The organism is Mesorhizobium tamadayense, assembly GCF_003863365.1.
Lineage (GTDB): Bacteria > Pseudomonadota > Alphaproteobacteria > Rhizobiales > Rhizobiaceae > Mesorhizobium > Mesorhizobium tamadayense.
In genome coordinates this window covers 1-49,065 of record NZ_RQXT01000054.1, presented here as the reverse complement: position 1 = coordinate 49,065, position 49,065 = coordinate 1, and the positions used below count along the sequence as shown (strand labels likewise).

Genomic DNA, 49,065 nt, shown 5'->3' with positions numbered 1-49,065 from the left:
CAAGTAGCCGGTCGGTGCAGCCTTGTGTAAAACGGTCTCCTTGGCGGGGCCGTTTTCGCGCACCTTGAATTGCTCTAAGCAACGAGACTGTCGCTGGTCGCTTGTTCAGCAGCGTTGCCGAAATTCGCTTTGAGCCAGGCAATTGCGCCGGCGACGTCTGCGATTGCGAAATGCGCCGCGGTCTCGCCCTGCGGCTTCACGCGGATAGATATCCCGCCCGCGGCATTGACGGTGTCGAAGCCGTTCTCATCCGAGGTGTCGTCGCCGAGGAATACCGCGCGGCGGCCGGTGAAGGGATCGAACTGCATGAAGCGCCGGATCGCCGCGCCCTTGGCAGCCTCCAGCGGCATCAGCTCGACGCCGGCGTTGCCGGCGATCACGCGGTATCCTTCGGGCAGGCGGGCGAGTGCCGCCTCGACCAGTTCCGTCGCGCGGGCCAGCAAATGCGGCGCCGCCCGCGTGTGGATGGCGAGCACCGGGCCCTTGCGCTCGACATAGACAGCCTTGCTTGCGAGCTCCAGCTCGATCTCGTCGGCAAGCGCAGCCATATCGGCCGGCGCGTCAGCGGCCTCGATTTGCCCGTCCGGCGTGAGCCTGTGCTCCAGCCCGTAGAGGCCGGCAATGCGCAATTTCAGTGGCTCGAAAAGCCGGTCGACGTCGGCGATCGATCGGCCGGTGATGAAGGCCAGCGCTCCATCCAGACGGCGTTCGATCGTCTGCAGCAGAAACAGCAGTTCCTCGCTGACCGACACGCTGTCCGGGTGCGCTGCGTGCTCCAGCAGCGTGCCGTCAATGTCGAGGAACAGCGCCCATCGGCCTTCGGGAAGGCGTGGCGTCAGGTCTGTCTGGGTATTCATCGGTAACCGGCTGCCTGTCTGCGTTCGAACATGGGGACGACATTGTCGCCATTGAGGCTCACCTGCCGGTCGGATAGGGCCGTGACCCGGTCGAGCTCGCCGCGCTTCCTCAACCGCGCCGCGTCGAGCAGCATGCTGCCGGCCCAGCGATAGACATTGTTGTCGCGCACAATCTCGCGCATGCGCCGCATGCGCTCGCGCTGTTCGTCCGGCCCCATGGTGAGCGCCTGCAGCATGGTTTCGCTCATCATAGCCGCGTCGTAAGGATTGACGATCAGCGCCTCCAGCAGCTCGCGCGCGGCGCCGGCGAATGTGCTGAGCAGGAGCACGCCCTGCTCGTCGTCGCGCGAGGCGACGAACTCCTTGGCGACCAGGTTCATGCCGTCATGCAGGCTGGTGACCAGGCAGATGTCGGCCGCGCGATAGATCTCGTAGACGTTCTTCTGGGAGTGATGCTCGGCCACCAGGACGACGGGGCGGTAAGTCTCGCTGCCGTAGCGCTCATTGAGCTCCTCGGCGAAGCGTAGGCATTCCTCATGCAGGTGCTTATAGGCAGGCAGCGTGCCTCGGCTGGGCGCGGCGATCTGCAGGAACACCACCTGCCCGATCGTTTCAGGGTGGCGGATGAACAGCTCCTCCAGCGCGTGGAAACGATCGAGGATGCCTTTGGTGTAGTCGAGGCGTTCGACGCCGACGCAGAGCTTGGCGTCCGCCAGAATGCCGAACCGCTCGCGGACGCGTGCCTGGGATTCCGCGACCGATGGCAAGGTCTTCAGGAGCTCGACGGGCCATTCGATCGAGATCGGATAGGCATGCACCAGCGTCGTCTGGCCGCCATAGGACACGGCGGCATCCGCGCGCTCGATCCGGCTCTCCATGAAGCGATCGACGCTCTCGGTGAAGTTGTTGGCGTGGAACTGGGTGTGGAAGCCGATGATCGAGCTGCCGAGCAGTCCGTCGAGGATGCGTTCGCGCCACGGGCAGATGCTGAACACCTCCGAGTTCGGCCACGGAATGTGCCAGAAGGTGATGATGATCGCCTCCGGCAGGCGCTCGCGGATCATGCGCGGCAGAAGCGCGAAGTGATAATCCTGGACCAGCACGATCGGCCGCTCGTTGCGCGCCTCGGCGACCACAGTATCGGCAAACTTGCGGTTGACGGCCTCGTAAGCCTCCCAGTCGGAATCGCGGAAGGTCGGACGGGTGAAGGCGATATGGCAAAGCGGCCATAAGCCTTCATTGGCGAAACCCAGATAGTAGCCCTGATATTGCTCATCGGTCAGCCAGACCCGGCGCAGCGTATAGGACGGATTGCCGGGCGGCACCTGCACCCGGTCGTCGCCGTCGACCACCACGCGGTCGGCGCTGCCGCCGCCATAGGCAATCCATGTGCCGGCGCAGACGCGCGTGATCGGCTCGAGCGCCGAGACCAGTCCGCTCGCCGGCACGACCAGTTCGACCTCGCCGTTCTTTTCATTGTGGATGTAAGGCTCGCGGTTGGAGACGACGATCACCTGCGCATCCGGCAGGTCCTCTGCGAGGATCTTGCGCAGCGTCTCCGGCGACCACGTGACCAGGGCGGCGTCGACGGACTGCCCGTTCTTCTCGAATTCGCGCAACACCTTGCGCGCGGCTTCCGAAGCGACGTCATCGCTTGAGTTGGGCATGCTCGCCGCCCTCGAATGGTAACGACGATGGCGGGATACTGAGATGAAGATCGCTAAAGCGGAAAGTCCGAGGCTCGCGAGGATGAGGACCCATAAAAATTCGGCGCCATACTGTGTCATTGAAGTGTCAGGTTGCCTCCGGCTGTCCGCTATTTTGTTTTTTGGGTATTCCGGCTGCGGACCGGCAGGCCGGTATGGGTTGGCAACGCACAAAGCGGTCGTCGGTTCCGACATTTTTTGATTGTTGAACGCGTACTTGCAGAAATCTCTTCTAGGTCCGCACGATCAGCGGGACCAGGCCTTCGTACCGGTCGGCGAGAAAGGCGACGACACGGTCGCCGACGCGCTGGAAGGTGAGATCCACGGACTTGTCGCCGACCGTCAGATGCCGGATCGTGAGCATATCGATGCCGATCGGCAGCCTTGGGCGCGTGACGCGCAATTCGCCTTCCCAGCCGTCGACTTCCAGGCCGAGGCAGGCCTGCATCAGCATGAAGGCGGAGCCGGCCGACCATGCTTGCGGCAGGCAGGCGACCGGATAAGCGATCGGCGCTTCGCCGGGCGCGCGGATGAAGCCGCAGAACAATTCCGGCAACCGCATGTTGAAATGCACGGCGGACTCGAAAGTGCCGCTCATCAGCCGCACCACGCCGTCGCGTTCGCCATAGCGCGCCAGGCCAACGCCGCAGATCGCGGTGTCATGCGGCCAGATCGAGCCGTTGTGGTAGGACATCGGGTTGAAGAACACTTCGTCGTCGGCGAGCGTCCTCAGCCCCCAGCCGGAATGGAAAGAGGCCGAAAGCAGCTGGTCAGCGACCATCTTCACCCGCTCCGGCTGCGGCAGCCCGACATAGAGGAGATGCCCGACATTGGAGGTTCGCACCTTGCAGGGCTCGCCGTCGCCGTCGATGGCAAGGGCGTAGAAGTTGAGATCGTCCATCCAGAAGTCACGCTCGACGGCGACCCGCATTTCCTCGGCGCGGTTTTCCCAGTGCTCTGCGTCGGCGAACTCGCCGCGACGACGGGCGAGAGCGGCAAGACCCCGGTAGGCGGCAAAGACATAGCCCTGCACCTCGACCAGGGCGATCGGCCCTTTGGGCATGCGCCCGTCGGCGTGGAAGACCGAATCGAAACTGTCCTTCCAGCCCTGGTTGGCCAGACCGGACTCGGCCGCGCGCTGGTAGGTGACGAAGCCTGTCTCCCGGCTGGCCTCTTCCGTCCATTCGGCAGCCGCCTTGAGCGATGGCCAGAGCTTGTCGATGAAAGCCATGTCGCCGGTGCGGTCCGCATAGGCGCAGGCGAGATGGATGTAGAGAGGCGTGGTGTCGACGCCGCCATAGTAGCGGCCGAAAGGAAGCTCGCGCAGCGCCGTCATCTCACCCTTACGCGTCTCGTGCATGATCTTGCCCGGCTGAGAATCGCTGAAAGGCAATGTTTCCGTCGCCTGATGCTCGGCGAGGAATGCCAGCACGCCGCGCGCAAGCCCGGGATTGAGCCAAAGCATCTGCAGTCCGGAGATCACGCCGTCGCGGCCGAAGGCGGTCGAGAACCACGGGATGCCGGCATAGGGATAAGGCCCGGTAGGAAGTTCGGTGGTGAGCAGAGCCACGTCGGCGCGAGCGCGCTCGACCCAGTCGTTGAAGACGCGGCCGGAACTCCACACCGTGGCGCCGTGACGACGCTTGGCGCGCATGCCGAAACGCGCGCGGGCCGCTGCTGCACGGAAGCGGTCGCGGCTAGGCGTCTCCTCTGCTCCGGGGCCGACCTCGACGTAAAGCACCCTGCTGCTGCGCTTGGTCACTGCGATCAGGAAGTCGGCGCGATTGTCGCTCAACCGGTCGGGCGCCAGTGAGAACGAGATCGCCGATAGGCGCGGCAGACCGTCCAGCCCGTCATAGCCAAGCAGCACCGAGGCCTTGTCGGTCTTGGCGACATGCACCGTTCCACGCTTCGGACGCGTCGAGCCGCGCACCTCGAACATGTCGCGGAAGTCGGCGGCGAAATGCAGCGAGATTGTGATGGTCGAATGCTCGCGGCTGTAATTGGAAAGCGTGATGCGCTCGAACAGCCTGTCCTGCCAGATCAGCCTGACGCGTTCTATGTGTATGGCGCCTTGCGGAATATCGCGGCCGGCGGCGCTCTGGATCGGCAGATTGGTCAGGTTGCTGGTGAACAGCACATTGTCCTGGCTGAGCGATGCGCCGAGCAGCGACATCTGCCGGCCGCCGACGGTCAGGCGGAATTCGGACAGAACGCGCGTATCGTCACGGAAGAAACCGTCGCCCGCGCCCCTGATGTCGCCGTAGGCGTCAGTGACGGCAAAACAGTCGCCCTGTTTGAGAGCGAACAGGCGGTGCGGTTCCCGCGGCGCCATTTCGTCGAGCAAGGCAAGAGCCGCGGCGGGATCGAGCTTGCGCTCGTCGAGCTCCGTCATTCGTCACCTCTTCGTTTGTCGCCTCGAAAGCGATGCCCCCAAAGGCAATGAAGATCAGGAGGCCTTCGCCTCCGGGGCGCTGATCAGGCGCATATAGGCGGCGAGATAGTCGCGCGCCATCCTGGTGGCTGAAAACCGCTTTTCGAAGACCGCCCTCACCTGCCGCCGGTCGAGCTGGAGAAGGGCGGGCACCGCAGCGACGGCTTCTTCTACTGAGTCTATCACGAAACCTGTCAAGTCCGGGTCGATGATCTCAGGCAAGGCGCCGCAATTCCAGGCGATCACCGGTGTGCCGCAGGCCATGGCCTCGATCGGGGCAAGGCCGAACGGCTCCGGCCAGTCTATGGGGAACAACAGCCCAGCGGCGTTGCCGAGGAACTCCGCCTTCTCGTCTTCCGCGATCTCGCCGACATAGTCGACGCGGTCGCCGTCGATCAGGGCTTCGATGTTGTCGTGAAAATAGGCGCGGTCGTCATCGCCGATCTTGGCCGCCAGCTTCAGCTTCAATCCGGACCGACGCGCGATCTCGATCGCGCGGTCGGGCCGCTTGTCGCGCGAAAGGCGCCCGAGGAAGGCCAGATAAGGTTCTGCGGCGGGCTTCTCATAGGCCGGCGGATAGGCGTCGACCGGAATCCCGTGGTGGATCGTCGCCAGCCAGTTGGCATCGGGCAATCCCCGCTTCTGGCTGTGCGAGATGGAGATCATCGGAAAGCGCGGGAAGCGCGTGTAGGCCGGCGCCAGGTCGACATAGTCGAGCCTGCCATGCGGCGTCGTCACCGTTCGTCCTGCAATGTGCTCGAAGAACGGAAAATGCACGAAATGGCTGAGATGGAAGTGGATGACGTCGAACTCGCCGGCCCGTTCGCGCACATCGCAGAGCATCGCCAGATGCGCCGCGATCTCGGACTTCTTCGGCCGCGGATCGAGACGGATCGCCTGGTCGCGGCCGGGCACCAGCCGTGCGGAGGTCTCGCTGTCACCGCTCGCGAACAGCGTTACATCGTGCCCCAGATCCACCAGCGCTTCGGTGAGATAGAAAACGATCCGCTCGGTGCCGCCATAAAATCTCGGGGGGACGGATTCGTAGAGCGGCGCGACATGGGCAATGCGCATGGATTCCCTCAAACTGCTGATGGGAAGCAAAATGCGCCAGCCGCGAGATCGTTCCTCTCAATCGACCCTTGCCGGTAGCGGAATGCGCGCCGGCAAGGTCCCGATTTGCCAACGCGCGTCGCAAATACTTGGCTTCTTTGCCTTGAGCTTCGCCTCCATTTTCCACGAATGTTAGCCGCTTCACAGTCAGCGCCCGGATCACAGGACAAATTGCCGAAGACTGTTTGATTTCAATTTAAAATACTTTGCCCACACCGGCTGGCCGGCATCGAGGCCGCTTCGACTGCTGGGTCGCGAGGGCAATGGTGCGTTGCCGATGAGGATCTACGAGGCAATCGTCAAAGGACTGGAAGGGATCGGCGTCGGCGCCGCATTCGGCGGCGCGGGCGAGAATGCCGCCGGACTGATGCTGGCGCTGAAGCATTCCAAGGCGATACGGCCGGTGATCACCCGGCATGAGCAGGCGGCATCCTTCATGGCCTGCAGCTACGCCATGTTCTCGGGCCGCCTCGGCGTCTGCTTCGCCACCGCCGGCCCCGGCGCCTTCAACCTGTTCTCCGGCCTCGCGGTCGCGATGTCGGATTCCTATCCGGTGCTTGCCATCTCCGGCTTCGCCTCGCGCCGGTGGACCGGCAAGGGCGCGCTGAACGAGACGTCGGGCGTGAGCCGCACGCCGGACTCGCAGGCGATGTTTGCCGCGACGACGAAGAAATCCTTCCTGCTCATCGATGCCTCGAAAACCTGCGATGTGCTGGAAGAAGCCGTCAACACAGCCTTCGAAGGCAGGCCGGGTCCCGTCCACATCCACGTGCCGGAAGACCTTACCGATCATGATGTCTCGGTCGACAATTTCCGTCCGATCGATCTTCGGGTGAAGCCTGTCCTGCCGGACCCGGCGCGAGTGCGGGACGTCGCCGAAACACTTGTGGAGGCGCTGGAGAAGGGCAAGAAGGTGCTGGCGCTGATCGGCTTCGGCGCGGTGAAGAGCGGCGCCGGCCACGAGCTGAAGCAGCTCGTCGAGCGCTATCAGATACCCTTCGCAACCACGCTCGACGGCAAAGGCATCATTACCGAGCGCCATCCGCGGTGCGTCGGCGTCTTCTGCGACAGCGGCCATAGCGCCGCCTGGCGAGCCTTCCTCGATGCCGACCTCGTCCTCGCCGTCGGCAATTCCTTTGCCCAGCATGCGACCTTCGGCTTCCGCGACGACCTGTTCGCCGACCGCAAGCTCCTTCACATCAACATCGACATCGGCGAGATCGACAAGGTCTATAAGGCCGACGGCGCCATCGTCGCCGATGCGAAACTGGCGGTTGGCGCCCTGCTCAACAAGATGTCGGACATGCTTGAGCCGGGCGAGCCGGTTGCGCGAGAGGCGGTCGACTACAGCGACGAGCACATCCTTCACCTCACCGGCAAGATCCATCCCGGCCAGATGGCGCAGGCGCTGTCGAAACGGCTGCCCGACAATGCCGTCGTGCTTGCCGACGCCGGGGCGCATCTCGCCTGGCTCGGCTACTATCTGCAGATCGCGCCGGGCCAGAATTTCCGCAAGCCCGGCGGCTTCGGCCCGATGGCGGGCAACGTCAACGGCGCGCTCGGCGTCAAGCTCGCCCATCCCGAGCGGACTGTTATCGTCGGCTGCGGCGACGGCTGCTATTTGCTCTCGGGCTTCGAGCTGCTCACCGCCGTCCAGTACGACATTCCTGTGATCTGGATCGTCTTCAACAACGCCGAGTTCCAGCTGATCAAGCTCTACCAGCTGCAATCCTATCACGAGTACGGGCTGGTCGATTTCAACAATCCCGACTACGTCGCCTACGCCGAGGCCTGCGGCGCGAAAGGCTATCGCGTCGAGACGCTGGAAGAATTCGAAGCCGCGCTCGAAGAAGCGCTGGCGCTCGGCAAGCCCGCGATCATCGACGCCCACATCACGCGGCTGGCGCTGCCGCATTACAGCGCCTCGCCCGAGGGTGTGGTCGCGGGCGTCGCCGAAATGATCGCGGAGCGTATCCGCCCGGACTGACGAGGAGGCACATCGTGTTGATGCAAGCAGGCAGGCAGGCAACAGCGATTTGGCGCGAGGTACCGCAGGGCTCCGCGGAGGATGAGCGCCGGCTGTTCGAGAAGCTGGCGCAGGACATGATGCATGTCCAGCTCAGGACCAGGCAGCGCTGCAAGGCGGCAGGCATCCAGCGCGCCTTCCATGCCAAGCCGATCTTCGCCTCGATCGACGCGACGCTGCGCTTCAATGACGACCTCCCGGCCGACTTTCGCGCCGGCTTCGCCCAGCCGGGAAAATCCTATCCGGCGATCGTGCGCTTTTCCAACGCGAGCGGCTCGGGCCAGGCCGACTACAAGCCCGACCTGCGCGGCGCTGCGCTGCGCATCAAGGTTTCGGACAAGGAGCAGCACGATCTGCTCGCCACCAACTTCCCCGTTTCGCATGCCCGCGATGCCAGGCAGTTCATCGCCTTCGCCAAGGCGACCGCCGGCGGCACGATCGGCAAGATAATCGGCCTTGTCGGCCTCGCCTTCCGCTTCGGTCCGGTTGAAGTGATCCGCATGCTGAGGAACGTCTCCGCGGGGCGCAATCGCAAGGTGCGCAGCGTCGCGCTGGAAACCTTCTGGAGCCGCGGCGCCATACGCTGGGGCGAGACAACAGCGGTGCGCTATCTGCTGCGGCCGGTGCCGAGTGCAGCCCCCGCGCCCGACCCGTCGGACACGGATGCGAGCTATCTGTCGAACGAGTTCGCCGCACGGCTCGCGGCGGGCGACGTCCGTTTCGAGCTTTGCGTCCAGCCCTTCATCGACGAGCGCTCGACGCCGATCGAGGATACCGCGGTCGAGTGGAGCGAAACCGTCTCGCCGCCGGTGAAGGTGGCGGAGCTCACCATCACCCAGCCTTCGGCCGGCACCGCCGAAGCCTTCACCAACTCGAGGATCATCGACGAGCTCGCCTTCAACCCGTGGAACACGACGGACGAATTCCGTCCGCTCGGCAATCTCAACCGGGCGCGCAAGGTCGTCTATGACGCGAGCGCCGCGCATCGCCTCGCCTATCGCTGGCGCACGGAAGCGCCGCTGCGCAACCGGGTACTTGGCGCCATCGCGCGCCAGTCCTTCGTCGCCATCAATCGCTTCGTCGAATGGCACAAGCTGCCGCTTCGCCTCAGCCTGCTCAATCTCGACGCCTTCCGCTACGTGCTGAGGCAGAAGAACCTGATTGGTACGGAAGCGGTCGAGGCGCCGCCCGAGGCGCGGCCGGAGCCGCAACCGCCGATCGCCGAGCAGGTTCGGCAGACGCGCACCTATGACGGCACCTACAATGACCTGTCGGCGCCGAAGATGGGCGCGGTCGGCGCCACCTTCGGCCGCAACCTGAAACCGGCCTACGCGCCCGACCTGTTCGACACGCCTAACCCGGTCGTCGTCGCCGAGAAGCTGCTGCATCGCGAGACCTTCATCCCGGCACGCTCGCTCAACATCCTTGCCGCGGCCTGGATCCAGTTCCAGGTGCACGACTGGGTGAACCATGCCCGCAATCCCCTCGGCACCAACGACATCGTGGTGCCGCTTCCTCCCGGCATGAAGTGGACGAATTCGGTCGGCGGCAAGCCGGAGCAGGTCATGCGCATTGCCGGCAACCAGGAACTGGACCGCGGCCCCGGCTGGCCGCCGGTCTATTTCAGTAACGCCGCCTCGCATTGGTGGGACGGTTCGGAGGTCTATGGTCCGAGCAGCGCCAAGGCGATGATGCTGCGCGAAGGCGCCAAGATCAGGCTGGTCGACAACCACCTGCCGCTCGACATCAAAGGCTTCGAGGTCACCGGCTTCAACGAGAGCTGGTGGCTCGGCCTCAGCGCCATGCACACGCTGTTCGCGCGCGAGCACAACCTGCTCTGCGACGAATTGCGGTCGCGCTACAAGAATTGGGACGACGAGCGCATCTATCAGACGGCGCGGCTGATCGTGTCGGCGCTCATTGCCAAGATCCATACCGTGGAGTGGACGCCGGCGGTCCTCGCCACCAGGGCGATCGAGGTCGGCTTGTCCAGCAACTGGAACGGCCCGCCGGCCAGTGACTGGGTGACCAAATTCGGTCTGTGGCTGCTCGACGAGCATGCATCGACCGGCATCCCGAAGACGATGCCGGACCACCACACCGCGCCCTATTCGCTGACCGAGGATTTCACCACCGTCTACCGCATGCATCCGCTCTTGCCGGACGACTATTGCTTCTACCACCACCGTTCAGGCGAAAAGATCGCCGAGAAGGGCTTCCTCGACATACAGGGCGCCAACGCCGACGACATCATGCGCTCCTTCGGCCTGCGCAACACGCTCTACTCCTTCGGCGTCGCCCATCCCGGCGCGATCGCGCTGCACAACTTCCCGAAATCGCTGCTCAAGCTCGAACGCGACAATGAGATCATCGACCTCTCGGTCGTCGACATCGTGCGCACGAGGCGGCGTGGCGTGCCGCGCTACAATGATTTTCGCGCCGGCCTGCACCGGCCACGCATCAGGAGCTTCGAGGAGGTCACGGCAAGCCCCGAGGACGCGCGGCTGCTCAAGCAGATCTATGGCGACGTCGACAAGATCGATACCGTGGTCGGCCTGCTCTCCGAGCCGGCGCCGGCAGGCTTCGGCTTCAGCGACACCGCCTTCCGCATCTTCATCCTGATGGCGTCGCGGCGGCTCCAGAGCGACCGCTTCCTCACCGTCGACTACCGGCCGGAGATCTATTCGCCCTTCGGCATCGACTGGATCGCCAACAACGGCATGACCAGCCTGATCCTGCGCCACTGCCCCGACCTCGCCTCGGTGCTGCCGAGGACGCAGAGCGCCTTCGCGCCGTGGCGGCCGATCGTGCCGGCCAGCACCGATCCGGCGATGGGCGGAGCAAAGCCATGACGGCGCCGCTCAAGCCGACCCCTGCCGCGAATGGCAGCTTCACCTCGGGGCTCGACATGCTTTTGAAGCGGCCGCTGGTCGAGACGATCTTCCGCCGCCGCACGCACCGCGTCAGCCAGGGCAGCTCGGTGCTCGCCGGCAGCATGAGTTATGTGTCCGACCAGCCGCGCGAGCCGCTGTCGGAACTCGAGGAAGCGGTGCTGATCGCCGTGACCGGCTGCACCGGCCTCACCATGCCCGACCGGCCCTTCGAGGATCCGGCGACGAAGAAGCCGGTCATGGCCAAGCCCAATCTCATCATGGCCGGTCGCACCGCGGGCAGCCCCGACAACGCGCAAGGCACGCACTTCTTCCTGATCAACGACAGCGGCACCTATTTCCTGCGCAAGCTGCCGCCGCCGGCCGACGGCAACACGGCCTTCACGCCCGAGCGGCTGATCGAAAGGGCGCGCGAGGCAAAGCTGCGCATTCTCGACAGGCGGCTCGATGTCGCCGAAGGCCAGCGCGACTTTCCCGCCTATCTCGATTCCAACCGCTTCCTGTCGAACCTGCCGGGCACGACCATCCTGCTGCCGGTGGTCGATCTCTCGCGCCAATACATCAACGGCATGATGTACCTGCTCACCCAGCCTGACGGGGCGCGGCCTGACATCGTCGACGACCGCAACTTCTATCGCTCGGCCGGCGTCAAGCGCTGGGTGAAGAACGGCTTCCTCAACAAGGACCTGAAGATCCCGCTCGGCGCCATCGGCTCGCTGCGCACGCAGATCGAGGCGGACCTGCTCTTGCAGAACATCTTCCTTGTCGCCGACGCCATGGGGCTTGGCGCCTGGATCCACGGTTCGATCAGCCCGCCTGTCCTGCTCGGCGATCCGAAATTCTCAAAGACCTACGGCGCGATGCTCGGCTTCGACGTGGCGGTGCCGCGGTGGCGCCTCATGGACCTCTTGCGCTGGCACGTGCCGTTGCCGAAGTACTCCAACCTGCGCAGCAACCCGATCGGCCTGCGCTTCAAGGGCGAGCACCTGATCAAGGGCATGTCGCCGCCCTATTACGATTCGATGGCCGACGCCGTCGCCGAAGTGGTCGAGGAGAAGTTCGGCAAGGGCGGCCTCTACTCAGACGAGAAGCTGTTCTCGGAAATCTATAAGGGCGACTACGGACACCGCTATCTCAGCGAGGCCGCCGTCTACACGCAGGACGTCGTCGATTGCGTGCGCGACATCTGCACCTACATCTTCGAGACGCACGGCCGCTTCCCGGCGCACTGCGACGCTATCCACGTGCCCGGCATCTGGCTGCAGGTGCATCACGTCGATGTCGGCTACTATCAGCACTTCTTCCGCAACGGCCTGACCGACGCGCATCTCAACCACGCGCGCGACTGGCACTGATCCGGGTGACAGCGCCGTAGCGCTCGCCAGCGGTCTCTCGGGCGACCGCGCTGCGAGCGTCAATCAGCTCATCCAGTTGCCGCCGTCGACATTGAGCGTCTGCGCCACGACATAGTCGGCATCGCTCGACGCCAGGAAAACGGCGGCGCCCCGGTAGTCGTCGGGTTCGCCCATGCGTCCCGCCGGCACCGCCAGCCCGACCTGCCGCTTCTTCTCGCCGACCGGCAGGTTCTCGTAGCGTGCGAACAGCGCGTCGACCTGGTCCCACATCGGCGTGTCGACCACGCCCGGCGCGATGCCGTTGACGTTGATGCCGTGCTTGATGAGCGCAAGGCCCGCCGATTGCGTGATGCTGATCACGGCGGCCTTGGTCGCGCAGTAGACGGCGACCAGCGCCTCGCCGCGCCGGCCCGCCTGCGAGGCCATGTTGATGATCTTGCCGTGGCGTCCTTGCGCGACCATGCGCTTGGCCACCGCTTGCAGCGTGAACAGCAGCCCTTTCACATTGACCGAGAATTGAAGGTCGAAGCTCTTTTCCGAAATCTCCAGAAGCGGCCCCATGTCGAAGACGGCGGCGTTGTTGATCAGGATGTCGATGCCGCCATGGGTCCTTGTCACCGAATCGACCATCGCCTCGATCGAGGCGAGATCGCGCACGTCGAGCCCCAGGGCGGAAACCCCGCTTCCCACCTCGTGTGCCAGCGCTTCCGCCTTGTCTACGCCCAAGTCGGCGATGACGACTTGGGCGCCTTCAGCGGCGAAGCCGCGCACGATAGCCGCCCCGATCCCTTGCGCGCCGCCGGTCACGACGGCGACCTTGTCCTTCAGTTTCATGCCGGTTCTCCTGTCTCAGCGCCCCAGTCTCAGCGCGTGGTATAGCCGCCATCGATGACCAGCACCTCGCCGGTGACGTAGCTCGAGGCGGGAGAGCACAGGAAAAGTGCAGCCGCCGCAACCTCCTCGGGCTGGCCGACGCCATCGGCGTCACGCCGCGCCAGATCGGGAACCATTCGGGATTTTCGATGCCGCCGCGCGAAAGGCCCCGTTTCGATATCGCCGGGCGCGACGGCGTTGACGCGGATGTTCTCCCCCGAGACCTCGCTGGCGAGGCTCTTGGTCATCATGGCTGCGGTTCCGTTTCAGCGAAAGCCGGTCGGCCAGGCGCTCAGATGTCCACGCTCTGCGGCAGGATGACGAGGTCGCGGATGGTGACGTTGCGCGGCCGCGTCAGCATGAAGAGCACGGCGTCGGCCACTTCCTTCGGTTCCATCAGGCTGCCGGCGGCCAGCGCTTCTTCCATCTTGGCCCTAGGCCAGTCGCTCAGCAGCGCCGTCACCACCGGACCGGGAGCGACGGCGCCGACGCGGATGCCGTGCTTCAGCACCTGGCGGCGAAGCGTATGGACGAAGGCCTGCACGGCGAATTTCGAAGCCGTGTAGATCGGCTCCCAGACCACGGGAACGAAGCCGGCGACGGAACTGGTGACGATGATGTCGCCGCTCTTCTTCTCGATCATGTGCGGCAGCACCGCATGGACCGTGCGGAAGACGGCGTTGACGTTGAGGTTGAGCATCCGGTCCCACTGGTCGGGGTCGCCCGACGCCACCTCGCCGCCGACATAGGTGCCGGCATTGGCATGGAAGATGTCCAGCGTGCCGGCCTTCTCCAGTATCTCGGGCATCATGCGGTTGACGCTCGCCGGGTCGAGCAGGTCGGTGACCACGACGCAAGCATTGTCGCCGAGCTCGGCGACGAGCGCCTTCAGCCGATCCTCGGCCCGGTCGACCAGGACGACCTTGGCGCCGGCGGCGAGCATGGCTCGGGCGCATTCCAGCCCGATGCCGGAGGCAGCACCAGTGATTGCGGCAACCTTGCCGGAGAGACTTTCAGACATTGCGATCCTCTTCGATGAGCCGTCAGGCGCGGCCATGTGAGACGCGCGAGCGGCGGGCGAGAGAATCGACGATGACCGCGATCGCCAGCACGCAGCCGGTGATCATGTACCGGAGCGAGGATGACAGATCGAGCAGCGTCAGGCCGCTTGCGATGGATTGGATGACGATGATGCCGAGCAGCGCCGAATAGGCGCTGCCGCGGCCGCCGAACAGGCTGGTGCCGCCGATGACGGCCGCCGCGATGGCGTTGAGGTTGACGTCGCCGGTGCCGGCCTGTTGGCTGGCGGTTGCCAGGCGTGCTGCCGACAGCAGGCCGCCTGTCGCCGCCAGCGTGGCGCAGAGCGCGAAGGCGCTGGTGTAGATCAGGCGCACGTTGATGCCGGCGCGGCGCGCCGCCTCGCGGTTGCCGCCGACGGCGGTCATTGAGCGGCCCCATTGGGTCCGCTTCAGCGCATAGTTCATGGCCACGACCAGGCCGACGAACAACGCGAACATCCAGGGCACGCCGCGCGACTGGTTGAGGTAATAAGTCACCAGCTCGAGCACGAGCGTCATCGCTACGGCCTGGAGCAGAAGCCCGCCGAGAGAACGCGAGGACAGCCCGGCGGCCCGGCGGCGCTGTGCCTTGCGATAGCCGAGGAACAATCCGAGCACGCCCGGCACCACAGCCAGCGTGTGCGACACCCAATACGGCATGACCAGCAACTGGCCGAAATCCACCATCGGGGAATCGTAAGGCAGGTTGATGGAACCGGTCGGGCCGAGGATGTAGAGCTGCAGTCCCAGGAAGGCGAGCAACCCGGAAAGCGTCGAGACGAAGCTCGGCATGCCGAGCCTGTTGAGCAGCAGCGCGTAGACGCAGCCGGTCACGAACCCGACCGCCATGGCAGCTACGATGGCAAGCGCGACCGGCCAGCCCCACTGGACCCACAGCACGCCGAGCAGCGCCGAAGCCAGTCCGCTGACGGAGCCGACGGACAGGTCGATCTCGCCGACCATCAGAACGCAGACGATGCCGAGCGAGATGATGCCGACAGTCGAGCAGTCGAACAAAAGGTTCACCAGGTTGTTCGGCGACAGGAACACCGGGTTGAGCGTCTGGAAGATGGTGCAGATCAAAACCAGCCCGACAACCACCGGCAGCGAGCCGAGATCGCCGGACCGGACGCGGTCGAGAAAGCCCTGGATGGCGCCCTTCGCGCCGCTGCGATCCTTCAGCCGCTCGTCGCCGCGATCGAGCAGCGCGCCGGGATTGCGGTCGGAGACGGTCATGGCTGTTCTCCCCCGGCCCTCGCCTCGGCCGTACGCCTGCCGCGTCGCGAGACCGCATTGTCGTCGGCGCCGGTTATCGCGGTCACCAGTTCCTGATTGGAGGCGCCGGGCAGGAAGATGCCGTTGTTGCGGCCGAGCCTCAGCACCACGATGCGGTCGGCCACGGCGCGCACGTCCTCCATGTTGTGGCTGATCATGACGACGCCGAGCCCGCGATCCCGCACGCGTTCGATAAGGTTCAGCACCTCGGCTGTCTGGGCGACACCGAGCGCGGCGGTCGGCTCGTCGAGAAGGATGACCCTAGGCTCCATGAGCAGCGAGCGGGCGATCGCGACCGTCTGGCGCTGTCCGCCAGACAGCGATGCCACCGGCTCGCGCACACTGGGAATCCGCGCCGACAATTCGTTGAGCAGCTTCCAGGCGCGAACCTCCATCGAGACCTCGTCGAGGCGAAGGGGATGGAGCTCGCGGCCGAGGAAGATGTTGGCCACGACATCGAGGTTCTCGCAGAGCGCCAGGTCCTGGAAAACGGTGGCGATGCCGAGCTTCAGCGCCGCGGCAGGGTTCGCCAGCGTCACCGGCTGGCCGTCGAAGGTGATCGAGCCGGAGCTGGGCATGTGCGCGCCGGCGAGTATCTTCACCAGCGTCGACTTGCCGGCGCCGTTGTCGCCGACGAGCGCCACGATCTCGCCGGCATTGATGTCGAGATCGACATCGGTCAGGGCCGACACCGCGCCGAAATTCTTCGAGATGCCGCGCAGGCTGAGCACCGGCTGGCGGCTTGTCGTGGATGGGGCGTCGGGTATTGCCATGGCCTGTCTCTCTTCCGCGTTTGGTCGGTATGTCCGGCCGCCAGGAGGTAGCGGCCGGACAGGCCCGGCTGTCAGCCCCGATGGGCCTGCCGAGCATATCGCAGGCGACGCGGTTTGTGGCGCGCCGCTCTTGGAAGACGATGCCGCCTGGGCGACATCGCTTCTAGAAGACGATACGGCTGCGCCGCATCGCTTCTTATTCGATGCCGAGCTTCTTGCAGCCTTCGGCGTAGCGGTCGGTGCAGAGCTGCGCGGCGGTCTGGATCTTCTTGTCGATGATCTCGGCCTTGAGATTCTCCTGCGTCACCACCGCCGGCACGAACAACTGCGAGGGCGTGTCGTAAAGCGTCGTCTCGGCTTTCGGAGTCTCGCCCTTGAGAAGCTGCACCGCGACGTTTGCCGCAGCCGCTGCAACGATTTCACTGGGCTTGGAGATAGTGTTGTACTGGTCGCCGGCAATGACAAGCTGCAGAGCCGCGATGGTGGCGTCGTTGCCGGTCACCGGCGGCACCGGATCGACGCCGGCGGCCTTGAACGCGGCAATGGCGCCGCCGCCCGTGCCGTCATTGGCGGCGACCACGCCGACGATCTTGTTGCCGAAGCGCGAGATCTGCCCCGCCGCCCATTGCTGGGCATTCGACGGCGCCCAGTTCGGCGTGTCGAACTCGGCGAGCGTCTTGTAGCTGCCGGTCTTGAGGCCTTCATGGATGCCGTCCTTGATCAGGCCCGCCGCGGCGTCGGTTGGCGAGCCGTTGATCTGCAGCACGCCGACATCGCCGTCGCTCGACACGCCCTTGGCCTTGAGATGCTCCACCAGCGAGGCGGCGATCGCCTTGCCGATGGCCTTGTTGTCGAACGACACGTAGAAATCGGCCTTGGTGTCGGGGATCGGACGGTCATAGGCGATGACCTTGACGCCCTGGGCCTGCGCGTTGTGCACCAGCGACGCCGCCGCCGCGGAATCCACCGGATCGAGCACGACCACCTTGGCGCCCTGGGTGATGACCGAATTGAACTGCTGCTGCTGCTTGGTGACGTCGGCGTCGGCGTTAAGGTAGAGCACCTTGCAGCTGTCGCAGAGTTTCTTCATTTCGGCGACGAAACCCGGATGGTCGTGCTCCTCGTAACGCGTCGAGCCCTGGTCGGGCATCAGGAACGCGACCGTGGAGCCGGCGATATCCTGCGCGTTGGCAAACGTCGCGCCGAAGGCGAGGCCCGAGACGGTCAAAGCGGCCGCGGTCAGTCTGGACATGTATCTGGACATAAGGTCTTCTCCATTCCCGTTGTTTGTTGTAACGGACCCCGATGCCGGCCGCGGATGTCTGCCCGCGCTGCCCGATCGGAAGTCCAGCGAGCTCGTGCAGCAGCCTAACGGCTTCCTCCCGATGGCATGACACGAGGCAATACTCATCCGTCGCTGGTTCGCTTGCGCGACCCATCGCTTCGTCTTGGTTCTTGTTTAAGGCTTGTTTCTCCTCCCAAACTCCTTTCTATGCGGCGCGTGCGGCCGCGAAATTGTCCGCAACCAGTCGTCTGAACTGCGAAGGCGGCATGCCCTTCTCGGCCAGGAACTGGCGATTGAAGTTCGACAAATTGTTGAAGCCGACCTCGAAGCAGACGTCCGAAATCTGCGCCTGCTCGTCGCTCATCAGGATCTGACAGGCGAGGTTGATGCGCAGGCGCTTGATGTATTGCAGCAGCGACATGCCGGTGTGCTTGCGAAACGACCGCGAGAACGCGCTCGGCGTCTGGCCCGCGATTGCCGCAAGGTCGCCTTCATTGAACGGATGGGTCAGGTTCTCGCGGATATAGGCCAGCGCCTGGTTCATGCCGGCCGACATGTATCCCGACGGGTCCGGCAGATAGTTTTCGCTGGCCAGCACGCGCGGCGCGCTCTCGCGGCTCAGCGCTTCCATGATCGACATGAACAGGCTGATCCGGTGCACGCCATAGGCATGCGTGATCTCCGCCATCAACGGCATGACCTGTTGGCTCACCCCCTTGCCGAACAGGACGCCGCGCCGCGACAGGTCGAGCAGCGGGGAGATGGCGCCAAGCTCGGGAAAGGTCGAGATCGCGCCGCCGATGAATTCCTCGCTGAACTGGATCAGCCTGCAGCGCAGGGGGACGGACTCGGGAACCTCGCTGATCCAGTTGTGCGGCAGGTTCGGGCCGGTGAGCACGAGATTGCCGATCTCGAACTCGCCGATGAAATCGCCGACGAAATAGCGGCCGGTGGTCGCGACGATCTGGTGCAACTCGTATTCGGGATGAAAATGCCAGCGCACCGTATGGTACGGATAACCGTGCCACCTCACCGCGAATGACTCGCCAGGCCTTATCTGTATGACTTCCAGATCGGGTCCCATGCTTCCTCCCGGAGGCTGTCGGGTATTTTCAGCCTTCGAACCGCGGCCATTTGTTTGGCTCATCTAGGGTCACGATAACGGCGGCCAAGGGCCTCCGCCACCTCGCCACGCCGCGCCAACTGATACGTTTTTGACCATTTTGGGCCAGCGAAGGAGCTATCTTCGAAAATCCGCCAGACCCAGCCTGAGGATATCGAAGATCGACCAGTCGCGCCAAAGTTCGCTTTCGGTCACACTACCGCATTGCACAATTCCGGCCCGACTGCACAATAGGCGCATGTCCGCCGGTTCGTTGACCATCCTTGTTATCGACGAGAACCGCATCCGCGCCTCGATCATCGAGGCCGGATTGCGGGACGCCGGCCATATTCACGTCACGGTGGTCCATGACGTGGCCGGTATCGCCAGGCGCATCACCGAGATCGAGCCTGATGTCATCGTCATCGATCTCCAAAATCCCAACCGTGACATGCTGGAGAACATGTTCCAGCTTTCGCGCGCGGTAAAACGGCCGATCGCCATGTTCGTCGACCGCTCCGACCAGGCCTCGATCGAGGCGGCAGTCGATGCCGGTGTGTCCGCTTATGTGGTCGACGGGCTGAAGAAGGAGCGCATCAAGCCGATCCTCGACATGGCGATCAGCCGCTTCAACGCCTTTTCGCGCATGGCGCGCGAGTTGGAGGAGGCGCGCAGCGAGCTCGAGAACCGCAAGGTCATCGATCGCGCCAAGGGCATATTGATGAAGTCGCGCGGCTTGAGCGAAGAGGCAGCCTACGCGCTTCTGCGCAAGACCGCCATGAACCAGAACCGCAAGATCGCCGAGATCGCCCAAAGCCTGGTGACGGCGGCGGGATTGCTGGGTCCACTGGAGGGCGAATGAGCATGACTGCCGCGCATCAGATCACCGCCGGCTTCATGCCGCTCTTCGACAGCGCCGTCCTGGTCGTGGCCGGCGAGATGGGCTTTGCCGCCCGCGAGGGCATCGAGCTCAAGCTGCATCGCGAGACCTCCTGGGCCAACATCCGCGACCGCATCGCCATCGGCCATTTCGATGTTGCCCATATGCTTGGCCCGATGCCGCTCGCCTGCAGCCTCGGCCTCACGCCGCTTGCCTCCGAGACCATCGTGCCCTTCTCGCTCGGGCTCGGCGGCAACTGCGTCACCGTCTCCAATGCGGTGTGGGAAGGCATGGCGGCGCACGGGGCCGCGCCCGACCTCGAGCCCGCGCGGGCCGGCACCGCCCTTGGCGTATTTATCCGTGAGCGGGCGGCGGCCGGCCGTGAGCCGCTGCGCTTCGCCGTCGTGCACCCGCATTCCGGGCACAATTACGAGCTGCGCTATTGGCTCGCCGCCTGCGGCATCGATCCCGACCGCGACATCGAGATCGTCATCGTGCCACCGCCCTTCATGGCCGATGCGCTCTCCGCCGGCCGCATCGACGGCTATTGCGTCGGCGAGCCCTGGAACAGCGCCGCGGCCGCCGCCGGCACCGGCCGCATCGTCACCGTCAAGGCGCTGCTCTGGCGCAACAGCCCGGAAAAGGTGATTGGCGTCCGCAGAAGCTGGGCCGAGGAAAACCCGGAGGCGCTGGCCGCGCTTTTGAGAGCGCTGCATCATTCGGCCCGCTGGTGCCAGGATCCGGCAAACCGCGGCGCGCTGGCGGCGCTGATGGCCAGGCCCGCCTTCCTCGGCCAGCCGGAGGCGATCCAGATGCCGGTCCTCACCGGACGCCTGCTGCTCGGCGGCGGCGCCGAACGCAGCGTCGAGGATTTCTTCCTGCCCTTCGACAAGGCGGCGAACTTTCCCTGGAAGAGCCATGCGCTGTGGTTCTACACTCAGATGGTGCGCTGGGGACAGCTGGCGCACACGCCGCAAAACCTGGCCATCGCCCGCGACTGCTATCGGCCCGACCTCTACCGCTCGGCGCTGAAGCCGCTCGGCGTGGCCTTGCCTGGCGCCAATGCGAAGGTCGAGGGCGCGCTTAAGGTCGCGACGCCGGTCGGTTCGGCAGGCGCAAGCCTGGTCCTTGGCCCTGATGGCTTCTTCGACGGCGAGATCTTCGATCCCGACCGGATCGACGCCTACATCGCCGGCCAGAAACGCGCCTGATCATTTGCGCGCCATTCTTGTGCATTGCACAAAAAATATGCGTGCGCTTGCGCTAATGAACAATCTTTGTCCTGCTCGCCTTGCGGGCCGGCGCGCAGGCCATTGCAGCATATAATTGAATTGATTTATTTTTTTCATCCAGCCCGAAACTGGCACAGTTCCTGCTTTGCAATAGGCAGGCTCCCCAGGAGTCACGGAATAGGCGTCCAATGGCGGGCGCCACAGGCAAAGCTGCCGCTCAGGTCGATACGCGATCCCGGATGGACGGACGCGCACGGCCTGGCCGGTAGCTTTTTTGTTTTGACCGACCACGCAATCGACTCGCCGGTCCCAAGCGGCGCCCAATGGAGATGACGATGACGAAACGGATCGGAACTGGAACGATGCTGAAGGACCTGACGCGGCGCGATTTCCTCGCCAGCAGCGCTGTGACGGCAGGGCTGCTCGTGGCGGCACGCAAGCTGTTTCCCTCCGGCGCCTATGCGGCGACCACCGCGCCCGAGGTGACCGGCGCCAAGCTGGGCTTCATCGCCCTGACCGATGCAGCACCCCTGATGATCGCCAAGGAGAAGGGGCTGTTCGCCAAATACGGCATGCCCGATGTCGAGGTGCTGAAGCAGGCCTCCTGGGGCGCGACGCGCGACAATCTGGTGCTCGGCGGCGAGGCCAACGGCATCGATGGCGCCCACATCCTGACGCCGATGCCTTACCTCATGCACACCGGCAAGGTGACGCAGAACAAACAGCCGCTGCCGATGGCGATCGTGGCGCGGCTAAACTACGACTGCCAGGGCATTTCCGTCGCCCAGGAATATGCCGCCACGGGCGTCGGCCTCGACGCCTCGAAGCTGAAGGAGGCCTTCGCCGCCAAGAAGGCGGCCGGCAAGGAAGTCAAGGCCGCGATGACCTTCCCGGGCGGCACGCATGACCTCTGGCTGCGCTACTGGCTGGCCGCCGGCGGCATCGACCCCGACAAGGACGTCTCGACGATCGTCGTGCCGCCGCCGCAGATGGTGGCCAACATGAAGGTCGGCAACATGGATGTATTCTGCGTCGGCGAGCCGTGGAACGAGCAACTCGTCCACCAGGGCATCGGCTTCACCGCCGCGACCACGGGCGAGCTCTGGAAGGGCCATCCGGAAAAGGCGCTCGGCCTGCGCGCCGCCTTCATCGAGAAATACCCCAACGCCACCAAGGCGATCCTGATGGCCGTGATGGAGGCCCAGCAATGGTGCGAGGCCATGGAGAACAAAGAGGAGATGGCCTCGATCATCGGCAAACGACAATGGATGAACGTGCCCGTCGCCGACATCATCGGTCGCCTCAAGGGCGATATCAACTACGGCAACGACCGCGTCGCCAAGGGCACCGACCTTTACATGAAGTTCTGGAAGGGTGGGGTTTCCTATCCCTTCAAGAGCCACGATGCCTGGTTCCTCGCCGAGAACATCCGCTGGGGCAAGTTCGCGCCGACCACCGACATCAAGGCGCTGGTCGACCAGGTGAACCGCGAGGATCTGTGGCGCGAGGCGGCGAAGGATCTGGGCGTCGCCGCAAGCGAGATCCCGGCATCGCCCTCGCGCGGCGTCGAGACCTTCTTCGACGGCAAGACCTTCGATCCGGCCAACCCGTCCGCCTATCTCAACAGCCTGAAGATCAAGGCTTCGGCCTAAGCGCAAACGGCGCTGGCGCCGTTTGTCGCCATCAGCGCAAGCGCAGCAAAGCGCGACGGCGCCCTTCGCGCCGTCGTCGCCAACACCGCCCAAGGAGTTTGCCAGGACATGTCCATCCAATCCGTCGAGGACACCAAGGTGAAGGCGTTTCCGGTAAAGCCCGCCGAGGTCATCGCCTTCACCGCCAAGGCGAGGCGCCGCATCAGCCCGCTCGCCATTGCCCGCCGGTTGGCGACGGCGCTGGTGCCGCCGGCCGTCGTCATCCTCATCCTGCTCGTCGTCTGGCAGCTGGCTTGCTCGTCGCCGACGGCCAGCCTGCCGCCGCCAAGCCAGGTGTGGAACGAGGCCTATGACCTGATCGCCCATCCGTTCTTCGACAACGGACCGCAGGATATCGGTCTTGCCTGGCGCGTGTTGATCTCGCTGCAGCGCGTCGCCATCGGCTTCGGCATGGCGGCGGCGGTCGGCGTGGCGCTGGGCGCGCTCGTCGGCCAGTCGGTCTGGGCGATGCGCGGCCTCGACCCGGTGTTCCAGATCCTGCGCACCGTGCCGCCGCTCGCCTGGCTGCCTCTGTCGCTCGCCGCCTTCCGCGACTCCAACCCGTCGGCGCTGTTCGTGATCTTCATCACCTCGATCTGGCCGGTGATCATCAACACCGCCGTCGGTGTCCGCAACATCCCCGAGGACTACCGCAACGTCGCCCGCATCCTGCGGCTCAACCAGCTCGAATTCTTCATCAAGATCATGGTGCCGGCCGCCGCGCCTTACATCTTCACGGGTCTCAGGATCGGCATCGGGCTGTCCTGGCTCGCCATCGTGGCCGCCGAGATGCTCACAGGCGGCGTCGGCGTGGGCTTCTTCATCTGGGACGCTTGGAACTCGTCGCGGCTGCCCGACATCATCGTCGCCCTCGTCTATATCGGCGTCACCGGCTTCTGCCTCGACCGGCTGGTCGCAGCGGCCGGCGCCTTCGTCACCCGCGGCACAACGGCAAAGTGAGGAGGGCGCCATGACCGCCTATCTGAAGCTCGACCATATCGACAAATCCTTCGTCCGTGGCGGCCAGGTCAGCGAGGTGCTGAGGGACATCAGGCTCACCATCGACGCCGGCGAGTTCGTCTCCATCATCGGTCATTCCGGCTGCGGGAAGTCGACCTTGCTCAACCTGATCGCCGGGCTGACCAAGGTTTCCAAAGGTGCCGTGCTGCTCGAGGACAAGGAGGTCGACAGCCCCGGCCCGGAGCGCGCCGTGGTGTTCCAGAACCACTCGCTGCTGCCCTGGCTCACCGTCTACGAGAACATCAACCTTGCCGTGTCCAAGGTCTTTGGCCGGACAAAAAGCCGGGCAGAGCGGCACGGCTGGATCATGCGCAACCTCGACCTCGTGCAAATGGCGCATGCCAAGGACAAGCGTCCGGCCGAGATTTCCGGCGGCATGAAGCAGCGCGTCGGCATCGCCCGCGCTCTCGCCATGGAACCGAAGATCCTTCTGCTCGACGAGCCGTTCGGCGCGCTCGACGCGCTGACCCGCGCTCACCTCCAGGATGCGGTGATGGACATCCATGCCAGACTGGGCTCGACCATGATCATGATCACCCACGACGTCGATGAGGCGGTGCTTCTGTCCGATCGCATCGTGATGATGACCAACGGTCCGGCGGCCACCATCGGCGAGGTGCTTTCAGTGCCGCTCGCCCGCCCGCGCCGGCGCATCGAGCTTGCATCTGACCGCACCTTTCTGCGCTGCCGCGAGGCCGTGCTGAAGTTCCTCTATGAACGCCATCGCTTCGTCGAAGCTGCGCAGTAGCGCCACGACCAAAACTCGTCATCATCGGCAATGGGACAATCTGCAACGACAATGGGCAATCTGCCGCACTGCACAAATAATATGCTGCTATGCGAGCATTCTGACTAATCTTTGATCCGCCGCCGGGCTCGATCAACAATCGCGCGGCCACGGTTTCGCATTGATTTTATTTGATTATTTCGATGTCTGCCAAATTGGCACGCTTCTTGATTGTCAGAAATGTAGGCCCGCAAGGGCCAAGAGACACGGCGTCCAATGGCGGGCGCCACAGGCAAAGCTGCCGCTCAGGTCATCACGCGATCCCGGATGCACGGACGCAGGAAGGCCTGGACGGCAGCTTTTTTGTTTTGAACCCGAACACGAAAATCGATGGCGCCGATCCCAGACGGCGCCAACCGGAGACGACGATGACGAAACGGATCGGAACTGGCGCTGCGCCGAAGGATTTCACCCGCCGCGATGTCCTGGCGAGCAGCGCCCTGACGGCGGCGCTGTTCACCGCCGCGCTCCTGCTCTTCCCCACCAGCCACGAAGCAGAGGGCAAAGGTCCGCAAGCGACCGCGCAAGTCCCGGTCTCGCCGCGCTGACCGATGCCGCGCCTCTGATCACCCCAACAAGCGGTGCCTCCCACACCGCAAACCGGAGCCAACCATGACCGCAAACCTCCCAGCCGCGCCCAGCCAGGACAGTGCTTCCCGGCAGGCGCTCGTCGTGTCCACCATCGCCTTCACCGTCTGCTTCGCGGTGTGGACCATCTTTTCCATCATCGGCGTGCGCATCAAGCAGGAGCTCGGCCTGAACGAGACCGAGTTCGGCCTGCTGGTCGGCACGCCGATCCTCACGGGCTCGCTCGTGCGCATCGTGCTCGGCGTCTGGACCGACCGCTACGGCGGCCGCCTGGTCTACACCGTGACCATGCTAGCGGCGGCGGGCGCAACCTTCCTGCTCGCTTTCGCGCACAGCTATGGGCAGATGCTGGTCGCGGCCCTTGGCGTCGGCCTCGCCGGCGGCTCCTTCGCCGTCGGTGTCGCCTATGTCTCGCGCTTCTTCCCCGCCGGAAAACAGGGCACCGCGCTCGGCATTTTCGGCGTCGGCAATGTCGGCGCCGCGGTCACCAAGTTCCTGGCGCCGTTCGTGCTCCTGTCCTGGGGCTGGCAGTCGGTCGCGCTGATCTGGGCCGCGGCATTGGTGGTCATGGCCGCCGTGTTCTGGTTCATGACCGACGATGATCCGGTCATCCGCGAGCGCCGCGCCGGCAAGGCAACGCCCGCGAGAAGCTTCTGGCAGGAATTCGCGCCGCTGAAGAACCTGCAGGTCTGGCGCTTCGCCTTCTACTACTTCTTCTCCTTCGGCGCGTTCGTGGCGCTATCGCTCTGGCTGCCGCGCTACCTGATCGGCGTCTACGGCTTCGGCATCGCCACCGCCGGCATGATCGGCGCCGCCTATTCGATCCCTGCGAGCATCTTCCGCGCCTATGGCGGCGTGCTTTCCGACCGCATCGGCGCGCGTACCGTGCTCTACTGGACTTTCACCGTCTGTGCCGTCGCGACCCTGGTTCTGTCTCTCCCCTCGGCAGACTACGTCGTGCGCGGCATCAGCGGGCCGATCCCCTTCCATTTCGAGATCGGCCCGCTCGCCTTCATCGCCGTCGCCTGCGTGCTCGGCTTCTTCATGAGCCTCGGCAAGGCCGCCGTCTACAAGCACATCCCCGTCTATTATCCGCAGAGTGTCGGCGCGGTCGGCGGCGTGGTCGGCATGATCGGCGGCCTCGGCGGCTTCATCCTGCCGATCGCCTTCGGCGCGCTGAACGACTTCACCGGCGTCTGGTCGAGCTGCTTCATGCTGCTGTTCCTGATCGTCGTCTCCTGCCTGGTCTGGATGCATCTCACCGTCCGCCGGATGGAGCGCGCGGCCGAGGTCGACACCCCGTCCCTTTCCTATGCCGCCGAATAGACCGGAGACCGACATGACCGAGAAACTCGTCATCATCGGCAACGGCATGGCGCCCGGCAGGATGCTCGAGCACCTGCTGGAAGCCGCGCCCGATCGCTACAGCGTCACCATCTTCAACGCCGAGCCGCGCGTGAACTATGATCGCATCATGCTCTCGCCGGTGCTTTCGGGCGAGAAGGCGTTCGAGGAAATCGTCATCCATGGCGACGGCTGGTACATCAAGCACGGCATCACCCTCTACAAGGGCCACAGGATCGTCGCCGTCGACCGGGAAGCCAAGACCGTCACCTCGGACCACGGCGTGACCGAAAGCTACGACAGGCTCGTCATCGCCACCGGCTCGGTCCCCTTCATCATTCCGGTGCCCGGCAAGGATCTGCCCGGCGTGCTCACCTATCGCGACCTCGACGACGTCGAGGCCATGCTGCTTGCCGCGCAGTCGCGCGCCAAGGCGGTCGTCATCGGCGGCGGCCTGCTCGGCCTCGAAGCCGCGGCCGGGCTCAAGGAGCGCGGCATGGACGTCACCGTGCTGCACGTCATGCCGACGCTTATGGAGCGCCAGCTCGACCCGGCTGCCGGCTATCTGTTGCAGAAAGCCGTCGAGGCGCGCGGCATCAAGGTCATGACCAAGGCCAACACCAAGGCCATTTTCGGCAACGGCAAGGTCGAGGGCATCGAGCTCATGGACGGCACGATCATCCCCGCGACGCTCGTGGTGATGGCGGTCGGCATTCGCCCCAGCATCGTCTTGGCGAAGGAAGCCGGGCTGGAGGTCAATCGCGGCATCGTCGTCAACGACCGCATGGAAACCTCGGATCCGGCGATCATGGCGCTCGGCGAGTGCGCGGAGGTTGGCGGCCATGTCTACGGACTTGTCGCGCCCCTCTACGAGATGGCGCGGGTGGCGGCAGCCAGGCTGACGGACGGCGAGGACAAGCGCTTCGCCCACTCCGACACGCCGACCAAGCTCAAGGTCACCGGCATCGACCTCTACTCGCTGGGCGACTTCGCCGACGGCGACGATCGCGAGGAGATCATCCTGCGCGATGCATCAGCAGGCATCTACAAGCGCGTCGTGCTGCAGGACAATCGCATCATCGGCACTGTGCTGTTCGGCGAGACAGCCGACGGCGCCTGGTTCAACGACCTCAAGAAGAAGGCGACCGACATCTCGGAGATGCGCGACACGCTGATCTTCGGTCAGGCGTTCCAGGGGGGCGCTTCCTCGGACCCTTTGGCGGCCGTTGCGGCACTGGCGGATGATGCGGAAATCTGCGGCTGCAACGGCGTCTGCAAGAGTAAGATCACCGGCGCGATCACGAGCAAGGGGCTGACCGGGCTCGACGACGTGCGCGCCCACACCAAGGCCTCCGCCTCGTGTGGCTCGTGCACGGGCCTCGTCGAGCAGCTCCTGAAGCTCACGCTGGGCGAGGCCTACAATCCGGCCGCGGTGCAGCCCATGTGCTCCTGCACGAGCCTCGGCCACGACGACGTGCGCCGTCTGATCAAGGCGAAGGGATTGAAGTCGATTCCTGCTGTCATGCAGGAGCTCGAATGGAAGACCTCCTGCGGCTGCGCCAAGTGCCGGCCGGCGCTCAACTACTATCTCGTCTGCGACTGGCCCGACCAATATGCCGACGACTATCAGTCGCGCTTCATCAACGAGCGCGTGCACGCCAACATCCAGAAGGACGGCACCTATTCGGTCGTGCCGCGCATGTGGGGCGGGGTCACCAATTCCAACGAGTTGCGCGCCATCGCCGACGTGGTCGACAAGTTCCGCATCCCGGCCGTGAAGGTGACCGGCGGCCAGCGCATCGACATGCTGGGCATCCGCAAGGAGGACCTGCCTGCGGTGTGGGCCGATCTCGGCAAGGCCGGCTTCGTCTCCGGCCATGCCTATGCCAAGGGCTTACGCACGGTGAAGACCTGCGTCGGCTCCGACTGGTGCCGTTTCGGCACGCAGGATTCGACGGGCCTCGGCATCCGCATCGAGAAATTCATGTGGGGCTCCTGGACGCCGGCCAAGGTGAAGATGGCGGTGTCGGGATGCCCGCGCAACTGCGCGGAAGCGACCTGCAAGGATGTCGGTGTGGTGTGCGTCGACAGCGGCTTCGAGATCCACTTCGCGGGCGCCGCCGGCCTCGACATCAAGGGCACCGAAGTGCTCGGCCTGGTGAAGACCGAGGACGAGGCGCTGGAGGTGGTCGTGGCGCTCGTCCAGATGTATCGCGAGCAGGCCCGCTATCTGGAGCGCATCTACAAATGGGCCAAGCGCATCGGCACCGCTGAGATCAAACGCCAGATCCTGGACGATGTCGAAAAGCGCAAGGCCTATTTTGATCGCTTCGTCTTCAGCCAGAAATTCGCGCAGGTCGATCCCTGGTCCGAACGCGTCTCCGGCAAGGATAAGCATGAGTTCCGGCCGATGGCGTCGGTGGGGTTCGCGGAGGCGGCGGAATGATGGAGATGGTTGCGCGATCCACCTGGGCGCGTTCAGATCAAGCAAAGGCAGCAAAATGAACTGGATCGCCATCGGCTCCCTTTCCGACATCCCCCGCCGCGGCGCACGCTGCGTGGCCACCCCGCAAGGCAAGATCGCGGTCTTCCGCACGGCGGACGATCAGGTCTTCGCCATCGATGACCATTGCCCGCACAAGGGCGGGCCGCTCAGCCAGGGCATCGTCCATGGCGCGGCGGTGACCTGCCCGCTGCACAACTGGGTGATCTCGCTGGAGACGGGCAAGGCGCTGGGCGCCGACGAAGGCTCGGTGAGGACGATCCCGGTCAAGGTCGAGGGCGAGCAGCTCTTCATCGCGCTTGAAGCGCTGGCCTCGAAAGCGGCCTGAGGCATGGAAGAAGCACGCGAGGTGAGGACCACCTGCCCCTATTGCGGGGTGGGATGCGGCGTGCTGGCCGCGATCGCCGCGGACGGCAAGACAACCGTCCGCGGCGATCCCGAGCACCCGGCCAATTTCGGCCGGCTCTGCTCGAAGGGCTCGGCCCTCGGCGAGACGCTCGGCCTGGACGGCCGTCTGCTCCACCCGAAAATCGGCGGCAGGCAGGCAAGCTGGGACGAAGCGCTCGACCTGGTGGCCGCGAAGTTCTCGCAGGCGATTGCCGAGCATGGGCCGGACTCGGTCGCCTTCTACGTTTCCGGCCAGTTGCTCACCGAGGACTATTACGTCGCCAACAAGCTGATGAAGGGCTTCATCGGCTCGGCCAACATCGACACCAATTCGCGGCTCTGCATGGCCTCGTCCGTCGCTGGTCACCGCCGTGCCTTCGGCGAGGACATCGTTCCCGGCGTCTATGAGGATTTCGACTGCGCCGACCTCATCGTGCTCACCGGTTCCAACACCGCATGGTGCCACCCGGTGCTCTATCAGCGAATGCTCGCAGCTCGCAGGGAGCGCGGCACCAGGATCGTCGTCATCGATCCTCGCCGCACCGCCACCGCCGACGAGTGCGACCTGCACCTGGCGCTCGATCCCGGCACGGACGTGCTTCTGTTCAACGGGCTGCTGGCGCATCTCGTCCAGGGTGGAAAGATCGATGCCGATTTCATCCGCGAGAGCACCACGGGCTTCGACGCCGCAGCCGCGCTGGCCACCGCCGATGCGCCTTCGATCGCGCGCGTCGCGAAAGGTTGCGGACTGACGGTCGCCGATGTCCAGGCCTTCTACGATCTCTTCGCCGGCACAGAGCGGACGGTCACCGTCTACAGCCAGGGCGTCAACCAGTCGGCGCATGGAACCGACAAGGTCAACGCGATCATCAACTGCCATCTCGCCACCGGCCGCATCGGCAAGCCCGGCATGGGACCGTTCTCGGTCACCGGCCAGCCGAACGCCATGGGCGGCCGCGAGGTGGGAGGCTTGGCCAACCAGCTTGCCGCGCATATGGATTTCGCGGATCAGTCCGCCATCGACCGTGTCGCCCGCTTCTGGAACGCGCCCGACACCGCCCGGCGCGCCGGCCTGAAGGCCGTGGACATGTTCCAGGCGGTTGCCGACGGCCGCATCAAGGCGCTGTGGATCATGGGCACCAATCCCGCGGTCTCCATGCCGGACGCTTCGCGCGTTCGCGCCGCCATGTCCAAATGCGATTTCGTCGTGGTCTCGGATGTGGCCCGCACGGATACCACGCGCTACGCCGACGTGCTGCTGCCGGCCGCGGCCTGGGGCGAGAAGGACGGCACGGTCACCAATTCGGAGCGGCGCATCTCGCGTCAGACGCCATTCCTGCCGCTGCCGGGCGAGGCGAAGGCCGACTGGCGCATCATTTGCGAGGTGGCCGCGCGCATGGGCTTCGGCGATGCCTTCGCCCACCGTACGCCAGCCGAGATCTTCCGCGAGCATGCCGCGCTCTCCGCCTTCGAAAACGACGGCGGCCGCCTGTTCGACCTCGGCGGCGTTGCCGATCTCAGCGATGCGGACTACGCCGGCTTCGCGCCACGCCACTGGCCCGCGCCGAACCGCGACGAGCAGCAGATAAGGCTGTTTGCCGACGGCCGCTTCCCGACACCCGACGGCCGCGCGCGTTTCGTGCCCGTGCGGCAAGAGGCGACGGCCTTCACGGTCGATGCGGACTATCCGCTTGCCCTGAACACGGGCCGGCTCCGCGACCAGTGGCACACCATGACGCGCACCGGAAACGTGCCGCGCCTGATGGCGAACGCGCCGGAGCCCGCGGTCGACCTCAATCCGGCGGATGCGGCCGCCCATCATCTCAAGGATGGCGACCTCGCCCATCTTTCGACACGCTTCGGTTTCGTCCGCGCCAGGGTGCGGGTGTCGGAGGCGCAGCGGCGCGGCCAGGCTTTCATGCCCATGCATTGGAGCGGCCAGTTCGCCGCCAGGGCAGCGGCCGGCCTGTTGTCCTCGCCGGTGACCGATCCGCATTCCGGCCAGCCGGAACTCAAGCACGTCCCGGCAAGGATCGTGCGGGAGAACACCGGCTGGGCCGGCGTGCTCATCACGCGGCGCGATCTCAGGCCGACAGGCTTCGTCCATTGGAGCAGGCTGGCGGTCGAGGGGGGCTGGGTCTACGAACTGACCGGAACCGAGCCGCCGGACCAGGGCATTCTCCTGGCGCGCAAGCTGCTCGGTGTCCAACGGCAGGATCAGCTCCTGGAATACGTCGATCGCCGCGGGCTCGCCTATCGCGCCGCGGCGATCGACGAAAGCGGCGCCATGGCCGAGGCCTTGCTGGTCGCCGCTCCGGACCAACTGCCGATGCGGGATTGGCTGGTGTCGCTCTTGGCGACGCGTGAGCCGCTGTCGGCAGCCGACCGCCGCGCGCTTTTGTCGGGGCGCTCGCCTGTGCCCATGCCCGCCATCGGGCGGGTCGTGTGCTCGTGCTTCCATGTCGGCGCCAACCAGATCGCTTCCGCGGTCGCGGCCGGATGCGACAGCCTGGAAGCGATCGGCTCGACATTGCGCGCCGGCACCAACTGCGGCTCCTGCCGTTCCGAGATAAGGGCGATCATCGACGCGCGCCACGTTCAGGCGGCCGAGTGAAATCCGCCGGTGAAATATCTCGACGGCTGGTTCTGCGAGCTTGGGCACCCGGGCGACAACCCTGAATAACCTTCCTTGCGGGCAGGTCAGTTGGAAATTGCCGACCTGACCTTGCTGGGCGGCAGGCCGAACGTCTCGCGAAACGCCCTGGAGAAATGCGAGGCGTTCTCGAAGCCGACCTCAATGGCGATCTCGACCATCGGAACGCTGGTCTCGAGCAGCAGCTGCTTCGCCCGCTCGAGACGCACTCTCTTGTACACGAGTGCCGGCGAGCTCTGCGTCTTCTCCATGAACAAGCGCTCCAGTTGCCTCCGCGACAATCCGACCGATGCCGCGAGCTCCGGAATCGAGATCGTGTTCTCGATGTGGCTCTCCATCATGATGAGCGCCGCCTGGAGTCGCGGATCGTCGGATTCGATGGCAAGCGGCCTGCGCGGCTGGATGTGCAAAGCCGAGCGTGCCTTGTCGATCTGCAGCACTTCGAGCGCGTTTCGCTCCGCCCGTTCGCTGATGTGGCGCCTCACGATCGACGCTGCCATGTCAGCGGCGCTGCTGCCGCCGGCGCATGATCCCCTGCTCCGGTCGAGATTGAAAATGCGGTCGGCCCTGACTTGGTGGTCCGGGAAACGCTGGCGGAACGCCTGATAATGCAGCCAGCTCACGCAGGTCCGGTGGTGCTTCATCAGGCCGGCCTCCGCCAGGATGAAAGTACCCGTGCAAACCCCGATCAACGGAACCTTGGCTGCCGCGGCTCGCTTAAGGTAGCGGACGGTTTCGTCGTCGACCGGGAACTCGCTGTTCAACAGTCCGCCGACGACGACGATGTAGTCGAACAGGCCGGAATCGACGAAATCCGACGTCGGCGCGACCTGCACGCCGCAGCTGGCGGTGATCAGGTGTCTGGTGCTCGCCAGAACCTGCCAGTCCGCAAAGATCCTGCCGGACCTGTCCGCTTCGTCGCTGGCCAGGCGCAGTGTGTCGACGAACAGCGCAAACGCCGAAAGCGTGAAGGAGCGGGCGAGAATGAAGCCGATCTTCAGCCGGCTGGTCTCCGGAACCGCTGGTTTCATGCTTGCCTCACGCTCTATTGGCGTACGGTGCTCGCGCTCTGAAGCGCTGCTTCCGAACTGGCGTTGATCTCGTCAAAGCCTCTTCGCGCTTGGCAACATGCCAGCCGCCGCTGTCCCACGATAGCCCATGGGCGACTTGATGAGGCGAGATAGGCTTTCACCTGACAAGGGCGCGTCGGCGGTGATGGATCAATTCAGCGCTGCGGCCGGACCTGCGGCAGGGCCGCGTCGAGCGACCGCTCGAACGCATCCATCAGGGCATCGACCTGCGCCTGGGTGATGATCAGCGGCGGACAAAAGGCGATCGCGTCGCCCATGTTGCGCGAGATCACGCCGTTCTGCTGCAGCAAGCCGTTGACCAGCGCGCCAAGCGCGGCTGGCTTGCCCCATGGCGCCCTGCTCGCCTTGTCGGCGACCAGCTCGACGGCGGCGATCAGGCCGACGCCGCGCACCTCGCCCACCAGAGGATGGGAATCCAGCTTGCGCAGCCGCGCCTGCAAATGCACGCCGACCTTGCGCGCATTGCCGACGAGGTCGCGCTCCTCGATCAGCTTGATGTTTTCCAGCGCGACGGCCGCGGCGACCGGATGGCCGCCGCCGGTGAAGCCGTGGCCGAAGGTGCCGATGCGGTCGCTCTCGTCGGCGATCGGCTCGAACACCTTGTCGTTGATGAGCAGCGCCGAGATCGGCAGGTAGGACGACGAGATCTGCTTGGACAACACCATGATGTCGGGCCTGATACCGAAGGTCTGCGAGCCGAACATCTCGCCAGTCCGGCCGAAGCCGCAGATCACCTCGTCGGCCACCAGCAGGATGTCGTGTTTCGACAGCACCGCCTGGATCTTTTCCCAGTAGCCGGCGGGCGGAACGATGACGCCGCCGGCGCCCATGATCGGCTCGCCGATGAAGGCGGCGATGGTCTCCGGCCCCTCGGCGAGGATCAGCTTCTCGAGATCGTCGGCTAGTCGGCTTGAGAACTGTTCCTCGCTTTCGTCGGGCTCGGCGTCGCGCCAATGATGCGGCGTCGACGTGTGCAGGATATTGGCGATCGGCAGGTCGAAGGAGAGATGATTGTTCGGCAGCCCGGTCAGGCTGGCCGCGGCGATGGTGACGCCGTGATAGCCGCGCTTGCGGCTGATGATCTTCTTGCGCGCCGGCTGGCCGAGCGCGTTCGACCGGTACCAGATCATCTTGATCGCCGTGTCGTTGGCCTCGGAGCCCGAGTTGGTGAAATAGGCCTTGCTCATCGGCACCGGCGCCATCTGCACCAGCTTCTCCGCCAGGTCGATCAGCGGCGAATGCGCCTTCGAGCCGAAGTCGTGATAGAAGGGCAGCTTCGACATCTGTCTTGTGGCGGCCTCGACCAGCCGCTTTTCCGAAAAGCCGACGGCGACGCTCCACAGGCCGGCCATCGCCTCGATGTAGCGGTTGCCGGCGATGTCCTCGACATAGACGCCGTCGCCCTTCTCGATCACCAGCGGACCGGTCTCCTGATGCTTGCGGGCATTGGTGTAGGCATGCAGATGGTAGCGGATATCGCGGGCTTCAGGGGAATTCGGTCTGGCGTCCATGATGGCTCCTGTCTGCGGCGGGTAAGAAAGATAGGACCGCCTCCCTTGTTGAGAAGTCCAAAAACCCGCCTCGCATCTGTGCCGATTGATGCATCATGGCAGGGATGCGGCCGCAAGAGCCGCCGTGTCACAATCGATAGCGCCATGAGATTTTTGGGCGCACAGAGACAGTACAGTCCTGCAAGAACTAAGCGCAGCGCATGCGCAACCGGGTGGAGCTGGCATGGAACAGGTCGACTGCGTGATTGCCGGCGCCGGCGTCATCGGACTTGCGGTTGCGCGACACCTGGCCGCGAAAGGCCTCGATACGCTGATCGTCGAAGCGGCGGACGCGATCGGTACCGAAACGAGCTCACGCAATTCGGAAGTCATCCATGCCGGCATCTATTATCCGCAAGGATCGCTGAAAGCCCGGTTCTGCGTTGCCGGGCGCGAGATGCTCTATCGCTACTCAACGGAGCGCTCGCTACCGCACCGGCGCTGCGGCAAGCTGATCGTCGCGACCGACGAGGCCCAGGAGCCAGCGCTTGCCACCATTCGCGCCAATGCCGTTGCCTGCGGTGTCGGCGACCTGCGCGTACTTTCCGCCGCCGAGGCGCAGGCGCTGGAGCCGGCGCTGCATTGCACGAAAGCGCTGCTCTCGCCTTCCACCGGCATCATCGACAGCCACGCGCTCATGCTCACGCTGCTTGGAGACGCCGAGGAGAACGGCGCGATGCTGTCGCTCAACACCCGCATCGTTTCCGGCCGGATCGAGGCCGGCCGCATCGTGCTCCAGACGATGGACACGACGAGCGACGAAGGTTTCGAGATCGCCACATCGCGGCTCGTCAACGCGGCCGGCCTCGGCGCGGTCGCGCTGGCCGGCTCGCTCGATGGCTTCGACCGGAGGTTCCTGCCGACGCTTCGCTACGCCAAAGGCAATTACTTCTCGGTGGCAGGCCGCGCGCCCTTCTCGCGGCTTATTTACCCCGTGCCGGAGCCCGGCGGACTCGGCGTCCATCTGACGCTCGACCTCGGCGGAATTGCCCGTTTCGGACCGGATGTCGAATGGACGGACACACTCGACTACCGCGTCGATCCCGCGCGCGGCGAACGCTTCTATGCGCAGATCCGCAAATACTGGCCGGAGTTGCCGGACGGCAGCCTGCAGCCGGCCTATAGCGGCATCCGGCCAAAGCTCTCCGGCCCGGGCGAAGCCAACAGCGATTTCGTCATCCAGCATGCCGCGACCCATGGCATCGCCGGTCTGGTCAACTTTTTCGGCATCGAAAGTCCCGGGCTGACCTCCAGCCTGGCGATCGCCGAACATGTGGCGCGCATCCTCGCGCCGGAGCGTAGCATCACCACCGGCACCAGACGCTAGACAACAATGCCGAGGGGAACTTTGCCGCGCGAACGCCCCTGCAGTCGCGCAAAACCCAGTCGCCGCCATCGCCTCGATCGCATCCAGGTCCGAATGCCTGCAGCGCCTCTTGCCGCTTCTATCCGGCCAACCGGGATGGACCCGTGCTGTTTACACCTTCGAGCGCGGCAATCACGGCAGCGGTGACCTCGGCGGTATGCGCCGCGCCGCCGAGGTCGGGACTGAGATGTTCTCCTCGGCCGGTGACGGTTTCAATCGCCGACATAAGGCGACGCGCTGCGGCCTGCTCGCCGAGATGGTCAAGCATCAGGCTTGCGGTCCAGAACGATCCAAGCGGATTGGCGACGCCCTTGCCGGTGATGTCGAAGGCCGAACCGTGGATGGGTTCGAACATGGACGGACGGCGGCTCGACGGATCGACGTTCGCGGTCGAGCCGATGCCCAGCGAGCCACCAAGCGCTGCAGCCAGATCGGACAGGATGTCGGCATGGAGATTGGTTGCCAGCACCGTATCGATGCTGCCGGGCTTGTTGACCATGCGCTGGGTCATGGCGTCGACCAGCATCCAGTCGACGGTCAGGCCGGGATAGTCTCGAGTCACTTCGCGCACGACTTCGTCCCAAAGTACCATGCCGTGGCGCTGCGCGTTCGACTTGGTAACTACGGTCAGCAGCTTGCGCGGGCGCGACAGCGCGAGGTCGCAGGCAAAGCGGGCGATCCGCTCGACGCCGGTGCGCGTGAAGACAGCGACATCCATGCCCACCTCGATCGGCAGGCCGCGATGAGCGCGCCCGCCGACGCCCGCATATTCGCCTTCGCTGTTCTCGCGCACGATCACCCAGTCTATCTGCCGGCCAAGCTCTGGCCGCAGCGGGCTGGTCAGGCCGGGCAGAAGGCGCGTCGGCCGCACATTGGCGTACTGGTCGAACCGCTGGCAGATGGCCAGGCGCAAGCCCCAAAGCGTGATGTCGTCGGGGAGTTCCGGGTCGCCGACCGAGCCGAAATAGATCGCGTCGAAGCTCTCCAGCTGAGCCAGGCCATCCTGCGGCATCATGCGGCCGTTGCGGCGGTAGTAGTCCGAGCCCCAATCGAAGCGCCTGAACTCGAGGGCAAGACCCGGCTCGACGGCAGCCAGGGCTTCCAGCACCTGGACGCCGGCCTCCACGACCTCCGGGCCTATGCCGTCACCGCCGATGACGGCGATCCTATGCGAGGACATTTTCTGCTTCCCTCTCGATGGCAGCGACGATGGCGCTGGTCTTCCTTCGGTGTTCGTGGCTCCGCGTGTCGGGCCGCGCGAGCGCGGCTGCAGTCGCTCTTGCCATGATCGACGAAGCGGCGAGCGCCCCGGCGATACCGTGGTTGGCCACTCCAGCTTCATGCAGGTGGATTCGCTCATTGCACAAGCATTGACGACGCCGTTGCCGGCGGTCGTATTCGCCTGATCTTCGATGAAGGCGGTCTTGCCGGCATGCGGGCCAATGCCGGGCGGCGACGACGCCGAGCCTGTTCCACGCCTTCGGCAAGACGAAAGATGGATCGAGAAACCCGCTATTCGACCAGGCCTTCCGCCGACCTGACCGGATCCTCGCCATGCAAGGCTTCGCCCTTGTCATTTCGATGCAGCATCATGCGCCGGAAGCTCATCGAGATATGCGCCCGCCTGATGTGTCCGATCGAAGCCCAGTCGCCGATCTCGGCCGCCGCGAGCACCTCCGCGATCTCCCGGCGGAACGCGGTGAACTCCTCGGCCAGCCCAAGCCGCGGCATCATTTTCAGCACGACCCGTGCGACCTGAAGGTAGAGTCGCTCGCTGATGTCGCGCAACGGCTGGTTTCCGGTCATCGCGCTCAGTTCGTAGAAGAAATCCATGTTCAGGCGCAGGAAGGCGCGCTGATCCGGATTGAGGATGTGGGCGTCGCAGCGCTCCATCAGTGCGCGTATGCGGTCGAGATCGGCGGCCGTGCGCGGGATCGGCGACAGCTTGCCGATCAACTCCGCCAATTCCATGCGCAGATGATAGACTTGCTGCAGTTCCTCGATGTCGACGTCGGTGACGATCGTGCCGACGCCGTGGACGGATTGAACCAGGCCTTCGGATTCGAGGCGCGCCAGCACGCGCCGCACCGGCGTGCGGCTGATCTCGAATTCCTGGGCAAGTTCCTCCTCGGAGAGATGGCTTCCTGGCGGGTAGTCGAGCAGGCAAATGCGGTCGAGCAGGATCCTGTAGATGCGTTCCGACCTCTCTCGTGCCGAAAGCGGGCGGGTTTGACCGGTCATGGCCTGGCCTGTCACCACATCGTCGTCGCGGATCATCCAGCCTCCAGGACCGCGTGCAGGAACTGCCGCGTCCGCTCGTTCTTTGGCGCGCCGAACAATTCGTTCGGCGGCCCCTGCTCGCAGATCTTGCCCGCGTGGAAGAAGCAGACGCGATCGGAGAACTCCTTGGCAAACCCCATCTGATGGGTGACCATCAGCATGGTCAGGTCATGTTCCCTACCGAGTTTTCGGATGACTTCAAGCACTTCGCCGACGAGTTCGGGGTCGAGCGCGGACGTCACCTCGTCGAACAGCATGATCTTGGGCCGCATCGCGCATGCCCGCGCGATGGCGACGCGTTGCTGCTGCCCGCCGGAAAGCTGTGACGGATAATGGTCTTTCTTCTGCGACAGCCCGACCATGTCGAGAAGCTCGGCTGCCCGCGCCTCGGCATCGGTCCGCTTCATTCCGAGCACCGTGATCGGCGCCTCGATGCAGTTCTGCATCGCCGTCATGTGCGGAAACAGGTTGAACGACTGGAACACCATGCCGATCTTGGCGCGAATCTTGCGGATATGGGCGAGGTCGGCCGGAACGAGCGTGCCGTTCTTCTTCATGTGGGTCAGCGGCTCGCCTTCGACCCAGATGACGCCGTCATTGATCGTCTCCAGCGTCATCAGCATGCGCAGCACCGTCGTCTTGCCCGAGCCGGACGGACCGATGATGGAGACCTTCTCGCCGCGGGCGATGTCGAGGTTGAGCCCGTCGAGCACGGTCAGCGCGCCGTAGCGTTTGGAAACATTCTCGAAGCGGACCATCGGTTGTTCCGTCATCGCATGGTTCTCCGGTTGAGCAGGCGTTCGAGGGAGCGGATGAGCGCGGCCGAAACCAGGCTCATGGCAAGGAAGAACAGGCCGACCAGCGTCATCGGCTCGGTGTAGCGGAAGGTTTCGGAACCGATGATCTTGGCCGCCTGCATCAGTTCCATCACGGCGATTGCCGAAAGCAGCGGCGTCTCCTTGAATAAGGCGACCAGGTAGTTGCCGAGCGCCGGAACGATCGGCGGGATCGCCTGTGGGATGATGATATCGCGAAACGTTGTCCAGGCCGACAGGTTGAGCGCGATCGAGGCTTCCCACTGGCCGCGATGGATGTTGTCGAACCCGGCGCGGTAGACCTCCGAGCAATAGGCGGCGTAGTGGATGCCGATGGCAAGCACGCCTGCGGTGAAGGCGTCGAGCACGACGCCGAATTTCGGAAAGACGAAATAGAGGAAGAAGATCTGGATCAGCAGCGGGGTCGAACGGATCAGTTCGACCAGCACCGAAATCGTCCAGGCGGTCCGCGGCACGGCGATGCGCACGACCGCCAGCACAAGTCCCAGCGTGGCGGCAAGAACGAAGCCGATCAGCGTCGCCTCGATGGAGAGGATGGCGGCGTTGGCAAGCACCGGCAGGATCTCCCAGGTAAAGGCCCAATCCCACATCAGCCTGCCCTCCCCCGCGCCAGCCCGAGCGAAGCCCGTCTTTCGAGCAGCCGCATGCCGATGGTGAGGACCAGCGACATTGCCAGGTACATCAAAAGGACGAGGGTGAAGATCGGGATGGTCTTGAACGTGTTCTGGTTCATCTGCTGCGCCTTGAAGGCAAGGTCCGAAAGCGTGATCAGCGAAACCAGCGCCGTCGATTTCAAAAGCTCGATGAAGAGGTTGCCCCAGGGCGGGATCATGGCGACGAAAGCCTGCGGCAGGATGATCCGGCGCAGCATCTGGGCGCGGCTCATGTTCAACGCCGTGCACGCCTCCCACTGCCCGCGGGCGACCGACAGGATCGCGCCGCGCACGACCTCCGACCCGTAGGCGCCGACATTCAGCCCCAATGCCACGACGGCAACCAGAAAGGCGTCGAGCGACACGCCGAATTGCGGCAGCACGAAAAACAGCCAGAACAATTGCACCAGCGCCGAGGTGCCGCGGAAGATCTCGACATAGACCGTGGCCAGCCATCGGACCGGCGCCGGACCATAGAGCCGGGCAAGGGCTGCGAACACGCCCATGACGATCGCGAGCAGGCTGCCGAGGATGGCGATCTCGATCGTCAGCACCGCGCCTTGCAACAGCCCGGGCAGAAACAGCCGATAGGCTTCCTGCGTGGCCATGGCGGCAATCACCGCGACGGCGGCGACCAGCATGCCTATTAGCGTGCGGATTCCCATGCGCTTCCCCTAAGAATGCGCTTCCCTAAGAAAAGGTGGCCTAAGAAAAAAGGGCGGCGCTTTCGCGCCGCCAGCAGTTGGGAACTTATTCGCCCTTGCAGAGCTGCGCAGTGGTCTTGTTGGGCAGATAATCCTTGCCGAAGCCGAGCGGCTCGACCAGGGCGATATGCTCGGGCGAACCGATGAACTTCTTCAGTTCAGCGTTGAATGCCTCCAGCAGATCGGTATCTTCCTTGCGGAAGCCAAAGCCGCCATGGCCCTTCACCGACTTGCCGTTAACCTCTCCGAACGGCTTGGTCGATTCGACGCCGTCCGCCTTCTTGGCCATGTCGGCGATCGAAAGCGCCGTCAACGCGGCAGCGTCGGCGCGGCCCGACTGGACGGCCGCGACCAGGCTGGACTGGTCAGGCAGGGCCACGATCTGCCCGGCGCCCACGCCCGCATCCTTGGCGAAGCCGCCTTCGACGGCGCCTGCCATCACGGCAAGCTTGAGATCCGGATTGTCCTTGATGCTCGAAAAATCCTTCACGCCTTTCGGGTTGCCTTTTGCCACCAGCATGGCCTCGCCGATGCCGTAGGAAGGCTCGGAGTAATTGATCTCGGCGCAGCGCTTCGGAGTGATGAACATGCCGGCGGCGATGATGTCGAAGCGGCCGGCCTTGAGGCCCGGGATGAGCGAGCCGAATTCGGTCAGCACGCCGTCGACCTGCTTGATGCCCAACTTGGCCAGCACCGCCTTGGCGACTTCCGGCGCCTCGCCGGTCAGCTTGCCGTCGGGCGTGGCGTATCCGAAGGGCGCCTCGTTGGCGAAGCCGACGCGGATATAGCCGTCCTTCTTGGCGCGCTCCAGCGTCGACTCGGCATGCGCGATTCCAGCGCCGGACAACATGACTAGCCCGGCACCGAGCCCAACCACAGTGCGGCGCGAAATTCTGATCGTCATCATCTTGCTCCCATTGTTGCGAAACCGCCGCCTGATCCGACCCCTTTTTTCGGCATTGAGCAGCTTGAACGTATGGTTGCAGATTTTTCTCTGCATTTCAATAGATGTGCACATCAATGCTCGGTCAAAAACGAAAGATCCTTGACATGATCGAAATTCAAGACCGATATTCGCGATAGTTGTACACAACATGCCTCAAGCGAAGGCGAAAAACTGAAGCTGCGGAGCATCGGCTCCGGAGGGGGAGATGTGCTGGACAAAAGCAGCGGCGAATCTATCGCGCCCTATTTCGAGAGTGAGGAGTTCGATCGGCGCCGCGATGCCGTCCGGCATGCCATGGCCGGGCGCGGTATCGACACCCTTCTGGTCTCCGCGCCGGAGAACATCTTCTATCTGACCGGGCTCGATCACTGGGGCTACTTCGCGCCGCATGTTCTGGTCGTCCCGGCCGACGGCGAGATGATCCTTCTGACGCGCGCAATGGAAAAGGTGACCATTGCCAACCAGGTCAGGAATGCGCGCTTCGAAGGACACCATGACGGCGAGACGGTGGCCGATCTGCTGGGGCGCGTGCTTTCGGGCAGGCTTGGCTCTGTCGGCATCGAGTCATGGTCGTCCGGTCTGCCGCACGGGCTCGCCGAGGCGCTGAAGCAGCGCCTGACCGCCTCGCGCTGGGTCGACGCCTCGGGCGTCATCGACGACATCCGTATGGTCAAGAGCCCGGCCGAGCAGGCCCTGATGCGGGCCACGGCGAAGGTGTCCGACGCCGGCGCGCGGGCGGCGATCGAAGCGATCGCGGAAGGTGCCAGCGAGCGCCATGTCGCGGCGGAAGCCGAGCGTGCCATGATCGAGGCGGGCGGCACGTTTCCCGGCTTCGGTCCGTTCATCCGTTCCACCCGCAGGCTCGGCGAAGAGCATACGACCTGGACGAGCGACCGGTTCGGCGCGGGCGAAGCGGTCTTCCTCGAGTTGACCGGCTGCGTCGCCCGCTACCATGCGCCTCTCGGCCGCCTGATCCATGTCGGCCACGCCGCGAAGGAGACCTATGAGATGGCCGCGCTCACGGCCGACGCCTTTGCCGCTGTCGTCGGCGCGATGCGCGACGGCGTCCTGTTCCGCGACGTCTACGCGGCCTGGCAGGGCGTGGTCGACCGTGCCGGCCTCTCGCATTACCGCCGGCATCATTGCGGCTATGTGGTCGGCATCGGCGTGCCGCCGAGCTGGACGGGCGGCAACAAGGTGACCGGGCTGCGCCGCGACAGCGACATCGTGCTCAAGACCGGCATGAGCTTCCACGTGCTCTCTTGGCTGATGGGCACCGGACGCGGCGATTTCTTCATGTCCAACGCGGTCCTGCTGGGTCCCTCGGGCGCCGAGGTGCTCACCAGGACGCCGTCGGGCGTGACCGTTCGCTGAGGAAATCGGCGATGCGGTTCGGCAGCAACAACACCCCGTTCGAGCGCGAGGAATTCGCCGCCAGGCTGGCCAAGACCAAAGAGCGCATGGCGCAAGCCGGGCTCGACGCGCTCTATGTGTCCGAGCCCGCCAACCTCAACTACCTCACCGGCTATGACGGCTGGTCCTTCTATGTCCACCAAGGCGTGCTTGTCGGACTGGACACGGCGGTTCCGATCTGGATCGGGCGCGGCCAGGACGTCAACGGGGCGCGGCTGACGACGATCCTGCCGGAGGAAAACATCGTCGGCTATTCCGACGACCATGTGCAGTCGCAGGCGAAGCACCCGCTGCAGGCCGTGGCGCGAGTTATGCGCGAGCGCGGCCTCGAGCGCGCAAGGATCGGCGTGGAGGCAGATTCCTTCTATTTCACCGCGAAGTCGCTCGAGATCCTGAAGGCGGAACTGCCCAACGCGCGCTTCGTCGATGCCGGCACGCTAGTCAACTGGGTCCGCGCGGTGAAGTCGGCGGCCGAGATCGGGCTGATGCGGCAGGCGGCCCGCATCGCCGAAAAGACGATGGCGCGGGCGATCGAGGTGATCGGGCCCGGCGTTCGCCAATGCGATGCCGCCGCCGAAATTCTCGCGACCGCCACGCACGGAACCGAAGCCTTTGGCGGCGACTACGCGGCGATCGCGCCGCTGATGCCGACCGGCGTCGGCACCTCCTGCCCGCACCTGACTTGGCGCGATGATCCGTTCGCCTCGCCGGCAGGCACGACGGTCGAGATCGCCGGCGTGCGGCACCACTACCATGTGCCGCTGACGCGCACGATCTATCTCGGCACGCCGCCGGAGAAGATGTGCAAGGCCGCGGACGTGGTTGTCGAGGGGCTCGAAGCAGCGCTTGCCGTGGCCAGGCCCGGCGCCGGTTCTCGCGACGTGCACGCGGCATGGACGAAGGCCATCGAGCGGCACGGCTTCTTCAAGGATTCGCGCTGCGGCTATTCCATCGGCCTAGGCTATCCGCCCGACTGGGGCGAGCGGACCATCTCGCTGCGCTCGATCGACGAGACGGTTCTGGAGCCGAACATGACGATCCACTTCATGCCGGGTCTCTGGCTGGAAGACTGGGGCATCGCCATTTCGGAATCGATCCGCATCACTGAGACCGGCGTCGAAGCCTTCTGCGATTTCCCGCGCCGCCTCTTCGTCAAATAGAACCAAGAAGCCTCCGATGCGCCACTATTCGGCCCTCTCCATTTTGCGTAACGGGCTCGCCGGCCACAGGCACTGGCAGCGCGCGTGGCGCGCGCCGGAGCCGAAACGCTCCTATGACGTCATCATCGTCGGCGGCGGCGGCCATGGGCTGGCGACGGCATTCTATCTCGCCGAGAACCACGGCATCCGCAACGTCGCGGTGCTCGAGAAAGGCTATGTCGGCGGCGGCAATGTCGGCCGCAACACGACCATCGTGCGCTCCAATTACCTGCTCGACGGCAACACCCAGTTCTACGAATTCTCGATGAAACTGTGGGAAGGCCTGACGCATGCGCTGAACTTCAACGTCATGTTCTCGCAGCGGGGCCAGATCGTCACCGCGCACTCGGCCGACCAGCTCGACTCTTTCAGCCACCGCGCCAACGTCATGCGGCTGAACGGCATCGACGCCGATATCCTGAGCCGCGACGACGTGCGGCACCTGGTGCCCTATCTGGACTATTCCGAAACCGCGCGCTTCCCGATCCATGGCGCGATCCTGCAGGGCCGCGCCGGCACAGCCCGCCACGATGCGGTCGCCTGGGGTTACGCCCGTGCCGCGGACGGCCACGGCGTCGATATCATCCAGAATTGCGAGGTGACGGGCTTCCTGCACGAGGGCGAAAGAATCGTCGGCGTCGAGACGGCCAAGGGCCTGATCGCCGCCGGCAAGGTCGGCCTGGCCGTCGCGGGACATACCTCGGTGCTTGGCCACAAAGCGGGCCTGGAACTACCGATCGAGAGCCACGTGTTGCAGGCCTTCGTGACCGAGCCGCTCAAACCGATGGTCGACCAGGTCGTCGCCTACGGGGCCGATCATTTCTACGTCAGCCAGTCCGACAAGGGCGGGCTGGTCTTCGGCGGCAATCTCGACGGCTACAATTCCTATGCCCAGCGCGGCAATCTCGGCGTCGTGCGCGAGGTCGCCGAAGCGGCGATCGCGCTGATGCCTTGCATCTCTCGGGTCAGGCTGCTGCGCCATTGGGGCGGCGTGATGGATATGACGCCCGACGCGAGCCCGATCATCTGCCCAACCCCGGTCGACGGGCTCTATCTCAACGGCGGCTGGTGCTACGGCGGCTTCAAGGCAACGCCGGCGTCCGGCTGGTGCTTCGCGCATACGATCGCTACCGGCAGGCCGCATCCGCTCAACGCCGCCTTCAGCCTCGACCGCTTCCGCACGGGCCGCACGCTCGACGAGGCCGGCGTCGGCCCGTTCGCGTGGCTACAATAGGGAGCGCCGAGACATGCTGCGCATCGACTGTCCGTGCTGCGGTCCGCGCGACCATGACGAGTTCCGTTATGGCGGCGACGCCTCAATTATCCGCCCCGCCCACGACGATCCGGATTTCGAAGCCTGGTACCGCTACGTCTTCGTCCGAAGGAACCCGGCTGGATCGCACAGGGAACATTGGCAGCACGTCCTCGGCTGCCGGCAGTGGCTGATCGTGGAGCGCGACACACGTACCCATTCAATCGCCTCGGTCGCTCTCGCCAGGAAACCGGCTCCCAGGAAATCGGCGCAATGAATTCCAACTCCAAACGGCTGGCCAAGGGCGGCCGCATCGATCGGGGCCGGCCGCTCGAATTCAGCTTCGACGGCAGCAAGCTGGCCGGTTTCCAGGGCGACACGCTCGCTTCCGCGCTGCTTGCCAACGGCGTGTCGCTCGTCGGCCGCAGCTTCAAATACCACAGGCCGCGCGGCATCTTCTCGGCCGGAGCCGAGGAGCCCAATGCGCTGGTGACACTTGGGACCGGCGGGCGGCGCGAGCCGAACCTGCCTGCGACGATGCTGGAACTCGGCGACGGCATGATCGCCGAGAGCCAGAACCGCTGGCCTTCGCTCGCCTTCGACCTGCAGAGCGTCAACGGCCTGTTCGCGCCGTTCCTTTCCGCGGGCTTCTACTACAAGACCTTCATGGGGCCGACCCGCCGCGCCTGGATGTTCTACGAGCATTTCATCCGCAGGGCGGCGGGGCTCGGCAAGGCCGGCATGGAACCGGACCCCGACCGTTACGAGCTTCGCCACGCCTTCGCGGACGTCGCCATTGTCGGCGGCGGACCGGCGGGTCTGTCCGCCGCGCGCGCCGCGGCGAACGCCGGCGCCAGGGTGGCGCTGATCGAGCAGGATTTTCGCTTCGGCGGACAGCTTCTGTCCGAACGTCCCGGTTCGGAGGCCAACGCCTGGCTCGAGGCATTGGGGATCGAACTGAGGGGTTTGGGGAACGTCGACCTCATGGCGCGGACAACCGCCGTCGGCATTTACGATGGCCAGGTGCTGGGCCTTGTCGAGCGGCGAGACCATGCGCAAGCCTCCGGCCGGGTCCGCCAGGCGTTCACGATCCTGCGCGCCGGCGCGATCGTCTTTGCCCCTGGCGCCATCGAGCGGCCTTTGGTGTTCTCGAACAACGATCGGCCCGGCGTGATGCTCGCGTCGGCGGTCAGGACCTATGTCAACCGCTTCGCCGTCCTGCCCGGAAGAAGGGCCGTGGTCACCACGACGAATGACGGTGCCTGGCGCACGGCCTTCGATCTCGCTGCGGCGGGGGCGCAGGTCACGGTCGCGGATCTGCGGGCGACGCTTGCGCCTGCCCTGCAGGCGGAAGCCTTGCGCTTAGGGATTGCCGTTCGCCCCGGCACGCACATTGCCGATCTGCGTGGCGGCCGGGCGCTCAACGCGGCCAGGCTTGCCGGATCGGGCGCGGAGACCGAGGTCGACTGCGACCTGGTCTGTGTTTCCGGCGGCTGGTCGCCGACTGTCCATCTCACCTCCCATCTTGGCGTCAAGCCGGTGTATCGCGAGGATATCGACGGCTTCGCTCCCGGTCCCTTGGCAGGCGGTCAGTTCGGCGCCGGTTCCGTGGTCGGCGGCTACACCACGGCGGAAGCGATCGAGACCGGCCATCGCGCCGGCATCGAGGCGGCCGCATATTGTGGAAAGACGAAGCCGGTCCCGGCCGCTCTCCAATTCCAATCCACGGATCTGCCCGCGGCCGCGTTCCGTGGTGTCCCGCCGGCGCGTGGCAAGGCCTTCGTCGACTTCCAGATGGACGTCACCACCGGCGACATCGCGCTCGCCCATCGCGAGGGCTACCAATCGGTCGAGCATCTGAAGCGCTACACCACGCTCGGCATGGGGACGGACCAGGGCAAGACCAGCAATTTTCCGGCGCTCTCGGCCATGGCGGCGCTGCGCGGCGCAACCATTCCCGAGACGGGTACGACCACTTTCCGGCCGCCTTATACGCCGGTGGCGATCGGCGCGCTCGCCGGGCGCGCAGTCGGCCATCATCTCAAGCCGACCCGCCGCACGCCGATGCATGACTGGCACATCGCCAACGGCGCCGACATGCTGGAAGTCGGCCTCTGGATGCGGCCGTATTTCTACCGCGGCGCCGGCCGGGACGTGAACGAGGCCTATGTCGCGGAGATGCGTTTCGTGCGCGAGGCCGCCGGGCTGATGGACATCTCGACCCTGGGCAAGATCGACGTTCAGGGCCCCGATGCCGCGACGCTGTTCGACCGGGTCTACGCGAACGGCTTCGTCAAGCTGCCGGTCGGCCGCGCCCGCTACGGCGTCATGCTGCGTGACGACGGCGTCGTCCTCGACGACGGCACCACAACGAGGCTTGGCGAGCACCGTTTCTTCATGACCACGTCGACCGCCAAGGCGGCCAACGTGCTGTCGCGGCTGGAATTCCTGCTCGACACGGCCTGGCCGGACTTGCGTGTCGCCGTGACCTCCGTGACGGACGAATGGGCGGCGATGTCGGTCGCCGGGCCGAGGAGCCGGGAGGTTCTCGCCGCCGCTTTCCCGACCTTGGACGTATCCAACGAGGCTCTACCGCATATGGGCCTCATTGGAGGAGAGTTCGACGGCCGCGCGCTGCGTGTCATCCGGCTGAGCTATTCCGGCGAGCGGGCCTACGAGGTCTATGTCGGCGCGAGCGCCGGCGAAGCCGCCTGGCGCAGGCTGATCGAGGCCGGGCAGCCGTTCGGGCTCAGGCCTTACGGGGTCGAGGCGCTCGGCGCGCTGCGTGTCGAGAAGGGCCATGTTGCCGGCCCGGAAATCGACGGCCGCACGACGCTCGACGATCTCGGGCTTGGCCGCATGGTTGGAAAGCGCTCCGGTTTCGTCGGCGACGTGCTTCGCCGCCGCCCTGCTCTCGCCGAGCAGGACCGGCAGCGCCTGGTCGGGCTGACATGCGTGGAGGCGGACGCGCGCCTGAGCGGCGGCGCCGTTCTTTTCAAGCAAGGCGAAACCTTGAAGGGGCATGGCTGCGGCCGCATCACCTCGGTCACCTACAGCCCGACGCTGGGAGCCTATGTCGGCCTTGCGCTGCTTGCCGGCGATGTCGCGATGGGGGACGAAGTGGTGGCGGTCCACATGATGAAGAACGAGGCTGTCCGCGCCCGCGTCGTCTCGCCGGTCTTTCTCGATCCGCAGGGAGAGCGGCTCCATGGCTGAATGCGGCTTTGCGGTATCCGTCGAGACTTGCACGATCGTCCAGGTCGAGGGTTGGCCCGAGACGCAAGCGGCTTGCGAGGCCGAGCTGTCGCGCCAATTGGGTGCCGCCCTGCCATCGGCCTTCGGCGAGGCCGTGCCCGTCGGCGGATGGCTTGCGGTTCGTGTCGCGCCGCGCCGGTTCTGGCTGATCACGGAGGACGGACCGAAGCCGAGCTGGTCGATCGATCCCGCCCTTGGCTGTTCGCTGTCGCTCGGCGAAGGCAGGATGCGGCTCAAGCTGAGCGGGCCGCACACCTTCGACGTTCTGAAGGCCTGTGTGGCGATCGACTGGGATTCACCGCAGGCGAGGCCGGGGAGCGCGTTGCAGACCGGTTTCCATCACGTGCCGGTGCTCGTCTTGCGTACCGGGACCGAAGCCTGCGATATTTTTGCGCCGCGCAGCTTTGCGCAAAGCCTGGTCGATTGGCTGGCGGATATTGCCGTGTCACGCGATATTCAGATCAAATGATCGGCCGTCCCACCTGAGCGTTGTCTCGCTTCGAAGCCTGGCCGAGTGCCGCCGCAAAAGCGGAGGAGACGTCCCCGTCCATGCCGGCACGGCTGTCGAGCGAGACGACCCGGAACGTCCTCGCAGACACCTATGGTCTCATCTTCGGATTCCCAGTGGCTCACCGCAAGTCAACAAAGCAGCCGCCCCCCGCAAGGCTTTATGCCGCCAAGGCTCCC

At 65.1% G+C, this 49,065-nt stretch carries 39 protein-coding genes; 20 read left to right on the top strand and 19 right to left on the bottom strand.

Annotated elements, in window-relative coordinates:
- Positions 1-74 precede the first annotated feature (74 nt).
- From otsB to EH240_RS30350, 4 genes are all read right to left on the bottom strand, one after another.
- Positions 75-857, bottom strand: coding sequence for a trehalose-phosphatase (gene otsB, locus EH240_RS30365; protein WP_125005496.1), 783 nt, complete (start codon positions 855-857; stop codon positions 75-77).
- Complete coding sequence (locus EH240_RS30360) at positions 854-2,644, bottom strand: alpha,alpha-trehalose-phosphate synthase (UDP-forming) (protein ID WP_125005494.1); 1,791 nt, start codon at positions 2,642-2,644, stop codon at positions 854-856. Before EH240_RS30360 ends, otsB begins: the two co-directional genes overlap by 4 nt.
- Before the next feature lie 151 nt (positions 2,645-2,795).
- A complete protein-coding gene (locus tag EH240_RS30355) occupies positions 2,796-4,958 on the bottom strand; it encodes an amylo-alpha-1,6-glucosidase (RefSeq protein ID WP_125005492.1) in 2,163 nt (720 codons plus the stop codon).
- Positions 4,959-5,012: 54 nt separating this feature from the next.
- Positions 5,013-6,071, bottom strand: coding sequence for a glycosyltransferase family 4 protein (locus EH240_RS30350; RefSeq protein WP_125005490.1), 1,059 nt, complete (start codon positions 6,069-6,071; stop codon positions 5,013-5,015).
- Positions 6,072-6,387: 316 nt separating this feature from the next.
- Here EH240_RS30350 and EH240_RS30345 point away from each other — a divergent pair, with 316 nt between their 5' ends.
- The 3 genes from EH240_RS30345 to EH240_RS30335 are packed head-to-tail and all read left to right on the top strand — an operon-like array spanning position 6,388 to position 12,382.
- Positions 6,388-8,097 carry a thiamine pyrophosphate-binding protein gene (locus EH240_RS30345; RefSeq protein ID WP_125005487.1) on the top strand — a complete coding sequence of 570 codons (1,710 nt, stop codon included), beginning with the start codon at positions 6,388-6,390 and terminating at the stop codon, positions 8,095-8,097.
- Positions 8,098-8,117: 20 nt separating this feature from the next.
- On the top strand, positions 8,118-10,988 hold the full coding sequence (locus EH240_RS30340; RefSeq protein WP_125005502.1) for a peroxidase family protein: 2,871 nt from the start codon (positions 8,118-8,120) through the stop codon (positions 10,986-10,988).
- A complete protein-coding gene (locus tag EH240_RS30335; RefSeq protein WP_125005485.1) occupies positions 10,985-12,382 on the top strand; it encodes a hypothetical protein in 1,398 nt (465 codons plus the stop codon). The genes EH240_RS30340 and EH240_RS30335 overlap by 4 nt, the downstream gene beginning before the upstream one ends.
- A gap of 63 nt (positions 12,383-12,445) precedes the next feature.
- Here EH240_RS30335 and EH240_RS30330 read toward each other — a convergent pair whose 3' ends face one another.
- From EH240_RS30330 to EH240_RS30300, 7 genes are all read right to left on the bottom strand, one after another.
- Positions 12,446-13,216 (bottom strand): L-iditol 2-dehydrogenase, encoded by a 771-nt coding sequence (locus tag EH240_RS30330; RefSeq protein ID WP_125005483.1) that lies wholly within the window; start codon positions 13,214-13,216, stop codon positions 12,446-12,448.
- 29 nt (positions 13,217-13,245) lie between these two features.
- The gene (locus EH240_RS30325) at positions 13,246-13,506 is read right to left on the bottom strand and encodes an SDR family oxidoreductase (protein WP_125005481.1); all 261 of its coding nucleotides are present in this window, start codon (positions 13,504-13,506) and stop codon (positions 13,246-13,248) included.
- 41 nt (positions 13,507-13,547) lie between these two features.
- Positions 13,548-14,276, bottom strand: a complete 729-nt coding sequence (locus tag EH240_RS30320; protein ID WP_125005479.1) for an SDR family oxidoreductase — start codon at positions 14,274-14,276, stop codon at positions 13,548-13,550.
- Positions 14,277-14,298: 22 nt separating this feature from the next.
- Positions 14,299-15,549: a sugar ABC transporter permease gene (locus EH240_RS30315; RefSeq protein ID WP_125005477.1), complete on the bottom strand. Its 1,251-nt coding sequence runs from the start codon at positions 15,547-15,549 to the stop codon at positions 14,299-14,301.
- A complete protein-coding gene (locus EH240_RS30310) occupies positions 15,546-16,361 on the bottom strand; it encodes an ATP-binding cassette domain-containing protein (RefSeq protein WP_125005475.1) in 816 nt (271 codons plus the stop codon). The genes EH240_RS30315 and EH240_RS30310 overlap by 4 nt, the downstream gene beginning before the upstream one ends.
- A 196-nt stretch (positions 16,362-16,557) precedes the next feature.
- The gene (locus EH240_RS30305; protein WP_125005473.1) at positions 16,558-17,625 is read right to left on the bottom strand and encodes an ABC transporter substrate-binding protein; all 1,068 of its coding nucleotides are present in this window, start codon (positions 17,623-17,625) and stop codon (positions 16,558-16,560) included.
- 226 nt (positions 17,626-17,851) lie between these two features.
- On the bottom strand, positions 17,852-18,730 hold the full coding sequence (locus EH240_RS30300; RefSeq protein ID WP_125005471.1) for an AraC family transcriptional regulator: 879 nt from the start codon (positions 18,728-18,730) through the stop codon (positions 17,852-17,854).
- 277 nt (positions 18,731-19,007) lie between these two features.
- On the opposite strand from EH240_RS30300, the gene EH240_RS30295 reads away from it, so the two are divergent.
- The 10 genes from EH240_RS30295 to EH240_RS30250 all read left to right on the top strand — a co-directional run bounded on the left by EH240_RS30295 (position 19,008) and on the right by EH240_RS30250 (position 31,794).
- Positions 19,008-19,610, top strand: coding sequence for an ANTAR domain-containing response regulator (locus tag EH240_RS30295; protein WP_125005469.1), 603 nt, complete (start codon positions 19,008-19,010; stop codon positions 19,608-19,610).
- Between the two features lie 2 nt (positions 19,611-19,612).
- Positions 19,613-20,839, top strand: a complete 1,227-nt coding sequence (locus tag EH240_RS30290) for a CmpA/NrtA family ABC transporter substrate-binding protein (protein WP_167484220.1) — start codon at positions 19,613-19,615, stop codon at positions 20,837-20,839.
- A gap of 356 nt (positions 20,840-21,195) precedes the next feature.
- Complete coding sequence (locus tag EH240_RS30285; RefSeq protein WP_125005465.1) at positions 21,196-22,512, top strand: CmpA/NrtA family ABC transporter substrate-binding protein; 1,317 nt, start codon at positions 21,196-21,198, stop codon at positions 22,510-22,512.
- 108 nt (positions 22,513-22,620) lie between these two features.
- Positions 22,621-23,511, top strand: coding sequence for a nitrate ABC transporter permease (ntrB, locus tag EH240_RS30280; protein ID WP_125005463.1), 891 nt, complete (start codon positions 22,621-22,623; stop codon positions 23,509-23,511).
- Between the two features lie 10 nt (positions 23,512-23,521).
- Positions 23,522-24,319, top strand: coding sequence for an ABC transporter ATP-binding protein (locus tag EH240_RS30275; protein WP_125005461.1), 798 nt, complete (start codon positions 23,522-23,524; stop codon positions 24,317-24,319).
- A gap of 407 nt (positions 24,320-24,726) precedes the next feature.
- A complete protein-coding gene (locus EH240_RS30270) occupies positions 24,727-24,906 on the top strand; it encodes a hypothetical protein (protein WP_125005459.1) in 180 nt (59 codons plus the stop codon).
- A 64-nt stretch (positions 24,907-24,970) separates the two neighbouring features.
- Positions 24,971-26,272: an MFS transporter gene (locus EH240_RS30265; protein WP_125005457.1), complete on the top strand. Its 1,302-nt coding sequence runs from the start codon at positions 24,971-24,973 to the stop codon at positions 26,270-26,272.
- Between the two features lie 13 nt (positions 26,273-26,285).
- On the top strand, positions 26,286-28,736 hold the full coding sequence (nirB, locus tag EH240_RS30260) for a nitrite reductase large subunit NirB (protein ID WP_125005455.1): 2,451 nt from the start codon (positions 26,286-26,288) through the stop codon (positions 28,734-28,736).
- 55 nt (positions 28,737-28,791) lie between these two features.
- The gene (gene nirD / locus EH240_RS30255) at positions 28,792-29,121 is read left to right on the top strand and encodes a nitrite reductase small subunit NirD (protein WP_125005453.1); all 330 of its coding nucleotides are present in this window, start codon (positions 28,792-28,794) and stop codon (positions 29,119-29,121) included.
- Between the two features lie 3 nt (positions 29,122-29,124).
- Positions 29,125-31,794 (top strand): nitrate reductase, encoded by a 2,670-nt coding sequence (locus tag EH240_RS30250; protein ID WP_125005451.1) that lies wholly within the window; start codon positions 29,125-29,127, stop codon positions 31,792-31,794.
- An 86-nt stretch (positions 31,795-31,880) separates the two neighbouring features.
- On the opposite strand, the gene EH240_RS30245 is transcribed toward EH240_RS30250, so the two are convergent.
- Positions 31,881-32,864, bottom strand: coding sequence for a GlxA family transcriptional regulator (locus EH240_RS30245; protein WP_125005449.1), 984 nt, complete (start codon positions 32,862-32,864; stop codon positions 31,881-31,883).
- Positions 32,865-33,058: 194 nt separating this feature from the next.
- On the bottom strand, positions 33,059-34,435 hold the full coding sequence (locus EH240_RS30240) for an aspartate aminotransferase family protein (protein ID WP_125005447.1): 1,377 nt from the start codon (positions 34,433-34,435) through the stop codon (positions 33,059-33,061).
- A 223-nt stretch (positions 34,436-34,658) separates the two neighbouring features.
- Here EH240_RS30240 and EH240_RS30235 point away from each other — a divergent pair, with 223 nt between their 5' ends.
- Positions 34,659-35,801, top strand: coding sequence for an NAD(P)/FAD-dependent oxidoreductase (locus EH240_RS30235; protein ID WP_125005445.1), 1,143 nt, complete (start codon positions 34,659-34,661; stop codon positions 35,799-35,801).
- A gap of 118 nt (positions 35,802-35,919) precedes the next feature.
- Here the strand turns inward: EH240_RS30235 and EH240_RS30230 are convergent, their stop codons facing one another.
- From EH240_RS30230 to ehuB, 6 genes are all read right to left on the bottom strand, one after another.
- Complete coding sequence (locus EH240_RS30230; RefSeq protein WP_125005443.1) at positions 35,920-37,020, bottom strand: tartrate dehydrogenase; 1,101 nt, start codon at positions 37,018-37,020, stop codon at positions 35,920-35,922.
- A gap of 332 nt (positions 37,021-37,352) precedes the next feature.
- Positions 37,353-38,117, bottom strand: coding sequence for a GntR family transcriptional regulator (locus tag EH240_RS30225; protein ID WP_245436520.1), 765 nt, complete (start codon positions 38,115-38,117; stop codon positions 37,353-37,355).
- Positions 38,114-38,893: an ectoine/hydroxyectoine ABC transporter ATP-binding protein EhuA gene (ehuA, locus tag EH240_RS30220; protein WP_125005441.1), complete on the bottom strand. Its 780-nt coding sequence runs from the start codon at positions 38,891-38,893 to the stop codon at positions 38,114-38,116. Before ehuA ends, EH240_RS30225 begins: the two co-directional genes overlap by 4 nt.
- Entirely contained in the window at positions 38,890-39,549 is a 660-nt protein-coding gene (gene ehuD, locus EH240_RS30215; protein WP_125005500.1) for an ectoine/hydroxyectoine ABC transporter permease subunit EhuD, read from the bottom strand. The genes ehuA and ehuD overlap by 4 nt, the downstream gene beginning before the upstream one ends.
- A complete protein-coding gene (gene ehuC / locus EH240_RS30210; RefSeq protein ID WP_125005439.1) occupies positions 39,546-40,274 on the bottom strand; it encodes an ectoine/hydroxyectoine ABC transporter permease subunit EhuC in 729 nt (242 codons plus the stop codon). Before ehuC ends, ehuD begins: the two co-directional genes overlap by 4 nt.
- A gap of 85 nt (positions 40,275-40,359) precedes the next feature.
- A complete protein-coding gene (gene ehuB, locus EH240_RS30205; RefSeq protein WP_245436518.1) occupies positions 40,360-41,217 on the bottom strand; it encodes an ectoine/hydroxyectoine ABC transporter substrate-binding protein EhuB in 858 nt (285 codons plus the stop codon).
- 249 nt (positions 41,218-41,466) lie between these two features.
- Here ehuB and EH240_RS30200 point away from each other — a divergent pair, with 249 nt between their 5' ends.
- Genes EH240_RS30200 through EH240_RS30175 form a run of 6 tightly spaced genes read left to right on the top strand, consistent with a single transcriptional unit; the run spans position 41,467 to position 48,847 of the window.
- On the top strand, positions 41,467-42,633 hold the full coding sequence (locus EH240_RS30200) for a M24 family metallopeptidase (protein WP_245436516.1): 1,167 nt from the start codon (positions 41,467-41,469) through the stop codon (positions 42,631-42,633).
- Positions 42,634-42,644: 11 nt separating this feature from the next.
- Positions 42,645-43,832, top strand: coding sequence for a M24 family metallopeptidase (locus EH240_RS30195; protein WP_125005434.1), 1,188 nt, complete (start codon positions 42,645-42,647; stop codon positions 43,830-43,832).
- A 16-nt stretch (positions 43,833-43,848) separates the two neighbouring features.
- Positions 43,849-45,105, top strand: coding sequence for a sarcosine oxidase subunit beta family protein (locus EH240_RS30190; RefSeq protein WP_125005432.1), 1,257 nt, complete (start codon positions 43,849-43,851; stop codon positions 45,103-45,105).
- Positions 45,106-45,118: 13 nt separating this feature from the next.
- On the top strand, positions 45,119-45,400 hold the full coding sequence (locus tag EH240_RS30185; protein WP_125005430.1) for a sarcosine oxidase subunit delta: 282 nt from the start codon (positions 45,119-45,121) through the stop codon (positions 45,398-45,400).
- Positions 45,397-48,339, top strand: a complete 2,943-nt coding sequence (locus EH240_RS30180) for a sarcosine oxidase subunit alpha family protein (protein WP_125005428.1) — start codon at positions 45,397-45,399, stop codon at positions 48,337-48,339. The genes EH240_RS30185 and EH240_RS30180 overlap by 4 nt, the downstream gene beginning before the upstream one ends.
- Positions 48,332-48,847, top strand: coding sequence for an aminomethyltransferase family protein (locus EH240_RS30175; protein WP_125005426.1), 516 nt, complete (start codon positions 48,332-48,334; stop codon positions 48,845-48,847). Before EH240_RS30180 ends, EH240_RS30175 begins: the two co-directional genes overlap by 8 nt.
- Positions 48,848-49,065: the final 218 nt, after the last annotated feature.

Coding starts and splice junctions, on each gene's coding strand:
- EH240_RS30195 (WP_125005434.1), top strand. CDS start 42,645: ATGCGGTTCGGCAGCAACAACACCCCGTTCGAGCGCGAGGAATTCGCC.
- EH240_RS30235 (WP_125005445.1), top strand. CDS start 34,659: ATGGAACAGGTCGACTGCGTGATTGCCGGCGCCGGCGTCATCGGACTT.
- EH240_RS30290 (WP_167484220.1), top strand. CDS start 19,613: ATGACTGCCGCGCATCAGATCACCGCCGGCTTCATGCCGCTCTTCGAC.
- EH240_RS30310 (WP_125005475.1), bottom strand. CDS start 16,361: ATGGCAATACCCGACGCCCCATCCACGACAAGCCGCCAGCCGGTGCTC.
- EH240_RS30330 (WP_125005483.1), bottom strand. CDS start 13,216: ATGAAACTGAAGGACAAGGTCGCCGTCGTGACCGGCGGCGCGCAAGGG.
- nirD (WP_125005453.1), top strand. CDS start 28,792: ATGAACTGGATCGCCATCGGCTCCCTTTCCGACATCCCCCGCCGCGGC.
- EH240_RS30295 (WP_125005469.1), top strand. CDS start 19,008: ATGTCCGCCGGTTCGTTGACCATCCTTGTTATCGACGAGAACCGCATC.
- EH240_RS30180 (WP_125005428.1), top strand. CDS start 45,397: ATGAATTCCAACTCCAAACGGCTGGCCAAGGGCGGCCGCATCGATCGG.
- EH240_RS30340 (WP_125005502.1), top strand. CDS start 8,118: ATGCAAGCAGGCAGGCAGGCAACAGCGATTTGGCGCGAGGTACCGCAG.
- otsB (WP_125005496.1), bottom strand. CDS start 857: ATGAATACCCAGACAGACCTGACGCCACGCCTTCCCGAAGGCCGATGG.
- EH240_RS30315 (WP_125005477.1), bottom strand. CDS start 15,549: ATGACCGTCTCCGACCGCAATCCCGGCGCGCTGCTCGATCGCGGCGAC.
- EH240_RS30230 (WP_125005443.1), bottom strand. CDS start 37,020: ATGTCCTCGCATAGGATCGCCGTCATCGGCGGTGACGGCATAGGCCCG.
- EH240_RS30285 (WP_125005465.1), top strand. CDS start 21,196: ATGACGAAACGGATCGGAACTGGAACGATGCTGAAGGACCTGACGCGG.
- EH240_RS30360 (WP_125005494.1), bottom strand. CDS start 2,644: ATGACACAGTATGGCGCCGAATTTTTATGGGTCCTCATCCTCGCGAGC.
- EH240_RS30305 (WP_125005473.1), bottom strand. CDS start 17,625: ATGTCCAGATACATGTCCAGACTGACCGCGGCCGCTTTGACCGTCTCG.
- EH240_RS30335 (WP_125005485.1), top strand. CDS start 10,985: ATGACGGCGCCGCTCAAGCCGACCCCTGCCGCGAATGGCAGCTTCACC.
- ntrB (WP_125005463.1), top strand. CDS start 22,621: ATGTCCATCCAATCCGTCGAGGACACCAAGGTGAAGGCGTTTCCGGTA.
- nirB (WP_125005455.1), top strand. CDS start 26,286: ATGACCGAGAAACTCGTCATCATCGGCAACGGCATGGCGCCCGGCAGG.
- EH240_RS30300 (WP_125005471.1), bottom strand. CDS start 18,730: ATGGGACCCGATCTGGAAGTCATACAGATAAGGCCTGGCGAGTCATTC.
- EH240_RS30275 (WP_125005461.1), top strand. CDS start 23,522: ATGACCGCCTATCTGAAGCTCGACCATATCGACAAATCCTTCGTCCGT.
- EH240_RS30190 (WP_125005432.1), top strand. CDS start 43,849: ATGCGCCACTATTCGGCCCTCTCCATTTTGCGTAACGGGCTCGCCGGC.
- EH240_RS30240 (WP_125005447.1), bottom strand. CDS start 34,435: ATGGACGCCAGACCGAATTCCCCTGAAGCCCGCGATATCCGCTACCAT.
- EH240_RS30320 (WP_125005479.1), bottom strand. CDS start 14,276: ATGTCTGAAAGTCTCTCCGGCAAGGTTGCCGCAATCACTGGTGCTGCC.
- ehuC (WP_125005439.1), bottom strand. CDS start 40,274: ATGGGAATCCGCACGCTAATAGGCATGCTGGTCGCCGCCGTCGCGGTG.
- EH240_RS30185 (WP_125005430.1), top strand. CDS start 45,119: ATGCTGCGCATCGACTGTCCGTGCTGCGGTCCGCGCGACCATGACGAG.
- EH240_RS30325 (WP_125005481.1), bottom strand. CDS start 13,506: ATGATGACCAAGAGCCTCGCCAGCGAGGTCTCGGGGGAGAACATCCGC.
- EH240_RS30245 (WP_125005449.1), bottom strand. CDS start 32,864: ATGAAACCAGCGGTTCCGGAGACCAGCCGGCTGAAGATCGGCTTCATT.
- ehuB (WP_245436518.1), bottom strand. CDS start 41,217: ATGACGATCAGAATTTCGCGCCGCACTGTGGTTGGGCTCGGTGCCGGG.
- EH240_RS30175 (WP_125005426.1), top strand. CDS start 48,332: ATGGCTGAATGCGGCTTTGCGGTATCCGTCGAGACTTGCACGATCGTC.
- EH240_RS30270 (WP_125005459.1), top strand. CDS start 24,727: ATGACGAAACGGATCGGAACTGGCGCTGCGCCGAAGGATTTCACCCGC.
- EH240_RS30350 (WP_125005490.1), bottom strand. CDS start 6,071: ATGCGCATTGCCCATGTCGCGCCGCTCTACGAATCCGTCCCCCCGAGA.
- EH240_RS30265 (WP_125005457.1), top strand. CDS start 24,971: ATGACCGCAAACCTCCCAGCCGCGCCCAGCCAGGACAGTGCTTCCCGG.
- EH240_RS30250 (WP_125005451.1), top strand. CDS start 29,125: ATGGAAGAAGCACGCGAGGTGAGGACCACCTGCCCCTATTGCGGGGTG.
- EH240_RS30225 (WP_245436520.1), bottom strand. CDS start 38,117: ATGATCCGCGACGACGATGTGGTGACAGGCCAGGCCATGACCGGTCAA.
- EH240_RS30355 (WP_125005492.1), bottom strand. CDS start 4,958: ATGACGGAGCTCGACGAGCGCAAGCTCGATCCCGCCGCGGCTCTTGCC.
- ehuA (WP_125005441.1), bottom strand. CDS start 38,893: ATGACGGAACAACCGATGGTCCGCTTCGAGAATGTTTCCAAACGCTAC.
- EH240_RS30345 (WP_125005487.1), top strand. CDS start 6,388: ATGAGGATCTACGAGGCAATCGTCAAAGGACTGGAAGGGATCGGCGTC.